This window comes from Actinoplanes sp. NBC_00393 (assembly GCF_036053395.1).
GTDB lineage: Bacteria > Actinomycetota > Actinomycetes > Mycobacteriales > Micromonosporaceae > Actinoplanes.
The window spans coordinates 11116272-11173942 of the sequence record NZ_CP107942.1 but is presented as its reverse complement, the minus strand read 5'-3'; the positions used below and the strand labels follow the sequence as shown (position 1 = coordinate 11173942).

Genomic DNA, 57671 nt, shown 5'->3' with positions numbered 1-57671 from the left:
CCGGGCCTGCTTGGCGGCCGCGGCCTGCGCTTCGGCGTCGGCCCGCGCGGTACGCGCGATGTTGCCCTGCCGTTCCGCTTCGGCGCGATGGTTGGCGGCGTTGTCGCGTTCGGCCTCGGCGGTCTGCCGGTGCTGCTTCGCCTCCGCCGCCCTGGCCTCGGCGGTCTGCCGGTGCTGCCTGGTCTTCTCCGCCTCGGCCAGCGCCTTGCGTTCGGCGGCCTGTGCCTGCTCACGGGCGGTCTTGGCGCGGGCAGCGGCGGTCTTGGCGGCCTGTGCCTGCTTCGCCGCCGCGGCGGCCAGCTTCGCCGCCGACTTCGCGTGCTCCTCGGCGTGCTGGCGCCACTTGATCGCCTGCTGCGCGTGCGCCTCCGCCTGCGCCTGGGCGCCCTGCGCGTTGTTCGTCGCCACGGTGGCGTCACTGGCGTACACCGCGGTCTGCGTCGCACCGACCGCGGCGGTCGCGGCTTCGCTCATGCCCTGTGCGATCAGCGACCACTCGGCGCCGTACTCCAGACCGATGGCGATCAGTTCGTCGGCCGAGGTCGAGGCGGTCTGCGCCGCGATCGCCGCCTCCTGTGCAGCAGCCTGCGCGTAGCCCAGCTGCCGCTTGGACTCGGCGTTCGCCGCCGCCAGCTCGGTCGCCTTGGCCGCTGCCGTGCCGGAACCGGCCAGCACCCGCGCCGAATGCCGCGCGGAGTTCGCCGCGGCCGCCATCGCGTTCGACGCCTGCTGCAGCGCGCGGACACCGTTGCCGTGCGCGGCCAGCAACCGCTGGCGGGCCGCCGACGCCCGCGCCGACTTCTGCGCCAGCTCCGTCAGCTCCTCCGCGGCCTTGTTGCGGGCCTCGAGGTCCTTCAGGTACTGCTCGCGCTCCGCGGCGTCGGCTCGCGCGGCGGTCAGGTAGCCACTGGTGAGGAAGGCCTCGATCGCGGCGCCGTCGCCGGCGAACGCCGCTTCGGCGGCACGCTTGAGGTGGGACTCCGCCGGTGCCATCGCGGCGATCAGCCGGACCCGTTCCCGCAGCGTCGCCGCTCGCGCGGCAGCGTCCTCCTCGACCTTCTTGTCCCGGTCACGGGCGATGTCCGCGCCGTAGGCCAGGAAACCGGCCCGGTCGAAATCGGTGCCGGCCAGCACCCGGTCGACCTCGGCGTTGAAGTACGGGCCACCGGTGCCCTTCATCGCCTTGATCTTGGTGAGGTTGTCGGCGGCCTCCTGCTTCTTGCGGGCCGCGATCTGCTTGTCGAGTGCCGGCTTGTCGGTGATCGCGAACTTCTGGATGACCGCCGGGTCACCGGTCGCCAGCGCCGCCAGCGCGGCGTCCCGGACCTCGGGCTCCGGTGTCAGCGCGGCGATGTCCGCGACGGCCTTGCGCCAGCGCTCCGCCATCGCGTCGACACCGGTCGCGCCGTTCCAGCTCTCGGTCACCAACGCCGGGATCTCGATCGCCGGGCCCGGGTCCTCGGTGGCCGCGACGGTCGGCGCCGGTGTCGGTTCCGCCAGTGCCGGCGGGGCATGCAGGCCTGCTCCGAAAACCGCCGCGATCAGCGACGCCGCCACCCAGACGCGTATCCGCGCCCGTACGAGATTTGTCACCACAACCCCCGCCATGAATCGATAAACGTCAATACAGAACAGCACGAACCGAGGACACGCCGAGCGCGCCCTCGCACAGAAAGGGATGGGTCAGGGCAGGAAATTGCCACCTGGAGCAGCGAATGTGCGCAGCAAACCGTCTGCACGCCTCAAGAGATCCCCCGTAGATCCTCGGCAAGCCCGATGAGAGTCGACCGGAGGCAAGCCGCGACTGCGGCGGGCCCGGTCGAACGACATCTAAACATGCACATTCATCGTGATCCACCCCGACGTTTCGGCCGAACCGTCACCGCGCGTCCGTCACCAGCGGAAAGGTTTGTATGGCGGGCATAAAGAAATGGCTTACGTCACCGCGACCATCCCCCGGTTTCGATGGGGGCATGAACTCCAGCGCATCCCTGTCAGCGCCGCCCCGCCGTACGCGCCGGATCGCGCTCGTCAGCCTGGCGGTCCTCGGTGCGCTGGGAGTCGCGTACATCCTGCGGCGGCCGCTGTTGATGTCCGCGCCGCGATGCCTGGCCGGGCACTGGCACGGCTGCCTCGACACCGAGAACGGCGTGCTGTTCATGATGCTGGCCGGCGTGCCGTTGGCGGCCCTCGCGGCGTGCGCTCTGGCGGGCCTTCGGCATGCCGCCGGCAGGACCGCGGCGTGGCGGAGATCGGTGGCCGAGGTGGGCATGGTCTACGGGACGGCGCCGATGCTCTGGCTGACCATGATGCCGGGGCCGGCGGCCGGATTCGTCGCGGGCCGGTTGAGTCTGGTGCCGCTGCGCGACCTGGTCACGATGGGGCCGCTCGGGATCGGCGGCAACCTGCTGATCTTCGCGGCGCTGGGGTTCTTCGCGCCGATCCGGTTCGCGGCGCTGGCGTCCGTCCCGCGGATCCTGGTGCTCGGGGCCGGCTGCTCGATCCTGGTCGAGACCGCTCAGTACGTCCTGCGGCTGGACCGGGTGTCCTCGGTGGACGACGTGCTGGTCAACGCCGCCGGCGCCGCGCTGGCTGCGCTGGCGTCGCGTCGCTGGTGGGCGGATCGCCCCTGAGCCGCTGGGTCACCCCCTCCAGGATCGAGATCATCTCGCGGACGACCGGCGGCTGATAGGCGCTGTCCGGATAGGCCACCGAGATCCGCCGCACCGGCGCGCCCACCCGGAGCTGCCGGACCTCGACATCGGCCGGCGCGCGGACCACGGCCAGGCCGGGGATCACGGCCACTCCGAGACCGGCGGCGACGAATGCCTGCACGGCCCGGTAGTCGTCGGAGGTGAGCGACACCCTCGGGTCGAAGCCGATCGCCCGGCAGGAATGCCGCACGATCGTGAACCAGGCGCTTCCGGGTCGCCCGCCGACCCAGACGTCCTCGGCCAGGTCGGTCAACTCCACCGTACGGCCGGCGGCCGCGGCCCGGTGCCCGCGCGGCAGAACAGCCTGGAACGTGTCGTCGAACAGGTGGACCCGGCCGCCCTCGAACCGCGGCGACCCGGCCAGCGCCGCACTGTCGTAGATCACCGCGAGATCCAGTTCGCCGTCGGTCAGCCGGGGCAGCAGTCCCTGCAGGTGGTCGTCGACCACGGTGAGGGCGGTGCCGGGTTGCCGGCTGCGCAACCGGGCCAGGGCTCCCGGCACGAAGGTGGTCAGCGCGGTCGGGAAGCTGCCGAACCGCAGGCGGCGGGCACGCCGTCCGGCGATCTCCGCGAGGTCCTGCTCGGCGCTGTCCAGGCGGGCGTTGATCGCCCGGCCGTGGCGGACCAGAGCGTGACCGGCGTCGGTCAGCCCCAGCGGGCGGGTACTGCGCTCGACCAGAGGTAGGCCGGTCTGCCGTTCCAGCGCGGCGACATGCTGGCTCACCGCGGACTGGGTGAGGCCGAGCGCCTCCGCGGCGGCCGAGAACGACCCGTGGCCGGCCACCTCGCAGAGGACGCGGATGGCTCGTACGTGTCCTATTAGTTCCACTGATGGACCCCCAGTCATCAGCATTGTCCCTAATATCTCGTCACCCTAGCGTCGGGCCATGACCAGCATCGACACACCTTCCCCGATCGATCCCGACAAGTTGATGGCCTTCGTCTTCCGTGCCGTCGAAGAGGTGGGGGCGACGCTCAACTGCGCCCTCGTCGTGATGGGTGACCGGCTCGGCTACTACCGCGATCTGGCCGCGCACGGGCCGGCCACCGCGGCCGAGATGGCGAAACGGACGGAGACCGGCGAACCGTACGCGCGGGAGTGGCTGAACGCGCAGGCCGCCGGTGGATTCGTCGAGTACGACGCCGGTACCCGCCGATACACGCTGCCCGCCGAGCATGCGGTGGCGCTGACCGACGAGAGCAGCCCGGCGTTCCTGCCCGGGTTCTTCCAGATCGCGCACGGGACGGTGCGTGACGCGTACCGGATCATCGAAGTCGCCCGCCGCGGAGCGGGGGTGGGCTGGCACGAGCACAACGATGATGTCCACCTCGGCTGTGAGCGGTTCTTCCGGCCCGGCTACGCCGCCAACCTGGTGGAATCGTGGCTTCCGGCGCTGGACGGCGTGGTCGGCAAGCTCCAGCAGGGTGCGAAGGTGGCCGACGTGGGATGTGGCCATGGCGCGTCCACCATCCTGATGGCCCGGGCCTACCCGAAGTCGACGTTCACCGGCTCCGACTACCACCCCGAGTCGATCGCCACCGCGCGCGAACGGGCGGCGGCGGCCCAGGTGCAGGACCGGGTGCAGTTCGAGGTGCGGTCCGCCACCGGCGCCACCGGCGACGGCCACGACCTGGTGACCATGTTCGACTGCCTGCACGACATGGGCGACCCGGACGGCGCCGCCCGGCACGTCCGCGACATCATCGCCCCCGACGGCACCTGGATGATCGTCGAACCGGCGGCCGGCGACCACGTCGAGGACAACTTCAACCCGGTGGGCCGCGCCTACTACGGATTCTCGACGCTGCTCTGCACCCCGGCGTCGCTGTCCCAGGAGCCCGGCGCCGCCCTCGGCACCCAGGCCGGGCCGGCACGCATCCGCGAGGTCGCCACCGCCGCCGGCTTCACCCGATTCCGCCTGGCGGCGCAGACACCTTTCAACAATGTGTACGAGGTACGCCCGTAGCACGCCGACGCAGCCGCACCCGGCCGGATGCGGCTGCGTGTTCGCCGGTGGTTCACGACCGGAGCAGCGCCAGGATCGCGTTGAGGATCGCGGCCAGCGCGCCGGCGCCCGGGTTCTGGTCGAGCAGGCCCGCAATCGCGCACAGCAGGTTGCCGAGCAGGTTGCCGGGCCCGGACTCGGCGGTGATCGTCAGGTGCACCCGGTTCAGATCCACCACCAGACCGAGCAGGTCCAGGTGCAGCGGGCCGAGGGTGAGGTCCAGGATCCGGCACGACGCCTGGGCGACCGCGGCCGGCATGCTGACAGTTCGCGTGACCGTGCCGACGCGGTCACCGGCCGAGTCGGTCAGCACACCGGTCAGTGTGCCGGTGGCCAGCAGAGTTCCGTTCCGCGCGGCGAAGCTGGTGGGGGTGAACCTGCCGGCGAAGGAGCCGGTGCCCCCGGCCGCGTCCGTGAAGGCGCCGGTGACCGGGATGCTGGGGACGACCGCGGCCGGGGCGGCCGGGGCAGCCGCGGCCGGGCTGGTGCCCACGGCGGCCAGTCCCAGCGCCGCGAGCAACGTCACGACGATCATCGAGAGCCGTTGGCGAAGTGTCATCGTTCCTCCTGTCGATGGGGATCCCTGTTCCGCCTCCAGCCTCGATGTCCGCACGGGCCGAACCCAGTGAGCACTGTCATCGGCTGAGGGTGAGTGCAGTCATGTCCTCAGGGGAGCCAGCCGGCGTTCTCGGCGACGCGGACCGCCTCCAGCCGGTTGCGGGCGCCGGTCTTGCGCAGGATCACCGAGATGTAGTTGCGGACCGTGCCGGCGGTCAGGTGCAACGTGGCAGCCACCTCCGCCGACGGGATCCCGGACGCGGCGACGCTCAGCACGTCCAGCTCCCGCGCCGACAGCGGACTGCGCGGCGCGGCGACCATGGCGACGGCCAGGCCGGCGTCGATGACCCGTTCGCCCCGGGCCAGCCGGCGGATGCCGCGCACCAGCTCACCCGGCGCGGCCTGGGTGCCGAGCACGCCGTGGACGTGGACGTCGAGCGCGCGGTTGAGCCGGCCCGAGGCGTCCGGTCCGGCCAACACGAGCAGGGCGCAGCCGGGCTGCTCCGCGCTGAGCTGCGTGAACAGGTCCAGGCCGTCCCCGGCGAGCAGGCCGACGTTGACGACGGCAACGTCCGGCGGCACGGCACGGGCCATCGCCGGGGCCTCGTCGAGGCAGCCCAGTTCGGCGACCACGGCGAAATCCTCTTCCAGGGACAGGGTCGCGGCGAGGGCGCCGCGCAGCAGATTCATCGGTTCGACGAGCAGAATGCGGATCACGATGGCCTCCCAGCCAGGACTTTCGCGGTAGGAATGCCGGCGTCCACTCCGGGGCCGGCTGGTGGCGCGCCGGGTCTGTGCACCGGCGTCGGCCTGATTCCGGACCGCGCAGATCAGCTGGGAGGGCCGCAATACCGGACGCTACGTCCGGGGGTGTTCGCATCTGTGGGCAGGCTTCGGGCGGCGGCCGGGAGATCCGGCCACCAGGACGACGGGACGATGCCCGCCGGGGGCGCATTGCCGCCGCCGGAGTCACGTGCGTGGGCGGCGCCCAGGGATTGGTCGTTCGGGTCGGGCGGCGACTGCGGCTCGGGGGTGCTGGGCGCCGAAGTCAGGCCGGGTTGGTCGTCCTGGACGCCGGCTGGTTCGGTGCCGTCACACCCGAATCGCGGTGCCTCCGGTTCGAAGACGACCGCGGGCGGCAAGGACGGCGTCATCGCCGTCGCCGTCGGCATGGCGGCCGGCGACACGGGCGACTCGGCCGCCGCCTCCGGTGAGGGGCGCGGCGGTGCCTTCGGCGCGGGACCCGGCAGCGCTTGCGGCGCGGGGCTCGGCAACGCCTGCGGTGGCCCGGCGGACGGGGCGCGCTCGATCACCTCGGCCACAGCTGCCCGCGCCGTCCGCGCGGCCCGGAGAAGCTTCCGCTCCTTGACCCCCGAGGCTGAAACGACGTGGTCGACCACTTTCCGCGCTGAGACAACGGGCCTGTCGATCACCTTGCGCACTGAGGCAACCGGCTTCTCCACCACCTCGCGCGGCTTCTCGGCCACCTTGCGCACCGAGACAGCACGCTTCTCGACCACCTTGCGCGCCGAGACAACCGGCTTGTCGACCGTCTTGCGCGCCGAAGTCACCTGCTTCTCGGCCGGCTTCGTCCGCTCCTTGACTGCTGCCTTCAGCGGCACAGCCTTGCGCGCGACAACCCGGGAAACCGGCCCCTCCACCGCACGGTCCTCGCCGACATCGGCGACCGCTTTCTCGACCGAGGCCAGCGGATCAGCGTTCCCCAGCCCCTCGTCGGCGTGCGCGGCGTGGTCGAGAAGGCTCAGGGCGAAGTACGCGGCCAAGCCCAAGCCGATCATGACCAGGAGGCGGGCGATGCGCTGCAGTGCCGCTGCCGCCACGTTCCCGCGCACGATTCACCTCCCGAGCCAAACCATCGACGTCGGTTGATTACCCATCAGTCCATGGCTGACACCGCATGCACACTGCCGGATCCGGAGCTCAGGTACGAACGACCACACCGGGGAGCCGGTCCCGCAGGTCAGCGGCGCTCATCGGCCGGGCGAAGTGGAAACCCTGAGCCTTCCCGTACCCCAGCTCGGTCAATCGGACCGCCTGCTCCGCGGTCTCCACACCCTCGGCCACCGCGTCCAGCCCGAACGCCCGGGCCATCTGAGCCACCGCGTTCGCGATGGCATCCGAGCCGCCGTCCGGCGCGAAGGAGCGGTCGAGCTTGATCTGGTGCACCGGGCAGGTGGCGAGCAGGCTGAGCGTGGACGCACCGGTGCCGAAGTCGTCCAGCGACAGCCGTACGCCCAGGTCCCGCAAACCCTGCAGGTTGTCACCGGTCGCCCCGCCGCCCACCGCGACCGACTCGGTGATCTCCACGGTCAGCCGGTGGGCCGGCAGCCCGCTGTCACGCAGCGCCGCCGCCACGACCTCCGGGAAGCCGACCTCGCGCAACTGCCGGGCCGACACGTTCACCGACACCGTCAGCTCGCCCGGCCAGGTCGCCGCCTCGCGAGTCGCGGCGCGCAGCACCCAGGTGCCGAGCGGAACGATCAGGCCGCTCTGCTCGGCGGTCTCGATGAAGGCGCCCGGCCCGAGCAGGCCCTCGTCCGGATGTTGCCAGCGGACCAGCGCCTCAGCGCCGGTGATCCGGCCGTCCGGGAGGGTCACCACCGGCTGGAAGTACACCACCAGCTGGTCCTCGAGGATCGCCGTCTGCAGCGCGGCGACCCGCCGCCGGCGTTCGGCGCCGCGGGCCTCCATGCCGGGCCGGTACCGCTGGTGGCCGCCCTCGCCGCGCTCCTTCGCCTCGTACATCGCGATGTCCGCCTTGCGGAGCAGGTCACCGGCATCCTCGCCGCCGCGGCCGTCGACGATCCCGAAGCTGGCCCGTACGGTCATCGGCTCGCCGTCGATCACGGCCGGCTCGAGCAGGGCGGCCGTGATCCGGGTCAGCACCTGGTCCACGTCCGCGCCGCCGGTGCCCTCGAACAGGATGGCGAACTCGTCGCCGCCCAGCCGGGCGACCGTGTCGGCGGGCCGCACGCAGGCCCGCATCCGTTCCGCCACGTGCACCAGCAACGCGTCGCCGGTGGCGTGCCCGAGGGTGTCGTTGACGATCTTGAAGTCGTCCAGGTCGACCAGCACGATGCTGACCGGCGTGTCCGGGCCGGCGCCGGTCACCGCGGCGGCGAGCCGCTTGCCGAAGAGCGCCCGGTTGGCCAGACCGGTCAGCATGTCGTGACTGGCCTCGTAGCTGAGCCGGTCCTGCACCTCACGCGTCTCGGTGATGTCCCGCGCGTTGCTGACGATGCCACCGACACTGGGCTCGTCGGTCAGGTTCGCACTGATCACCTCGAGCCAGCGGTAGGTGCCGTCGGCATGCCGCAGCCGCATCTGGTAGGTCGCCGCGTTGCCGGGCGCCGCGGCCACCGCCGCGGTCCGCTCGGTCACCGCCGCCAGGTCGTCCGGGTGTGCCCGCAGCGCCATGTCGGTGCCGACCAACTCGTCCGGGTGCGAGCCGAGCACCTTCTGCGCGGCCGGGCTGACATAGGTGAGTGTGCCGGCCGGGCCGGCGATGGTGACCATGTCGGTGGAGTTCTGCACCAGCAGCCGGAACCGCTTCTCCTGGACGCCGATCCGGGCGAGCAGGGCGTCGTTCTGCCGGAACGCGATCAGCTGCCGGATCACCACCAGTGCGGTCAGCGTGACCGCGACACCGTCGATCAGCACGCCGTTCCCGACGCCCCGGATGTTGTGGTAGGCCACCATGGCGCCGACCGCCGCGATCCCCACGTACGGCATCAGGCTGTAACCGCGCGGCGCCCGCCGTGGCCGGGCGCCTGCCGCGGTGTCCACGACCTGCATCCGGGCCCCGACCGCCGCCGCGTACGCCGCCAGCGGAAGAACCACCACCAGGAGGTTGCCGTCCGGCTGCTGCGGGTGCAGGAAGCTGATCGCCGAGCCCAGCCCGCCGATCAGCGCCGACGCGCCGATCCAGTAGAGCCCGCGCCGGGCGAACGAGTCGACCCCGGCGAGCACCACCTTGGCGGCCAGGTAGACGCCGTTGAGACCGGCGCCCATGACGACGACCGCGGCGAGCACCCGGGGCAGGGTGACCCGGCCGTCGGCGAACTGGTGCGACGCGGCGAAGTGCCAGATCAGCAGACCGGTCGCGGCCAGCAGGGTGCCGAGGTCGAGCCAGACTCCCACCTTGCGGGCCCGGCCACGGGCGCTGAACGGCAGACCGACCAGCGGCCAGGTGAGCACGCCGCCGCCGACGATGTGCAGCACCACGGAGGCCGGCAGTAACCAGCCGCCCGCGCCCAGCTCGGACAGGATGCGCAGCCCCGCGACGCCGACGAACAGCAGGACGCCGACGCCGACCGTGCGCCAGTAGTGGCGCACCACGGGGGCGGACGCCGGGTCGTCCTGCACCCGGCGGCAGAGCAGCAGGGTGGGCACCAGGACCGCGATCATGAGCAGCCAGTTCACCGGGGTGGGCCACAGCCGGCCGGTGTGCTCCTGCAGCAGGAACGCGGCGACGTCGACGACCGACAGCGCGGTTACGGCCTGGAACGCCCGGTCGGCGAAGAGCGGCAGGCGGCCGGGTGTGTCGGGCACGCTTTCACCATCGACTCCGCCGCGGCCGAGTTGAGTCAGATCATCCCAGGACACGTGTCCGGAAGACCGGCGGTTTCGTGCCGGACGGCGGCACACGGTAGTGGAACAGCGCGTCGGCCATCATCCGGCTGAACGCCGGGGCGGCCACGTCGCCGCCACCGCCGGACGAGACGTCCATCGACACCGCGATCACGAACCGCGGGTCCTCGGCCGGGGCCATCCCGACGAACGAGCTGGCGTTGTGGCTGCTGTACTGCCCGTCGACGAGCGCGTCCGCGGTGCCGGTCTTGCCGGCCACCCGGTGCCCGCGGACCTTCGCCGCGCCGCCGGTGCCGTCGGGCACCTCCACCACGGCTTCCATCATCGTCCGCAACTCGGCGGCGACGTCCGGATCCAGCACCTTGCGGGTCTCCGGCGCCGCGGCCGGGGTGACCTCCTCGTCGGCCGAGATGGTCGCCTTGATCAGGTGCGGCTGGATCCAGGTGCCGTTGTTGGCGATCGCGCCGTACCCCGCCGCCATCTGAATCAGGGTGGCCGAGACGCTGTGCCCGATCGGCACCGACCCGGGCGCCGAACCGCTCCAGTCGGCCGGCTTCAGCAACTGCCCCTCGGCCTCGCCCGGCATGCCCACGCCGGTCGCCCTGCCCAGTCCGAACTTCTGCTGATACTCGTAGATCTTCTCCTTGCCGAGCATCTCCCCGATCAGGATCGTGCCGACGTTCGACGAGTAGGCCAGCAGGCCCGGCATGGTCATCCTGGCGCCGGCGGGCTGCGGATGAAGATCCTCGAACGGCTCCCCGCCGCGCACGATGACCGGATCGATCGGCAGCACGGTGTCCGGCGTGATCAGGCCCTCCTGCAGTGCTGCGCCGAAGATGAACGCCTTGTGCGTCGACCCCGGGTCGGTGACCACGCTGGTCGGCACGTCGGCCCGGTCCTGCGGGTCGGCCTTCTGCGGCTCGGCCGCGCTGTACGGCGGGTAACTGGCCTGGGCCAGCACCTCACCCGTCCTCGCGTCCAGCACCACCGCTCCGGCCACCGTGGCGCCGCGCTTCTCCGCCTCCGCATCCAGCGTCTGCTGCACCATGTACTGCAGGCGCCGGTCGATGGTGAGCTGCAACGATCGGCCCGGCTTGGCGGCCGTCTCCCGCGCGTACCCGCCGGGGATGGGTTTGTTCAGTGCGCCCTTGCCGGTCTCGAACACCCGCTCACCGTCGGTGCCGTGCAGCAGGTCGTCGTACCTCGCCTCCATGCCTTCCAGACCGTGCAGGTCGTCACCGGTGAACCCGATCAGGTTGGCGGCGAGATCCCGGCCGGGCACGTCCCGCCGCTCGTCGCTGTGCGTGTAGATGCCCGGCAGCTTCATCGCGTCGATGGTGTCGGCGACCCGCACGTCCACACCCCGGGCCAGGTAGCGGAACTGCGTCCACGTGCCGTCGGGCAGCTGCTCGCGTTGCATGGCCGCCTCCAGCTCGGAGCGCGGGACGGCAAGCCGCGGCGCCAGCCGGCCCGCGACCGCCCGGAGATTGCGCTGCAGCTCCGCGTTCTCCGGGTCGGCGGAGACGTAGCGGGCCTCCACGCTGTGCGCCAGCACGTTGCCGTCGCGGTCCAGGATGCTGCCGCGCGGCGCCGGCAGCTCGACCGAGCTCAGTCGCTTCGCGCGCAGGGCCAGCAGGCTGCGCACCTCGGCGTCCGAGGTGCCCACCTGCAGCACCACCAGCCGTACCCCGATGGCGGCGAAGAGGGAGAGCGCCAACAGGGTGCCCAGCCGCAGGCGGCGGGTGCTGTTGGCCAGCCGGCGCGGCCGGGCAGGCACCTGCCGGGGCGGCCGGGCGGGCGCCGGCCGTGGCCGCCGCTCCGGTCGATCGCGCCAGGTTTCGTCGTCGGCTCGCCACGGCATGCGGTGAGCCTAGTGAGCGACCGCCACGGCCGGTTCGCGGTGCTCGACCGCCGGGAGGCGATGCGGCCGGACCACCAGGAAGCAGACCAGCGTGGCGGCCAGCATGCCGCCGAAGACGACGACGGCCATCGCGACCGCGCCGACGCCGAGCATGCCCACCAGCGGCGCGGCCACCGCACCCACACCGAACTGGACCGCCCCGAGGAGCGCGGCCGCGGTTCCGGCTGCCTCGCCGTGGCGGGAGAGCGCCAGCGCCGGAGCGTTCGGCATGGCCAGCCCGACCATGGTCAGCACCAGCCAGAGCGGGATCAGGATGCCGGTCAGGCCGCCGGTCTCCGTGACGGCCAGGATCAGCAGCACCAGGCCGAACCCGAGGCCGGCCAGCAGCGAGCCGCCCAGGATCTGCTGCGGTGTCCAGCGCAGCAGCAGGCGGACGTTGAACTGGGTCGCGCCGATCAGACCGACCGCGCCGCCCGCGAAGACCAGCGCGAACTGCTGCTCGCTCATGCCGTACTCGTCCTGGAAGACGTAGGACGAGCCGCTCACGTACGCGAAGAGGGCCGCCATCGCCAGCCCGGCCACCAGGACCAGGCCCACGTAGACCCGGTCGGTGAAGAGGCGGCCGTAGTCGCGGAGCGTACCCCGCACTCCCCCACTGCGGCGCCCGGCGGCCGGCAGGGTCTCCGGCAGCACCAGCGCGGCCGCCGCCATGATGGCGGCGCCGGCGGCGGCGAGTACGACGAACACGCCGCGCCAGGACGTCCAGCCCAGCACCAGGCCGCCGATCGTGGGGGCGAGGATCGGGGCGACGCCGACGACCAGCATCAGGCGGGAGAAGAGGCGGGCCGCGGCGAGCCCGTCGAACAGGTCACGGACCATCGCCATCGCCACCACGGCGGCCGCGGCGGCGCCCAGGCCCTGCAGGATGCGCAGGGTGCCCAGCATCGCCAGGTTGGGCGCGAACACGCACAGGACCGACGCGAGCACGTGCACCGCGATGCCGCCCAGCAGCGGCAGCCGCCGGCCGACCGCGTCGGAGAGCGGGCCGATCAGCAACTGACCGAAGGCCAGACCGACCAGCGTCCCGGTCAACGTGAGCTGCACGGCCGCAGCTGTCGTCTGCAGGTCGGTGGTGATCGTCGGCAGAGACGGCAGGTACATGTCGATGGTCAGCGGCCCCAGCGCGGTGAGGAAGCCGAGCACGAGCACGATCCGGAAGCGGCGGGCTGGTTCGGTCACATTTCTCGACAAGTTGGCCCTTGACCTGGTTCTTCCGTACCCGCCGCTTTTGGTAACGGTGATCACACCGCTAGGCGGCCGACCGGTACCCTTCGCCGGACCCAGCCCCCGAAAGGTGCTCGCCGTCGTGCGCTCGTTCTTCGTGCTTGCCGTCGCCGTCCTGGTCGGCTTTCTGATCAGCCCCCTGCTGCGCGCCGACGCCGCCTGCACACCCACCCCCGCGGCGGCAGCCTCCGCACCGCCTTTGAAAGGCTGGAGCGACGAGCAGCTCGACAACGCCCGCGTCATCGTCGAGATCGGCAACGAGCGAGGGGTGCCGCCGCAGGCCCTGGTGATCGCGGTCGCGACCGCCCTGCAGGAGTCCCGGCTGCGCAACCTGCGCGGCGGCGACCGGGACTCGATCGGCCTGTTCCAGCAACGGCCCAGCCAGGGCTGGGGGACGCCGAAGCAGCTCTCCGACCCGGCTTATCAGACGCGGAAGTTCTACGACAAACTGCTCACGATCGAGGGCTGGCAGAAGATGCGGCTCACCGAGGCCGCTCAGGCGGTGCAGATCTCGGCCTACCCGGAGGCGTACGCGAAGCACACCCGCTCCGCCACCCGGCTGGTCGAGGCGCTGAATCTCCCTGCCTCCTGCACCGCCGGGGCCTGATGTCGAGAACAGCTCACCCTAGGACGGTGGCCCTGCGGATCTCGGTACGCAGGGCAGGCGCCCCGTCGACCGGCGCCGGGTCCTCCGCGGTCGGTGCGATGCCGCCGGCCGCGACCCGGTCCAGGGTCCGCAGGCCCCACGAGGTCACCCGCCCGAAGATCGAGTAGTTCGGGCGCAGCGCGGAGTCCCCGTACACCAGGAAGAACTGGCTGCCGTTGGTGTCCGGGCCGGCGTTGGCCATCGCCAGCACACCGCGGGCATAGACGCGGCGGGCGCCGGTCGGATCGGTCGGGGCCGGCGGCAGATCGGTGGGCAGCTCGTCGCGATAGCGGTAGCCGGGACCGCCCTCGCCGGTCCCGCTCGGGTCGCCGCACTGCAGCACCTTGAGCGTGGGGTACGCGGTGAGCCGGTGACAGATCGTCCGGTCGTAGAAGCGGTGCCGGGTCAGGTGCAGGAAGCTCTGCACCGTACAGGGCGCGGCGGCCCGGTCGAGCACCAGCGGGATCAGCCCGAGGTTGGTCCGCAGCACGGCCGTGACCGTGCCCCGGTCGGGTGTCCGCTTCGGGTCGCGCGGCAACGGCACCGGGCGGGCGGCGGGCTCGTCGGGCGTCGGCGTGTACTGGCAGGGCCCGGTGGTGGGCGAAGGCTCAGCGCGGGCCGGGTCCGGCGCGATGACGGTGAGCAGGGTGGCTGCGGCGATGACGGCGAGCGCACGGCGCCCCCACGGCCGATGGTGTTGGACCACGTCGTCCTCCCCAATAGATTTACGCCAATCTATCGGAGGATCGGGGCGTCCGTGACCACCCGGTTGCGGCCCTGCTCCTTGGCCGCGTACAGCGCGCGGTCGGCGCGCCGCAGCAGGTCGTCGGTGTTCGCGCCGGGGTCGAGCTGGGCGACACCCGCGCTGAAGGTGACCCGCAGCGGGCCGTGCGCGGTCGCGACCTCGATCCGCACGCAGCGCTGCCGCCACTGCTCGGCCAGGTCCGCCGCGGCTTCCGCGCCGACGCCGGGCAGGACGACCGCGAACTCCTCGCCGCCGTAACGGGCCACGGTCCCGGCGGCGCCGACCGCGTCGCTGAGCTCGTGGGCGAGCCGGATCAGCACCTCGTCGCCGACCGCGTGCCCGTAGGTGTCGTTGACCGCCTTGAAGTGGTCGACGTCGATCATCACGGCGGACAGCAGCCGGTCGGCCCGGCGCAGCACCGCGGTGAGGTGGCGACGGTTGTACACGCCGGTCAGGGCGTCGCGCACCGCCTGGTCGGTCAGCTCGGCGCGGAGGCGTTCCAGCTCGGTGACGTCACGCACGACGACGACCGAGCCGTCCTCGCCGCTCATCCGGACCACGCGTACGTCGTACACCGCGCCGTTGACCGCCGTGACCATCTGCTGCCCGGCGCCGGCGATGGCCGCCGCGAGCTGCGGGCCGATGAGCTCCTGCCACAGCCGGCCCACCGGCGCCCCGTCCGCGACGGACGGTATCGCGGCGAGCATCTCGACCGCGGCCGGGTTGGCGTCGAGGATCCGGCCGTCCGCGTCCAGCACCATCACGGCGTCGCTCAACGCGGCGATCACCTGCCCGTACGCCACCGGCATCCGCCGGGCGGACACGCTGTACCGCTCGGCCCACCACCACATCATGGCGGTGACCAGGAACAGGACGGGAGTCAGATCGACCTGGCGCTCGCCCGTGTCGGCGAAGAGGGTGAACAGGTTGCCGGCCGTGGGCACGAACGCGCCGATCAGGAAGATGACGAAGACCTGGCGGTGTCCGCGGACCGCCCGCCGCATCGCGCCCACCGCCCGCGCGGCGCCGATCGCGATCAGGGTGTAGCAGTACGCGGTGTGCAGCCAGTACAGCGGTCCGGGATGCGCGATGACACCGCCGTCCGGGGTGTGGCTGACCGCGTCGAAGAAGGCGTGATGCCACGGATCGGTAAGCACGGCCGCGACCAGCAGGACCGGATGCGCCAGCAGCAGCGCACGCCGGCGGCGCAGCGGAGACACTTGGCGACCGGTGAAGACCGTGGTGTGCCAGAAGAAGCCGGACACGACCATCGCCACGCCCGGGAACATCGCGTACGTGGCGGCGAGCGCGACGTCCGGCGACGTGACCCAGACCGCGACCGCCTGGGCCAGCGACCACAGCGTGCCGCCGGCGGTGATCAGTGCCAGCGATTTCGCCAGCGGCGCCGCCCGGCGACGCCAGGACAGCACGGCGTACAGCGCCGAGAGCAGTGCCGCGGCCAGGTACACCGAGGCCAGTGCCGCCCGCATTCGACTCTCCTTCGCATCCGCCGGATGCGGATCGGCCGAACGCGGGCGCACCTGAGAAGAACGTCAGCCGTGCCGGCCGGCCGGGCGGAAGTAGCGGTGGCTCGCCCAGTCCGCGACGTCGACGCCGATGGTCCGGGCGGCCGTGTCCGCCGTGCGGAAGTGGATGCCGAGCCAGATCCGGGCGTCCACGACGTCGGCCCGCAGGGCGGCGCCCCGGTCGTAGCGCCGGACCGTTCCGGGCACCGCCGTGGAGATCAGTTCGAGGTCCAGCCGGGGGCCGACCACGTGCTCCAGCGCGCGTGTGAACGCGGCGATCACCACGTTGTAGCCGCTCACGTAGTCCGGGTAGGGCGGCGCGGCCAGCAGCGGGACCCAGGCCGGATCGGCGGTGGTGGCGGGGTTGCCGTCGGTGTCCGCGAGGTGGATGGCGGTGATCGGCCGCCAGTAGGCGTGTTCCAGCTTGCTCTGCCAGGTGACGATGACCGCGTCGGCGATGGTCATCTGGACGGCCGCGAACATCCGGGCGGCCTCGGCGATGCCGAGACCGCGGTCGGCGGCCTGGTCGCGCAGCGCGGTGTGGACCTGCACGGCGGCGTTGCCGGAGAAGAACAGCGCGGTGTCGGTCTGCGCGGCGGTGCGGGCGGTCGAGTTGAGCGACCCCATCGCCTTCACCTCGGCGAAGTCGCGGGTGTAGCGACGCGAGGTGAGCGCGGGCGGGGCAGGCGGCGCGAATTGCGCGGCGCTGCGCGCCAGCAGCGGGGTCACCCCACCGAGCCAGGGCACTGCCATCGATGCGTACGCCGGCGGAGTCGGCCGCCACACGCCGGGCGCCGGGGCCCGGGTGTACTGCACGGGCGCGTTGCGGCCGTCATCGGCACGCAGGTCGATGATGTCCTGCGCCACCCGCTCGCCGTAGGCCACCCCGGCGGTTCTGGCAGCCCCGTCGGGCACCAGGGCCAGGGACTTCGCGAGGGCGTCGTCCAGCGTGCTTCGGGCGTACGGAGAATAGGTTGTCAAGATCTTGTGACCGGCTGCCGCCGCGGCTGCAGTCGCCGAAGCGCGGCGCGGCGCCGGACGGTGCCGGCCATGACGGACTCCTTTCTGCCGAGTCCGACGCTTCTCCGCCACCGCGCCCGGGCAACTCGGCCGGACGGGCGGAACCACTGATAGATTTTGGACTCGAGCCGGAGTCAGCGACGGGCCTCGACGCTCACCGGAGCGACCGCCGCGGTCAGCACCCGCTCGAAGTCCTCAAACAGCAGATCCCGGTCGAAGCGGTCACGGGCCAGCGCGGACGCCACTTCCCGCGCAGCGGTCGTGGCCGCGCGGTCGCGGACGAAGGCGGCCACCGCGGCGGCCGCACCCGCGTGGTCGTCCGGCGGCAGAATCAGACCGGCGCCGGTCGAGGCGATCAGTTCCGCGATCCAGCCGCCGTGGTTCACCGCGACCGGCCGGCCTGCGGCGAAGGCGTCGAAGAGCTTGTTCGACGCGTCGCTGCCCAGCTGCGGCAGATTGATGGTCAGGCCGGTGGCCAGGTCGCAGGCGGCGTAGAAGGCCACCACCTCGGTCTTGGCGACCGGGCCGAGTAGGAACAGGTTGCGGTCCAGCACGCCGAGATCGGCGGCCAGGCGGCGGATCGGTTCGCGCATCTTGCCGTCGCCGAGAATCACGATCCGTACGTCGGGGTCGGTCTCGGCCAGCCGGGCGGCCACCCGGACGAGGTAGTCGACCCCGTTGACCGCTCCGAGCGTTCCGGCGTACAGGACCATCGGCCGGTCCTGCAGCCACGGCGTGTCCCGGCGCAGCGCGGCGCCCGCCTCCGCCGCGCCGGGGCCGGCGAAGAGCGCCCGGTCGGAACCGTTCGGCACGACCGTGACCGGGACGCCGGGGAACCGGCCACGGATGCTGGCGGCCATGCCCTGCGACAGGGCGATGACGTGCGCCGACCTGCGGTAGGCCCACGCCTCGAGCCGCCCGGCGGCCCAGCGGGCGGCCGGCGAACGCAGCGCGCCCATGGCGATCGGCACCTCCGGCCACAGGTCCCGGACCTCGAACACCATCGGTACGCGCCGGCGCAGTGCCGCGTACACGGCCGGGATCGCCACGGTCAGCGGTGTGCTGGTCGCGAAGACGAGGTCGTGTTGCCGGCGCCCGGCCTCCACCGCCGCGTGGCCGACGAACCCGAGGAACGCCCAGATCCGGCGGCGGTAGGACATCGCGTTGTCGTACGGCACCGGCAGCCAATGCACCACGATGCCGGACTCGGTGCTGACCCGGGCCCGGCCACCGGACTGCTCGCTGGTGATCACGTGCACCTCGTGGCCGCGCTCGACCAGGCGCCGGGCGAACTCGTACGAGCGCGTTCCGCCGGGCATCCCGGGCGTCTTGAAGTACTGATGGATGTACGTGATGCGCACTGCTCCCCCGTAATCGCCTACGCCGCGGGAACGCCCTTGACGGTCCGTCCCGCGTCCACGTCCCGCACCACGCAGGCGCCGGCTCCCACCCGCGCCCGGTCGGCGACGGTCCGGCCCTGCAGCACCGCGGCGTTCGTGCCGATGAGCACCGCCCGGCCGATGCGGCAGTCGCCGGAGACCGCGGCCAGCGGATTCACCTGCACGCACTCGGCCAGCACCGAGTCGTGGCCGACCGTCGAGTTCTGATTGAGGTGCACGTGCCGGCCCAGTGTCACGTTGGTGGTGACCCGGGCGCCGGCGAACAGGACGACCCCGTCGGCCAGCTCGTTGTCCGGGCCGACGGTCGCCGCCGGGTGGACCAGCCGGGCCGCCGGCCGGCCGTGCGGCGCCAGCGCGGCGGCGACGTCGGAACGGATCCGCGGGTCGCCGATGCCGATGACGTACCGCGCGTCCAGCTGGGCCAGCAGGTCACCCGGTCCGAGCCAGGCGGCGCCGAGCCGTTCGAGGCGGCGCAGGTTGGCCTCCGCCGGAGCGTCGTCGAGGAAGCCGACGACCTTCCAGAGTTCGCCGCCGGCCTCATTGACGGCCGCGATGATCCCGAAGATCTCCCGGCCGTGGCCCCCGCACCCGACGATGACGATCGGTTCAGGCACCGTCCGGTCCCTTCCCGGCGCGCGGCGAGCCGGTGAACTGCGGCATCGTCGGATCGCCCGGGGCCGCGATGCCGTCGCGGCGCAGCAGGACCAGGACGGTGCGCGCGCAGATCCGGAGGTTCAGGGTCAGGGAGCGGTGTTCGACGTACCAGACGTCGAGCGCCAGCCGTTCCTCCCAGTTCACCGCGTTGCGACCGCTGACCTGCGCGAGCCCGGTGACGCCGGGGCGGACGAGATGCCGGCGGGCCTGCTCCGGCGTGTACAGATCGAGGTAGTGCATCAGCAGCGGCCGGGGGCCGACCAGGCTCATCTCGCCGCGCAGGACGTTCCACAGCGTCGGCAGCTCGTCGAGGCTGGTCGCCCGCAGCACCCGGCCCAGGGTGGTGAGCCGGTCGCCGTCGGCGATCAGGCCGCGCTGCTCGTCCACGTCGCGCATCGACCGGAACTTGACCAGCGTGAACGGCTTGCCGTGCCGGCCCGGTCGCTGCTGGCGGAACAGCACCGGCCGGCCGAGCCGGACCGCGACCACCGCGGCGACCGTGCCCAGCACCGGTGACAGCACGACCAGGCCGGTGCCGGCGACGACGACGTCGATTCCGCGCTGCACGGCGTCGGTGACGCGGGGCGAGAACCTCACCGGCGGCCGTCCAGGAACTGCGTGACGTCGTCGAGCACCTTGCGCACCTGGTCGTCGCTCAGCGCGGAGCCGCTGGGCAGCAGCAGACCGTCGCGGAACAGCCGCTCCGCGGTGCCGTTCACGACCGTCCGGGCGCCCGCGAAGACCGGCTGCAGGTGCATCGGCTTGAAGATCGGGCGGGTCTCCACGTTCCGCGCCGCCAGGTGCGCGGCCAGGTCACCGGCCTGCCAGCCGGCGCGCTGCGGGTCGACGACGATGCTGGTCAGCCAGCAGTTCGCCGCCGGGTCGTCGCCGCCGAGCAGGCGCACGCCGTCGACGTGGGCGAAGACCTTGGCGTACCCGTCACGCACGGCCCGGCGGCGTTCGATCATCTCGTCCAGCCGGTTCAGCTGGGCGCGTCCCAGCGCGGCCAGCAGGTTGCTGAGCCGGTAGTTGTAGCCGATCTCGTCGTGCTCGTAGTGCGCCACCGGCAGCCGCGCCTGGCCGGCCAGGTGCCGCGCCCGCCCGGCCAGCGCGGCGTCGGCGGTGAGCAGCATCCCGCCACCGGACGTCGTCATGATCTTGTTGCCGTTGAACGACAGCGTCGCGGCCCGGCCGAAGGATCCGGCCGGGCGGCCGCGGTGCCGGGCGCCGAGGGCTTCCGCAGCGTCCTCGATCACCGGTACGCCGTACCGCTCGCAGACCGGCAGGATCCGCTCGTAGTCGGCGCAGCACCCGAACAGGTCGACGGTCAGCACCACCCGCACCGGCGCACCCTCGGCCAGCAGCCCCGACAGCAGCTCCGGGTCGAGGTTCCCGGTGGCCGCCTCACAGTCGGCGAAGACCGGCGTGGCACCGGTGTAGACGACGGCGTTCGCCGTTGCCGCGAAGGTCATGGTCGGCACGACGACGACATCGCCGGGTCCGGCGCCGATGCCCAGCAGAGCCAGATGCAGCGCGGCGGTGCCCGAGCTGACGGCGACCGCGTACGGCACGCCCACCCGGCGGGCGATCTCCTGCTCGAACAGGTCCAGATCCGGGCCGGCCGGGGCGACCCAGCCCGACCGCAGAGCCGCCAGCACGTACTCCTGCTCGAGGGCGCCGACGTCGGGAGCGGACAGCAGAACGGTGTGACTGTTGGCCATCGTCTCCCCACACGACAAATCGGGTCAGCGGGGGGAATACTTCTCGTCTTTCATGCTAGCCCGGCGCGGCGGCCGATATCGGGGGTCCCGGCAATCGCAGCTCGTCGATATGGTGTCGATCGTGAAACTACGCATCGTGGCTGTATTCACCTCCCTGCTGGTGGCGATCACCCCCGCCACCGCCGCGCACGCCGCGGATGACCCGCTGCTGGACCAGCTGGCGGCCATCCCCGGACTGTCCGTCGTCTCCGAGACCCAGGGGACCGGCTACCGGTTCTTCGTCCTGACCTACCGCCAGCCCGCCGACCACCGGCACCCCAAAGCCGGAACGTACGAGCAGCGGCTCACCCTGCTGCACCGCTCCAGCGACTCGCCGGTGGTGCTCTCCACCAACGGCTACGGCCTGGCCGCCAGCCCCCGCCCGACGCAGACCGAGCCGACCGCCCTGCTCAACGCCAACCAGGTGTCGGTCGAGCACCGCTTCTTCACCCCGTCGCGCCCCGCGGACGCCGACTGGTCGGACCTGAACATCTGGCAGGAGGCGACCGACGAGCACCGGATCGTCACCGCGTTCAAGACGATCTACGACGGGCGCTGGATCCAGACCGGCGCGAGCAAGGGTGGCATGACGTCGGTCTACCACCGCCGGTTCTACCCGAACGACGTGGACGGCGTGGTCGCGTACGTGGCCCCGAACGACGTGATCAACCCGCTGGACACCGCTTACGACAAGTTCTTCGACACCGTCGGCACAGCGGAATGCCGTACGGCTCTCGACAACGTCCAGGCTGAGGCGCTGCGCCGGCGGGACCGGTTCGTGCCGCGGCTGGCGGCGGAGGCGGCCGAGCAGGGCTGGACCTTCAACCGCAGCATCGGCACCGCGGACCGCTCGTTCGAGATGACGGTTCTGGACTCGGTGTGGGCGTTCTGGCAGTACAGCTCCGAGGCCGACTGCGCGAGCGTGCCCACGGCCGCCACGGCGACCGACGACGAGATCTGGACCTGGATCGACACGGTGGCCGGCTGGAGTTTCTACACCGACCAGGCGCTGGAGTACTACTGGCCGTACTACTTCCAGGCCGCCTCCCAGCTGGGCTGGCCGAGCCTGCGCTTCGAGCACCTCCGCGGCCTGCGCAATCACCCGGGCCTCTACACGGCGAACTCGTCACTGCCCAAGGAACTGCGGCGTACGCACAACCCCGTACCGATGATCGATGTTGATCTTTGGGTTCGGACCGCCGCGCAGCGGATGCTCTTCGTCTACGGCGAGAACGACCCGTGGGGCGCCGAGCGGTTCCGGCCCAGCCGGCGCGACTCGGCCCTGTACGTCGCCCCGGGCGCCAACCACGGCGCGAACATCTCCCGGCTCGCTCCGGAGGACGCCGCCGAGGCCACGGCCACGCTGCGCCGCTGGGCCGGCGTGCAGTCCACCCTGTCGACCTTCACCACGGGCCTGCCGATCGACGACATGCTCGGTGATCACCGGCGCAACCTCGCCGGCCGGTAATTAGAAACAGTCTTCACAGATTCAAACCGCTGTATATAAGGTCGGGTCATGCGTACCCGACTGGCCGCTCTTCTCGCTTGTGTGCTGACCCTGACCGTCGCCTCGGCCCCGGCCGAGGCGACGCGTCCGGCAGTTTCCCTCGGTAGCGTCGTGCCCGCCCCGGTCGAGGTGCGACCGGACCGCTCCGCGTTCGAGCTGACCGCGCGTACGGTCATCGAAGCGCCCCGGTCCGCACAGGGCGTGGCCGAACGCCTCGCCGAAGCGCTGCGCCCGGCCACCGGCTACCGGCTTCCCGTGGTCGAGCGGGCCCGGGCCGGCACGCCGAAGATCTCCCTCACCCTCGGGCGCGAGTCCCGGCTCGGCGCGGAAGGCTACCGGCTACGCGTGCAGCGCACGGCGGTCACGCTGCGGGCCAACGGCAACGCCGGGCTCTTCGCCGGCACACAGACCCTGCGGCAGCTGCTGCCGCCGGCGATCGACGCGGGCACCCCGCAGCGCAGCCGGTGGGTGCTGCCCGGTGGTGAGATCACCGACTTCCCGCGGTTCGCCTACCGCGGGGCGATGCTCGACCTGGCCCGGCACTTCCACACGCCGGCCGAGATCAAACGGTACGTCGACGAGATCAGCCGCTTCAAGGTCAACCACCTGCACCTGCACCTCTCCGACGACCAGGGCTGGCGCATCCAGATCGACTCGTGGCCGCGGCTCACCACGGTCGGCGGCGCGCCGGGCACCAGGGTCGACGGGGCCGGCGGCGGCTTCCTGACCAAGGCGGACTACCGCGACCTGGTGCGCTACGCCGCCGACCGGTACGTGACGATCGTTCCGGAGATCGACATGCCGGGGCACGTCAACGCGGCCCAGGTGGCGTACCCGGAACTGACCTGCGACGGGGTCGCGCCGCCGCCGCGCACCGACATGGTGGTGGGCTACAGCTCGCTGTGCATCGGCAAGGAGGTCACCTACCGGTTCGTCGAGGACGTCATCCGGGAGCTGGCCGCGATCACGCCGGGGCGCTACCTGCACATCGGCGGGGACGAGGCGCATGCGACCAGCGATGCCGACTACGTCGCCTTCCAGCAGCGGGTCCTGCCGTTGGTGGCCAAGTACGGCAAGACGGCGTACGGGTGGAACGAGATCGCGCAGGCGCCGGCCGCCAACCGCGCGGTCGCCCAGTACTGGGGGCTGGAGACGCAGAACGCGACACTCGCGGCCGCGGTGGCCGCCGGCACGAAGGTGATCATGTCGCCGGCGAACCGGGCCTACCTCGACATGAAGTACGACCCCTCTACCCGGCTCGGGCTGAGCTGGGCGGCCTACATCGAGGTGCAGACGGCGTACGACTGGGACCCCGGCACCCACCTCAGCGATGTGCCGGAGAGTGCGGTGCTGGGGGTGGAGGCTCCGCTGTGGTCGGAGACCCTGCGTTCCCTCGACGACATCGAGTTCATGGCGTTTCCGCGGCTCGCCGCTATCGCCGAGCTCGGCTGGTCACCGGACCGCGACTGGGATTCCTTCCGGGCGCGGCTCGGCGCCTACGGGCCGCGGTGGGAGCAGCGGGGTGTCGGCTTCTACCGCTCCCCACAGATCAACTGGTCCCACTAGCCCCTGCCGCCGCCCCGCCCTGCCTACCCTAGCGTGCCTGAACGGCGGCTCGTCCGCACGAGCCGCCCACCAGACACCCAACAACCTGCCCGTAGCGTGCCTCAACGGCGGCCCGTCCGCACGAGCCGCCCACCAGACACCCAACAACCTGCCCGTAGCGTGCCCCAACGGCGGCCCGTCCGCACGAGCCGCCCACCAGACACCCAACAACCCCACCGAAGCGCGCCCCAACGGCGGCCCGTCCGCGCCAGCCGCCCACCAGACACCCAACAACCCCACCGAAGCGCGCCCCAACGGCGGCCCGTCCGCGCCAGCCGCCCACCAGACACCCAACAACCCCACCGAAGCGCGCCCCAACGGCGGCCCGTCCGCACGAGCCGCCCACCAGACACCCAACAACCCCACCGAAGCGCGCCCCAACGGCGGCCCGTCCGCGCCAGCCGCCCACCAGACACCCAACAACCCCACCGAAGCGCGCCCCAACGGCGGCCCGTCCGCACGAGCCGCCCACCAGACACCCAACAACCCCACCGAAGCGCGCCCCAACGGCGGCTCGGTCGCGCGAGCCGCCGACCAGACAGGTAACGCGATGGAGCGCCCGCGTCAGAGCGGCGAGGCGAAGTTCTGCGTCCAGTACAGCGTGCCCTCGGACGACTTCTTCACGCCCACCCCGATGTGCTTGTAGCCGCAGTTCAGGATGTTGGCCTTGTGACCGGGACTGTTCATCCAGCCGTCCATGACCGCCGCCGGCGTCGTGTAGCCCGCCGCCACGTTCTCGGCGACGCCGCCCCAGCGGTAGCCCTCGGCGGTGACCCGGTCACCCATGCTGGCCTCGCCGGGCAGCTGGTGCGACATGGTGTTCTTCTCGGCCTGCAGGTCGGAGTGCTTCTGCGCGGCCGCGTGCAGCCGCTTCTCGCCGGTGAGGGCGCCGCAGCCGGCGGCCTTGCGCTCCACGTTGACCAGCCGGATCACCTCGGTGACCCGGGCGGACTCACCGGTCGCGGCCGTGCTGCTCTTGGTAGGCGTGGCCGTCTTCGTGGTCTTCGCCGGCGTGGGCGAGGGCCGCTTCGACGGCTTGGTGGCGGTGCGCGTCGGGCGCGGCGTAGCGCTGGTCACCGAGGGCGACGGCTGGCTGCTCGGGCTGGCAGCCGGGCTCGGAGCGCCCGCGGACGGCTCGACTTCGGTGAGCAGAGGCTCGCCGGTCGGCGCCTCGTCGACGACCGCACCGGTCGCAGCCACGGGGGAAGCCTCCGGAGAGGATGAGGACTGCCCCACGGCGATCCCTGCGAAGCCGAGACCGATCGCGCCGAAGGCACAGGTGACGATCAGGCCAGTACGAATTCGGGGAGCGGTGGGCACGAACTTCACCTCGTTGACTGTTTCCGGTAGGGGCGGGACAACTATCCGCGCAAAGATCACCGGGAACGAGTTCCTAAGGAAGCCTTAAGACTCGGCTCACCGAAAAATAACGAGTATCGACATTCGCCGCTGGCCACCGTAGGGTGCACGGTCGAGTGGGAGCGCTCCCAACCTCTCGCTCGTTCCCCGACCCTACCGAAACTGGGGGTGTGCTCCATGCGCCGCGTCATCTCCACCCTGCTCGCCGGCGGAGCCCTGCTGACCGCCGCCGCCTGCGGCACCGCGCCGAACTCGGGCACCGACACCGCCGCCAGCGCGCCGGCGGCCGCTTCCCCAGCCGCAACCCCGGCGGTCGGCGCGGCCTGCGAGGCGCTCGCTCAGGCATACGGCAAGAACATGGCTCCGTACGCTCAATCGCTCACCACCCTCGTCAGCGACCGCACCACGATCGCCCAGGCCCAGCAGTCGCTCGCCGCCTTCGCCACCGCGGTCCAGGACGCCACCAAGTCGAGCGCCGACAAGCAGCTGCAGGCCGACGGCAAGAAGACCGCCGAGCAGATGCATGCCAAGTCCACCGACGCCAAGTTCTTCGGCGCGATCAAGACACCGGAGGACGTCAACAAGGCGATGGGCCCGACCCTCACCTCGTGGCTGTCCCCCCTCTCCGAACACTGCGACTGACCGATCCCCGACCCGGCTGGCGCTCAGTGTCGTCTTGCGGCCGCGCAGACAGCGCTGAGCGCCAGCCGAGTGTTCAGCGGGCGGCGACCCCGGCAGTGACAGCGCGCAGGATGTCGTCGACGCGCTCCTTGGCGTCGCCGAAGAGCATGGCGCAGTTGGAGCGGAAGAACAGCGGATTCTGTACGCCCGCATAGCCCGACGCCATGGACCGCTTGAAGACGATCACGTCGTCGGCCTCCCAGACGGTGAGCACGGGCATGCCGGCGATCGGGCTGGCCGGGTCCTCGGTGGCGGCCGGGTTCACGGTGTCGTTGGCGCCGATGACCAGCACCACCGACGTGCCCGCGAAGTCGTCGTTGATCTCGTCCATCTCGAGGACGATGTCGTACGGCACGCGGGCCTCGGCGAGCAGCACGTTCATGTGGCCGGGCAGGCGGCCGGCGACCGGGTGGATGCCGAAGCGGACCTTGACGCCGCGTTCGCGCAGCACCCGGGTGAGCTCGGCGACGCCGTGCTGCGCCTGGGCGACCGCCATCCCGTACCCCGGCGTGATGATCACCGACTCGGCGCTGGTCAGCAGCTCGGCGACACCCTCGGCGTTGATCTCGCGGTGGTCGCCGTAGTCCTTGTCGGCGGCCGGGCCGGCCTCGATGCCGAAGCCACCGGCGATGACCGACAGGAACGAGCGGTTCATCGCCTTGCACATGATGTACGACAGGTAGGCACCGGACGAGCCGACCAGCGCGCCGGTGACGATGAGCAGGTCGTTCTCGAGCAGGAAGCCGGCGGCCGCGGCGGCCCAGCCGGAGTAGCTGTTGAGCATCGAGACCACCACCGGCATGTCGCCGCCGCCGATCGAGGCGACCAGGTGCCAGCCGAGCAGCAGCGCGATCGCCGTGACCACGACCAGCAGCCACAGGCTCGGGTCGATCACGAACCAGGCGGTGAGCACGGCGAACGCGGCGAGCGCGCCGATGTTCAGGGCGTTCTTGCCGGGCAGCATGAGCGGGCTGGACTTGATCCGGGCGGACAGTTTGAGGAACGCGACGATCGACCCGGTGAAGGTGACCGCGCCGATGAAGACGCCGATGACCACCTCGGCACTGTGGATGCCGAGCATGTCCTGGCTGTCCAGCAGCGCCGCCTCGGCGCCGTCCAGGTGTGCTTCGACGTGCAGGTACCCGTTCCAGCCGACCAGCACGGCGGCCAGGCCGACGAAGCTGTGCAGCAGAGCGATGAGTTCCGGCATGCCGGTCATCTCGACCTTGCGGGCCCGGTACAGGCCGATCGCGGCGCCGATCACGGTGGCGACGGCGAGCAGGATCAGCCCGGTGGTGCTGATCTCGTTGGCGATCGCGAGGGTCACGGTGGCGGCCAGCGCGACCGCCATGCCGGCGATGCCGAAGGCGTTGCCGGCCTTCGCCGTCTCGTGCCTGGACAGGCCGGCCAACGCCAGGATGAAGAGCAGGGCGGCGACGAGGTAGGCCGCCTGGGCAGCGGTTTCGACGGTCATCGGATCAGCTCCTGGAGAACATGGCGAGCATGCGGCGGGTCACCGCGAAGCCACCGAAGATGTTGATGCTGGCCAGCAGGATCGCGACGAACGACAGCGCGGTCACGACGGTGTCGCCGTGGCCGATCTGGAGCAGGGCGCCGACGACGATGATTCCGGAGATCGCGTTGGTGACCGACATCAGCGGGGTGTGCAGGGCGTGGTGCACGTGCCCGATCACGTAGTAGCCGATGACGATGGCCAGGGCGAAGACGGTGAGGTGCCCGCGCAGAGCGGGTGGCGCGAGGGCGGTGAGCAGGAACAACGCGGCCGCACCGGCGCCGGCGAACACCAGCCCGCGGCCACGCTTCTTCGCGGCCGGAGCCGCGGCGGGGGCAGCCGCAGCAGCCGGGGCCGCGGCCGGCGCGACCGAGACCGACACCGGGGGCGGCGGCCAGGTCAGTTCCCCATCGCGTACGACAGTCATCGAGCGCTGCACGACGTCGTCGAAGTCCAGGACCAGCTGCCCGTCCTTCTCCGGCGTCATCAGCTTCATCAGGTTCACCAGGTTGGTGCCGTACAGCTGGGAGGCCTGTGCGGGCAGCCGGCCGGGGAGGTCGGTGTAGCCGATGATGGTGACGCCGTTCGCGGTGACCACCACCTCGCCGGCGACGGTGCCCTCGACGTTGCCACCGTTGGCGGCGGCCATGTCGACGATCACGCTGCCCGGTTTCATGGTCGCCACCATGGCTGCGGTGATCAGCCGGGGCGCGGGCTTCCCGGGGATCAGCGCGGTGGTGATGACGATGTCGACCTCGGCGGCCTGCGCGGCGTAGAGCCGGGCGGCCCGCTCGTTGTAGTCGTCGGACATCTCCTTGGCGTACCCCGTGGAGGACACCTCGACGTCGGCGGCCTCGACGGACAGGTACTCGCCGCCCAGCGACTTGACCTGGTCGGCCACCTCGGGGCGGGGGTCGGTGGCCCGTACGATCGCTCCGAGACTGCCGGCGGCGCCGATGGCGGCCAGGCCGGCGACGCCCGCGCCGGCGACCAGCACCTTGGCCGGCGCGACCTTGCCGGCGGCCGTGACCTGGCCGGTGAAGAACCGGCCGAACGCGTGGGCCGCCTCGACGACCGCGCGGTAACCGGCGATGTTGGCCATCGAGGAGAGCACGTCCAGCGACTGGGCGCGGGAGATGCGCGGCACCGCGTCCATCGACAGCGCCGTGATCGGGCGGCGGGCCAGCTCCTCGACGAACTCCGGGGCCAGCCGCGGGTTGAGCATGCCGATCAGCGTGGTGCCCTCGGCGAACTTGTCGAGCTGCTCCGCGGGCGGCGGGTTGATCGCGAAGACGATGTCGGCGGCCAGCGGGTCGCCGATGGTCGCCCCGGCATTCGCGTAGGCCTCGTCGGAGAACGAGGACTCCGACCCGGCGCCGGACTCCACCACGACGCCGTATCCCAACTTGACCAACTCCGCCACGGTGGCGGGTGTCGCCGCCACCCGCCGCTCACCCGGATCCGGGTCGCGCGGTACACCGATGATCATCAGTTGACTCCTCGGTTGAAGTTGATCCTGAAAACGTGTGACGCGGGCCACCGGTTCAACGATTACCGACGAATTGTTACCCGTCGGTAGCCAGAGGTTAGGTGGCCCGGCATCAGATTCCCAGAGTCCGGCGTACAGAAAAACACCGGAATTTCACGCTCAGGCTTCGAACCGCGCACCCTCGGTCAGGGCTTGGGGAACTCCTCGACCGGCTTGCCGTCCATGTAGTCGGCCAGCGTCTCGTACACCGCCGGGTTGACGATGCCGTGCGACATCCGGTCGGTGTGCGCGGCCCAGTCGGGGTTGGCCAGGTATCCGGCGACCACCAGGGACCGGGTGCCGACCACCAGCGCGGCGGTCTTGTCGTTGTCGGTGGTGCCGGTCTTGCCGAACACCGGGTGGCCGACCACGCTGCGCACCTGGGGCGCCGTCGAGCCGCCGCAGTTGCCGAGCTGCGCGCGGTCGCCGACCGGGCAGCGGGCCGCGTCGAGCGCCCGTCGGGCCACGTTCGCCGTGGTCGCCTGGGTGCAGTCGGGCCGGCCGGTCTCCAGCACGGTGCCGTCCTCGGCGGTGATGCTCTCGATCGGCGTCGGCGTGCAGTACTTACCGTCGGCGGCCAGCGTCGCGTACGCGTTCGCGATGTCCAGCGGCGTGGAGTCCGAGACGCCCAGCGTGAACGCTCCCCACTCGTGCGCCTGGTCCTCGTCGTTCGCCCGCTCGGCGTCCCCGGGCTCGCGGAACTGCACGCCGAACCGTTTCGCCACGTCCACTACGTTCTCCGCGCCGACCCGCTCCTGGAGCGGTACGAAATACGTGTTGACCGACCGCCCGAACGCCGTCCACATGTTGAACGTCCCGGACTCGCTCGCCGAGGCGTTGCTCGGGCAGTAGTAGCCGCCGCACCCCGCCGGGGCTGCCGAGTCGAGGTACTCCGACTTGTACCGCTGCGGCGAGTAGATCGCGGTGTCCAGCCCCATCCCGGCCTCCAGAGCGGCGACCATGGTGAACATCTTGAACACCGATCCGGCCTGATACCCGGTCAGGTTCGCGCTGCCGGTGATGATCGGGTTGGTGGTGTTCGGGTAGGTGCCGCGGATGCCCTTGCGCGCCTCGGCCGGGTTCGACGAGAGCTCGTTCTGCGGATCGTCCGCGTTGTCGATCTTGAACTTGCGGTTCGCGGCCAGCGCGCGGACGGCGCCGGTGCCCGGCTCGACCGCGGCCAGCATCAGCGCGTTCGGGTTGCTGTCCTTCTGCCGCTCGGTGATCTCCTTGCGGGCCGCGGACTGGGCGTCGACGTCGAGGGTGGTGACGATCCGGTAGCCGCCGCTCTTGAGCTGGCGCTCCCGCTCGTACGACGTCTCGCCGAACGCGTCCTGGCTCAGCCACCACCGGTAGAAGTAGTCGCAGAAGAAACCCCAGTGGTTCTTCGCCACCGACACGCAGCCGCTGGTCGGACGGTTCGTCGTGCGGACCACCGCCACCTTCTTGGCCGCGGCGGCCTCGGCGGCGGTGATCTGCCCGAGCTCCAGCATGTTGCCGATGATGTAGTCGCGCCGGTCCAGCGCCTGCGGATAGCCGCTCTTCGTCGTCGGGTCGAACGCGGTCGGCGCCTTCACCATGCCGGCCAGCAGGGCGGACTCGGCCACCGACAGCTCCGCCGGCGACTTGCCGAAATACACCTGGCTGGCGGCATTGATCCCGTACGCCCCGTTGCCGAACGGCGCCATGTTCAGATAACGCTCCAGGATCTGCTGCTTGGTGAGCTGCTTCTCCACCTGGATCGCGTACTTCATCTCGGAGAGCTTGCGTTCCGCGGTGTCCTCGGTGGCGGCCACCACCTCCTGCGGGCTGGTCGTCGAGTAGGCCAGCGCCATCCGCACATACTGCATGGTCAGCGTGGAGGCGCCCTGCTGCGCGCCGCCCTGGTTGTTGTTGACGAACGCCCGGGCGACGCCCTTGAGGTCGACGCCGTGGTGGGAGTAGAACTGGTGATCCTCGGCCGCCACGATGGCGTCCTGCATGTGCTGCGAGATCTTGTTCAGCGGGACGTCACTGCGAAACTCGTCATACATGACCGCGATCTGGGTCCGGCCGTCGGCGGCGTAGACCCGGGACACCTGCGGCGACGACTGCTCGATCAGCTCGGTCGGCAGCTCACCCAGCTCCTCCGAGCCGGCCTTGGCCGCCAGCCCGGACATCGCCACGGCCGGGAAGGACGCAGCCGCGACCACCAGCCCGGCCAGCATGCCGCACACGGTCAGCACACCCGCGCTGCGAAGGATCCGACGTTCCCGAAACGGTTTGCGCGCAGTCACCCGACCCAGGCTAACCAGCATGATCTGCACCCTGCAGCCCAAGGGAAAAACGTCACAACCGGCAACCGATCACCCGGTGCGCAACCTGTGAGCCCGCTGGCAATCACGCGCGTCGAGGTCCACGATGGTGGATGACTTGCGGGAGGTCGCCATGGCCGGATTCGTCATCATCGGGGCCTCGCTGACCGGCGCCAGGGCGGCCGGCGAGTTGCGGGCCGCGGGCTTCGCAGGGCCGGTCACGCTGATCGGTGCGGAGAACGAGCGGCCGTACGAGCGTCCGCCGCTGTCCAAGCAGTATCTGCTCGGGACCGATCCCCGGGACAAGGCGTTCGTGCACGACGCCGGCTGGTACGCCGACCACGACGTGGACCTGCGCCTAGGCGTGCGGGCCACCGGCATCGCCCCGGCCGCTCACACCGTCACGCTCGAGGACGGGGAGCCGCTGGGTTACGACCGGCTGCTGCTGGCGACCGGGTCACGCGTACGCCGCCTCGATGTGCCCGGCGCGGATCGTCCGAACGTACGCTATCTGCGCTTCTTGCCCGATGCCGACCGCTTGGTCACCGACCTGCCCGCGGCCCGCCGGGTCGTGGTGATCGGCGCCGGATGGATCGGCCTGGAGGTGGCCGCGGCCGCCCGCCATCACGGCGCCGAGGTGACCGTGGTGGAGATGGACCGGGCGCCGCTGCGCCGGGTGCTGGGCGATGAGGTCGCCGCGGTCTTCGCCGGGCTGCACCGCGCGCATGACGTCACGTTCCGGTTCGAGACCGGCGTGCGGGAGATCCGGGACACCGGGGTGGTCCTCGACGACGGCTCCGAGCTGCCCGCCGACCTGGTGATGATCGGTGTCGGCGTCACCCCCGCGACCGAGCTGGCCGAGCGCGCCGGGCTGATGGTGGACAACGGCGTGGCGGTCGGCGCCGACCTGCGCACCAGCGATCCGGACATCTTCGCCGCCGGCGATGTGGCCGCTTTTGATCACCCGCTGCTGGGCCGGCGGATCCGGGTGGAGCACTGGTCGAACGCGCTCGACGGCGGTCCGGCGGCGGCCCGCTCCATGCTCGGCGAGACGGTCAGCTACGAGAAGGTGCCGTATTTCTTCACCGACCAGTACGACCGTGGCATGGAGTACGCAGGCTGGGTCGCGACCGGCGGTTACGAGCGGGTGGTGTTCCGCGGCGACCCGGCCGGGCCGTTCCTGGCGTTCTGGGTGACCGGCGGCCGGGTGCTGGCCGGCATGAACATGGACGTCTGGGACGTGCAGGACGACATCCAGGCGCTGGTCCGCGCTGGGTGGGCGGGCCGCGCGGTCGATGAGAAGGCCCTGGCCGACCCGGACGTGCCGCTCACCGAACTGGTCTGAGCGTCCGCTACTGATCACCGATCCCCGTCGCTGCGACAGCGGCGGGATCGATGCTGTCCGAGCGTTGACGAACCAGTGACACATCTGAAACATTGAATGCCCCTTGCCGCAAAAACTCGGCAGGACTACGAAATTTTGCGTTGCACGGTTCGGAATATCTCGCCACCGTCACCCGCATCCCCCAGGACGGACACCATGAAGCTCGGTAGACGGCTGATCGGGGTGGCCCTCGCAGCCGCCCTGATCACCCTCGGCATCTCTCCCCCGGCCGCCCACGCCGCCGGCGGCCCCAACCTGGCCGCCGGCAAACCCACCTCGGCCAGCGGCGCCCTCGGCGCCCAGCCCGCCTCTGCCGTCACCGACGGCAACCAGCAGAGCTACTGGGAAAGCCCGAACAACGTGTTCCCGCAGTGGGTCCAGGTCGACCTGGGCAGCTCCGTGGCGGTCGACCAGGTCGTCCTCAAGCTGCCGCCGGCCACCGCGTGGGCCACCCGCACGCAGACGCTGAGCGTGCAGGGCAGCACGAACGGGTCCAGTTTCAGCACCCTGTCCGCCTCGGCCGGGCGGGTGTTCAACCCGGCCACCGCCAACACCGTGACGATCAACTTCGCCGCGGCGACGGTCCGCTATGTGCGGGTGCACATCACCGCCAACACCGGCTGGCCGGCCGGGCAGCTCGCCGAGCTCGAGGTGTACGGCGTGGCCGGCCCGGTCGACCCCGACCCGGATCCGCCGGCCGGCGCCAACCTGGCCGCGAGCAAGCCGATCGAGGCCTCGTCGAGCGTGCACACGTTCGTCGCCGGCAACGCCAACGACGCCAGCCCGACCAGCTACTGGGAGTCCAACGGCTTCCCGTCGACACTCACCGTGAAGCTCGGCTCCGACGCCGACGTCACCGGGGTCGTCGTCAAGCTCAACCCGGACCCGGTGTGGGGCGCACGCACGCAGAACATCCAGGTCCTCGGCCGGGCCGGCAGCGCCACCGGGTTCACCGAGCTCAAGGCCCGCGCCGACTACGCCTTCAACCCGTCGGGCAACCAGAACTCGGTCACCATTCCGGTGAGCGGGCGGGCTTCGGACGTACGCCTGCAGTTCTTCAGCAACACCGGCGCTCCCGGCGGCCAGGTCGCTGACCTGCAGGTCGTCGGCGCCTGGGCGCCGAACCCGGACCTGGTGGTGACCGCGGCCACCTGGACACCCGCCGCCCCCAGCGAGACCAGCGCGATCACCCTGAGCGCCGTGGTGAAGAACAACGGCACCGCCGCAGCCGCCGCTACCAAGGTCGACTTCCGGCTCGGCGGCACCCTCGCCGGCAGCGCGGACGTGCCGGCGCTCGCCGCTGGAGCCTTGGCCACCGTCTCGGCCAACGTCGGCGCCAAGGCGCAGGGCAGCTACACCGTCTCGGTCGTGGCCGACCCGGCGAACACCGTCGCCGAGCAGAACAACGACAACAACACCTACACGGCGTCGTCCGCGCTGGTAGTGGCTCAGGCGCCCGGTCCCGACCTGCAGGTCACCGCGATCAACACGAACCCCGCTAACCCCGCGGTAGGCGCGACGGTCAGCTTCAGCGTCGCCGTCACCAACCGGGGTACGAGCAGCGCACCCGCCAGCACCACCCGGCTCGTGGTCGGCAGCACCACCCTGACCGGGCCGACCCCGTCGATAGCCGCCGGTGCGACCGCGACCGTCGCCATCAGCGGCACCTGGACGGCCACCAGCGGCGGCGCCACCGCCACCGCGACGGCTGACTCAGCCGGTGTGGTGACCGAGACCAACGAGTCCAACAACGGTTTCTCGAAGGCCATCGTGGTCGGGCGTGGCGCCGCCGTGCCGTACACCGAGTACGAGGCGGAGGCCGCCCGTTACCAGGGCACACTCGTGCAGACCGACCCGCTGCGCACCTTCGGCCACACCAACTTCGGCAGCGAGTCCTCCGGCCGGCAGTCGGTGCGGCTGAACAGCACCGGGCAGTTCGTCGAGTTCACCTCCACGAACCAGGCGAACTCGATCGTCGTCCGCAACTCCATCCCGGACTCCGCCTCCGGCGGCGGCCAGGAAGCGACGATCAGCCTGTACGTCAACGACGTCTTCAACCGCAAGCTCACCCTGTCGTCGCGCAACAGCTGGCTGTACGGCACCACCGACGACACCGAGTCGCTGTCCAACTCGCCCGGACCCGACGCCCGCCGGCTCTTCGACGAGTCACACGCTCTGCTGTCGCAGGCGTACCCGGCCGGCACCCGCTTCAAGTTGCAGCGCGACGCCGGCGACTCCGCGGCGTTCTACATCATCGACCTGATCGACCTGGAGCAGGTCGCGCCGGCCGCCGCCCAGCCCGCCGGCTGCACCTCGATCACCCAGTACGGCGCGGTCCCGAACGACGGGCTCGACGACACGGCCGCCATCCAGCGGGCGGTCACCGACGACGAGAACGGCGTGATCAGCTGCGTGTGGATCCCGGCCGGCCAGTGGCGGCAGGAGCAGAAGATCCTCTCGCCGGACCCGAACCGCGGCCAGTTCAACCAGAAGGGCATCCGCAACGTCGTCATCCGCGGCGCCGGCATGTGGCACTCGCAGCTCTACTCCAACACCCAGCCGCACCAGGTGACCGGCAACATCAACCACCCGCACGAGGGCAACGTCGGCTTCGACATCGACGACAACACCCAGATCTCCGACATCGCGATCTTCGGCAACACGCAGAACCGGGCCAACCGCGGGCACGGCCTGAACGGGCGGTTCGGGAAGAACACGAAGATCAGCAACGTGTGGATCGAGCACGTCAACGTCGGCGCCTGGGTCGGCCGCGACTACTCCGACACCCCGGCCTACTGGAACCCAGGCGACGGCCTCGAGTTCACCGGCATGCGGATCCGCAACACCTTCGCCGACGGGATCAACTTCTCCAACGGCACGCGCAACTCACGGGTGTTCAACTCGTCGTTCCGCACGACCGGTGACGACGCGCTGGCGATCTGGGCCAACCCGTACGTCAAGGACCAGAACGTCGACATCAACCACAACGACCACTTCCTGAACAACACCATCCAGCTGCCCTGGCGGGCCAACGGCATCGCCATCTACGGCGGCTACAACAACTCGGCCCAGAACAACCTGGTCTCCGACACCGCCAACTACCCGGGCATCATGCTGGCCACCGACCACAGCCCACTGCCCTTCTCCGGCACGACGCTGCTGGCCAACAACGGCCTTTACCGTACGGGCGGCGCGTTCTGGAACGAGGACCAGGAGTTCGGGGCGATCACACTGTTCCCGTCGACGAAGGACATCGTCGGGGTGACCATCCGCGACACCGACATCATCGACTCGACGTACGACGGCATCCAGTTCAAGAACGGCGGCGGCAACATGCCGAACGTTCAGATCACCAACGTGAAGATCGACAAGTCGAACAACGGGGCCGGCATCCTGGCGATGAGCGGGGCCCGCGGCAACGCGACCCTGTCCAACGTCACGATCACCAACTCGGCCGACGGCAACATCGTCACCCAGCCGGGCTCGCAGTTCGTCATCAGCGGTAACTGATCCGCAGGGGGACGTGCCGCCCGGCACGTCCCCCTCTTCTCTCGCCCCACCGATGAGTTTGGGATGCTGCGCTGGTCCACCTTTCGAACACATCGCGAAGCGAAGGGACACCACCATGGCGAAGGTCATCTCCACCCTGTTCATCTCGGCCGACGGCGTCGCCGAGATCGACCCCGACTGGCACTTCCCCTACTTCGACGAGAACATGGGCAACGCCGTCGGCGAGGACTACAAGACCTCTGACGTGCTGCTCATCGGCCGCGAGACGTACGACAGCTTCGCCGGCGCCTGGCCCGACCGCGAGGCAGCCGGCGGCGACGACGCGCCGTTCGCCAAGGAGCTCGGCGACATGCGCAAGGTCGTCGTCTCCCGCCAGGCGCTCGAGTTCACCTGGCGCAACTCCGAGGTGATCAAGGACGACCTGATCTCGTCGGTGACCGCGCTCAAGGCCGATGCCGGGATCAAGGGCATCCTCATCCCCGGTTCGATCGCCGTGGTGCAGCAGCTGCTCGCCGCCGGCCTGGTCGACGAACTGCGGCTGTACGTCCACCCGGTCGCGGCCCGCAAGGGCAAGAAGCTGTTCGACGAGGGCGACAGCGCGTACCACCTGAAGGTCGCCTCGACCGAGGCCTATCCGACCGGCGTGATCCGGGTGATCTACACCCCGGCCGAGCCGCCGGCGCCGGTCGGTTACGACGACGTCAAGGACCAGGTGCCCACCGGCGAATAGCGGGCCGGCCCGGCTTTTCCGGCTTTTCATCTCCTCCGGCGGCTGTTCCGGCGGCCGAGACCCAGGTAGGCGGCGCCGCCGATCGGGATGACCAGCCAGAAGGAGAGCAGCCGGTAGCCGAGCACCACGGCTGCCGCTGCCGTCTCCGGGGTGCCGGCGGCCAGCAGGCCGGCGAGCAGGCCGGCCTCGATGAGCCCGATCCCACCCGGGGTGAGCGGCACCTGCCGGACGAGCTGAACCCCCAGATAGATCGTCGCGGTCCGCGACCAGCTCAGCGGGACTCCGCAGGCCTGCGCGACGGCGACCAGGCAGATCAGGTCGAGAAGCCAGTTCAGTACGGCGTACCCGATGGCCCATGCCCGATCACCGGCCGTAACCGCGCGGGCCGCCTCGACTGCCTGCCGGATGCGTCCCTGGCGCACCCCCGGGATGCGCCGGGCGACCAGCCGGCCGGCAGCGCCATGCTGATCGCCGACCGGCTGTAGGTGATCGCCAGCATCTCCCGGCCCGCCACCCGCACGCCGAGCGCCGCAAGCAGCACCCGCTGCTGCTGCGCAAACGCCACCTGGGACAGAACCTGCGCCGCGAGCGCGACCACCAGCCAGCCGGGCTCCATCTCGCGGACAACCGCGAGGACGTCAGCCACCTCAGGAACACGCCCGCGCAGCCCCCCACCGCACCAGCCGCGGCGCCCGCAACCAGCCCGATCCCCAACCAGCGGCGTACGCCCGAAGCCCGTGCCCCCTCACCCACAACCGATCCGGGGCCGACGTGTGCGTTGATGGTGCGCATCAGCCCTCCTTCGGCTCGGCGGACGGTGGTGCTTCCTTCACGGCTCGGCGGACGGTGTGCTTCCTCTAAGGGGCTTTCGGCGTCGGGGGGTTTCGCCATCGGTCCCGAGTCGGCGGCCGCCCCCGCCCGCCTCGATCGCGAGATGTGCCGGATGGGCCGGGTCGCGGTGCAGGCGCACACCCAGGCCGCCCTCTCTTCGATCCCGCCGGACCCGCCCCGGCTGGCAGGGCATAGCGCGCGGCGGCCGGCGCTCTGCGGCGGGAGACCTTCCGAATAAACCGCCACACCCGCAGCGGGTGTACCTACACCCGCCACGGGTGTGCCGGCATTCGGGAACCCCTACGAGCCGCGTGCTTGGCCACGCCGCTCCGGACGCGCTGGTGGTCAGGCGACGACCGCTGGGACCGGCTCCGCGGCGGTGATGTCGGCCGGGGCCGCGCGGCGGGACTTGCGGAGGCCGCTCAGCAGGCACAGGGTGGTGCCCAGGGCGAGCCAGGCCAGCAGCACGATCAGCGGCTGAATGGCGCCGGCGCCGTCGAAGAAGGCGGTCGAGCGCAGCAGCGTCCCGGCGGCGCCCGGTGGAAGAAGCTGGCCCAGGGCGCCGGACCAGCCGGGCAGCATCTGCGGTGCGGTGGCCATGCCGGACAGCGGGTTGCCGACCAGCATCATGACGGCCGCGCCCAGGCCGAAGCCGGGAAGGCCGAGCAGCGACTCGAGACCCAGCAGGGTGAGCGAGATGGCGGCGGTGGAGAGCGCGACCACGCCGGCGTTGAGCCAGTAGTCACCGCCCAGCGACCCGAACCAGAACTGCAGGATCGCGGCGATCGCCAGCCCACCGGTGACCGCGAAGGCGAACGCCCCGGCGATCCGGCGGCCGGTGCCCCGCACCCGGTTGGTCAGCAGGAGCGCCGCAAGCAGCCCACCGATGATCAGCGGCAACGATCCAGCGGCCAGCCCAGCGCCGCGCGGGTCGTCAGCCGGCAGCGCGGCGACATCCCGCACGGTGACCGCCGGACCCTGCGCACCGGCAGCACCCGGCGCGGCCTGCGTGCCAGCGGCGCCGGGGCTGTCGGACCTGCCGGCGGTGCCGGCGTTGCCGGTGGCACCCTGTGGGCCCGGGGCGGCCTGGGCCAGGCCGGTGGCCACCTGCTGCAAGGCCTGGGCGACCGAGGCGCTGGCGGCGGAGGCGATGAGGACCTGCGGCTTGCCGGTGCTGAGGTCGATCGCGCCGTACACCTCGCGGTCGAGGATCGCGGCCTCGGCGGCGGCGCTGTCCGCGACCAGGGTGACGTCGAAGGCGCCGGGCATGCGCTGCTCCAGAGCCGCGGTGACCTGCCCGGTTGCGGCGGCCGGGCCGGCCACGGCGATCGGCACGTCGTGCACCGAGGAACGCACGGCCGGCCAGGCGAAGGCGGTCAGCAGCACGCTGATGATCACCGTCAGCAGGCCGACCACCGCGGCCACTTCGGGCCAGGACGACTTGGATGCGGCCATGTCTACTCCCCCAAAATAAAACGGTTGTTCGTTTTAACCAGCGTGCGCCGCCGCGCGGGACGTTGTCAAGAACGAACGTTCGCTTTTAAGCTGAGAGCCATGCCACGCGTTTCCTCCGAGCACCGCGCCAACCGCCGCGCCGAGATCCTCGCTGCGGCGACGGCCTGCTTCGCCAAGGAGGGGTTCCACGCCACCTCGATGGCCGACATCATCCGCACGTCCGGGATGTCGGCCGGGGCGGTGTACAGCTACTTCCGCAGCAAGGAGGAGATCATCGGCTCGGTCGCCGAAACCGTCATCGGCACGGCGGACGAGGTGTTCGTCCGCCTGCTGGCCGACAACGCCACCCCGTCACCCGCCGAAGCGGTGACAAACATGGTGAACGGCGTCGTCGGGCGCGCCATGAACGACCCGGTCACCGGTCAGGACCTGACCCGCATCGCCCTGCAAGTCTGGGCCGAGGCGCTGCGCAACCCCGAGCTGCGCGAGCGGGTCGGCGGCGCGTTCCACCGGCTGCGCGGGCACTGCGCCGAGGTGGCCCGCCGCTGGCAGGCGGCCGGCAACCTGCCGCCGGACGCCGTGCCGGAGGACGTCGGCGCCGCCATGCTGAGCCTGGTGCAGGGCTTTATCCTGCAGCACCAGATCCTCGGCACCGCTACCACGCCGGCCGACTACGCGGCCGGCGCCACCATGCTGCTCTCCTCCGGGGCGCCGGACCGCACGTGACTCAGAGGTGCCGGACCACGCGTGACCCAGGGATACCGGACCCCGCGTGACCCAGCGATACCGGACCCCGCGTGACCCAGCGGTGCCGGACCCCGCGTGACCCAGCGGTGCCGAACCCCGCGTGACTCAGGCCGGGAGGTCGCGGAAGCCGCCGACCACCAGGGACACGCGGGCCGGGACGTCGGCGAGACCGGCGTCGTTCAGCGCCTGGCGCAGCGTCGAGGGGTCGGCGCTCGGTGGCGGCCCGACCGCCGCCACCTGCAGCACCCCCTGCTGCATCGTGACGTCGACGACGCTCCAGGACTGGGACTGGGCCCAGCGTTCGGCTACCGGCTGCGCGGTGGAGACGATCGACTGGTCGCGGATCACCTGGGCGCTGCTGATCGTCAACGGGATCGCGACCAGGACCACGACCAGCCCGATGACGGCCAGGGTCAGCGGGCGCAGCCGGCCCACCGGCCGGCCCACCGCCTCCGCCGCCGCGCGGACCCGGTAGCCGATCAGCACGGCCGTGGCGGTCGCGACGATCGCGGCGACGTTCGTGGCGAACAGCAGCAACGCGCCCGCGGACTGACCGGGAGCACCCGATTCCAGGGTCAGGCCCACCACGGCCAGCGGCGGCACCAGCGAGATCGCGATGGCCACCCCGGGCAGGGTGTCCGAGACGTCCGAGCGCACCAGCGCGAAGGCGCCGACCGCGCCGGTGGCGAGCGCGGCGACCAGGTCGATGAGCTCGGGGTGCACGCGGGAGGCTACCTGGGAGTTGGTGTCCGCCACGATCGGGCCGGGCACGAGCAGCCCGAGGACGTAACCGATCACGATGACGACCACGGCGCCGGCGACGACGAGCAGGACGCTTCCCACGATGTGCCGCCGCTCGGCGAGGACCAGACCGAAGCCGGTGCCCAGGATCGGCGTCATCAACGGGGCGACGATCATCGCGCCGATCACCGTGGCGTCCGAGTCGGCCACCACTCCGGCGGTCGCGATGACCGCGGCGAGCACCAGGAGCACCCAGAACGCGGTGCGCTGACGGCGGGTGTCGAGGAAGAGCCGGCCGACCATCCGGTCGAGGTCGGCGTCCGTCACGCGCGTACGGATCAGGGTCATCTCGGGTGACCACCTGCGACAGTGGGCATGGCTGCGAGCCTGCCCGGCGCTCGCCGGACTGTCCTCACCCGCGCGGGATGACGTCGGCGATACTGGCCGGGTGGAGAGCCGGCCCGAGGTACGCCTCGCCCGCACCGACGACGGTGTGACGCTGGGCTATCAGGTCTTCGGCCAGGGTCCGGTGCTGGTCTGGATGCCCTCGCTGAGCAACATCGTGGCGCAGTGGCGGATCCCGGCGTTCCGCGCCGCCTATCTCGGCCTGGCCCGGAATCTGACCGTGGTGCTCTACGACGGCCGCGGCACCGGCAGCTCCGACCGGCGGATCGACCTGGACGACCTCGGCGTCGACGCCCACCTGCGGGATCTCCGGGCGGTGCTGGACGCCGCCGGCATTCAGCGCGCGTCGCTGCTGGGCTACTACCACTCGGTGACGACAGCGATCGCGTTCGCGGCGCGCGAGCCGAGCCGGGTGGAGCGGATGGTCCTGTTCGGTGGCTCGCCGCGGCTGCGCGAGGCCATGGGGCCGGCTCAGACGCAGGCGCTGCTGTCGCTGGTCGACCAGGACTGGTCGCTGTTCGCCGACGCCGCCGCGACGGCCTGGCTGGGCTGGGACTCGGCGCCGTCAGGGCGGTGGACCGCGGAGGCGTTCCGGACCGCGACGACCGCGCCGGTGGCCAGGGCCTGGTTCGACGCGGCCCGGCACATCGATGTCACCGGCGAGCTCGCGCGGGTGCGTGCGCCCACCCTGGTTCTGCATCGGCAGGGTGAGCAGCAGATACCGGTCGAGGTGTTCCGGCGGATGACCGACGGGCTGCCGGACGCCCGGCTCGTGGAGCGGCCCGGATCGACGCCCACCCTGTTCGTCGAGGACGCGGCGACCGATCTGCGGCTGGTCACCGACTTCGTGACGACCGGGCGGGTGCACCGCCCGGCGCTGGACAGCACCGGGCTCACTCCCCGCGAGCAGGAGGTGCTGCAACTGCTGGCGGCCGGCGACTCGAACACCGAGATCGCCCGGCGGCTGGGCATCGCGGTGCACACCGTGGAGCGCCACCTGGCCAATCTCTACCGCAAGATCGGCGCGCGCGGCCGCACCGACGCGGTGGCGTACGCCCTGCGCGGCACCCCGGGATAGCGGAATTCCGCCATAGCCGCACCGGACGCCGGCGGTGGACGATCGACCGCATGACTGCACCGGCGAACACCTCATGGCGGATGGCCCGCGCCACCGCCCCCGCTGTCCGCGTGCTGGCCGGCCGGCGCTGGTTCCCGATCTGGGCCGTGGTGCACCATCGCGGCCGCAAGAGCGGGCGCGCGCTGGCCGTACCGATCGCGGTGACCGCCACCCCGGACACCTTCGTGATCAACCTGCCCTGGGGCGCCGGCACCAACTGGGTGCGCAACGTGCAGGCCGCGGGCGGCTGCACCATCCGCTGGCGGGGCGTCGACCACCCGGTGGATCAACCCCGGATCATCGGTACGACCGAAGCCCGCCCCTACTACTCACGGCTCACCTGGCGGCTGGCGCAGACCCTGTTCCCGGCGGACGCCTGGCTCCTGCTGCACCGCGTCACTTCCGGGTGATCGGCACGCAGTTGCCGGTCCGGTAGCCGGAGTCGTCGTCCTGCACCAGACCGTGCCCGGCGAGCGCGATCCGGGCGCACACCTTCGCCGAGTCGCCGATCGCCCGGACGAACCGGTCCTCGCCGGTGCCCAGCACGGACGGTTCGTCGTCCTCGACGTACCACTCGCCCTGCTCGCTCTTGGCCGCGTGCGAGCCCATCGCGTGGTCCGGCGGGTACTCGCCGTCGCCGCCGTACACGTGCAGGTGGTAGCCGCCGTTCACATCCGGTTTCGAGCCGGCGTAGTCGACCTCGTAGGCGACGGTCAGCTTGCCGTCGGCGATCACCGCGGAGGTGAGGCAGACCCACCGCTTGTTCGCCTTGATCTCGTCGGTGCACTGCTCGTCGGCCGGCGCCTGGCTCACGGCGACGCTCGGCGCGGTGCTCGCCCCGGCGCCGGTGAGCTGCTTGCCGCTGTCGTCGCGGCCGCCGTACTGGGCGTAGGCGACGCCGGCGGCGCCGAGCATGACGGCCAGCGCGAGTGCGGTGCCGGCGAGGATGCGCTTCTTCTTGCGCGAGCCCCCGGCAGGCCGGGCGGTGGGCGCGGGCCGCGGCGGCGGGCCCGAGGGCACCGAAGCCACCCCGGAGGCGACCGGCGCAACCGAGACCGGCCGGGCCGGCGGCGGAACCGGCCGCGGAATGGACTGCGCGGGAGGCGGCGAGACGACCGCTGTTCGATCCGTTACCGGAGCCGGGGGCGGGGGCGGCGGGGCTGCCGGAACCGATGCTGCGGCGCGGAACGGCGCCGTGCCGGCGGCCGGCTGCTGCTGTTGCTCCGGCGTGCCGCTGGCCAGCCAGGCCGCGCCGAGCGCCACCGCGTGCTTCGGGTGCGCGTCGACCGCCACCGGCCGGCCGAACTCGGCGGTCACCATCTGCGCCACGATCGGCATCCGGGAGGAGCCGCCGACCAGCAGGATCGAGTGCAGCTGCTCCGGGGCGCAGTCGGCGGACCGGATCGCGCGTTTCAGCGCCTCGACCGAGCCGTAGAGCGCGGGCCGGACCATGGCCTCCAGTTCGGAGCGGGTCAGGCGTACCTCGGTGACGACGTTCGGCAGCAGCACCGGGATCGAGGTGTCGGTGTCCGAGGAGAGCGCCTCCTTGGCCTCGACACACTCCTCGCGCAGCCGGGCGACCGCGGCGATCGCGGCCGAGTCCTCCTCGTCGAGCTCGGCGAGCTTGCTGCCGAGCGCGGTCCGCACGTGGTTGAAGACCGCGGCGTCGAAGTCGATGCCGCCGAGCCGTTCGATGCCTTCCGGACGGCCCAGGATGTCGAAGCCGATGCCGGTCTTGCGCAGCACCGCAGCGTCGAACGTCCCGCCACCCAGGTCGTAGACGGCGACGATCGCGCCGGGCTCGATGCGCTGCTGCTGCGCGTAGCTGACCGCGGCCGCCTCCGGCTCGGTCGTGTAGGTCACCGGTCCGGCCAGGTCGGCCATCCGCACGGCCTGGCGCATCAGGTCGGTCTTGTAGGGACCCCAGTTGGCCGGGTAGGACACGCAGGTCGCCGACGGCGGGCCGCCTTCGCGGCCGATCACCTGGTCGGCCACCGCACGCAGCATGCGCGCCGCCAGGGCTTCCGCCGATTGGGGTACGCCACCCAGCAGGATCGGCGTGGTGTCCCCCATCCGCCGCTTGAACTCGCGGGCGACCCGGTTCGGTTCGGTCAGTCCGCGCCGGTTGGCGGCCTCACCGGTCAGGAACGTCTCGTCGTCGCGCAGCAGCACCACCGACGGGATGGCGGCGCCGCGGCTGCCGAGCGGGACGATCTCGGCGTGGCCGTCGCGCCAGGTGGCGGCGGCGGTGAAGGTGGTCCCCAGGTCTATGCCGAGTGCGTACATCGGATTCGCTCCGTAGGTAGTCGTCGTTGAAGGGGGGTCCTGCGGGGGAATTCCCCGAGACGATCCGGGGCTCGGCGCTCATAAGGTAGGTACATGGAACCCGCCCGTCCCCTCCGCGATGTGTTCGCCGACCTCACCGGCGCCGGAAACGCCACCGGCGACCCGGCCGACCTGCTGCGCGACCAGGGCCACGCCCTGCCGGACGACCTGGTCGCCGAGGCGGTGGTCAGTTACGCGGACACCGCGCCCGCCGAGGTGGCCGAGCACCTGGCGCCGTACGTGACGGCGCACAGCGTGGTCGGCGCGGCGGACGGGACCGGCGACGAGACGGGCTGGCTGGAGTTGCTGGCCACCGCACCGGCCGGCGCCGAGCCCGGCGACATCGACGAGCTCACGCCGGTGACCGGCGGGTTCGACGACACCGACCCCGGCACTCCCCTGGACTTCGGCACCGGAACCGACGCCGAACCGGCGGTGGAGACCACCGAGGTGGACCTGCCCGGCGGCGACGACATCACGGAGACCGACGAATTCCTCGAGCTCGAGCTCGGCGCCGACCCGATCGCGCTGGACATCGCGGCGGACGAGGAATGGGTGGACGGCGACGGGGACGACGACGAGCCGGACACCGAGACCCTGGGCTGAGCTCATCGCGACTGCCCCAGACCGGCGAGCAGCCCCTCGCAGGAGCGCACCGCCACCCGGGCCGCGACGGCCATCTCGTACGTGGTCATCGGATTCTCCGCGCGCCGCTGCCAGCGGGTCAGCGCCTGCCCGGCGGCCGCCGACAACTCGGCGCCGGACGCGTCCGGCGGGAGCTGCAACCGGTCGCCGGCCGAGCTGCCCGAACCGCCGATCAGATGCTCCAGATCGGTCACCACGTCCGGTTTGCCGGTGATCCAGCCGGCCCGCAGGCTGCTCAGCACGCGCAACTCGTTGAACGGGTGCGCGGAGGCCATGATCTCCTCGACCGAGGCGGCCAGTGCCTCGCCGCCCGGCCGCGGGCTGGACCTCGTGGTCTCGGCCAGGGCGAGCAGCGCGGACCGGCTCTTGAGCACGTCGCGGCGCTCCAGGAACAGCGAGCCGATGATCTCCCGGAGCTGGGTGAGGCCACTGCGCTCGGCGAGCTCGCGGGACAGGTCGGTGGCGGTGGTGGCCACCTCCCGGCGCAGCAATGTGCTTGTCAGGCGTACCCCGAAAAGCCCGAACCGGGCCAGCAGCGCCTCGCGCTCCAGGTTGGTCAGGCCCAGCTCGGGCATCGCGTTGGCGAATCTGTCGGCCGACAGCAGCAGCTCCTCGGCCTGCCGGACCGGCAGGTCGGCGACCCGCCGCAGCTGCGCGACCTCGATCTCGGTCAGCGTCACCGCGGTCTCCGCGAGCAGACCCGCCACCGGTACGACCGACTGGACCAGCCGCCGCACATTGGGATCGGTGCCCAGGCGGGCCGCGATCCGGCGGGCCGACGCCATCGAGTCGAGCCGCCCCACGCCGATCTCGTCCGCCCGCGACAGCACGCCGATCGCGTTGACCGGGCTGGGCCGCGACACCTCGGTGTCGTGGAAGGCGCGCAGGAACTCGATGTCGTTGGCGTGCAGGTGCCGCAGCAGATAGACGACCGCGTCGGCGGGCGTCTCCTCGTCGTCCGGGACCAGCAGGCCCCAGGTGCGCTCGGCGTTCTGCTCGGTGAGCGAGCCGATGCCCGGGGTGTCGATCAGCGTGACCGTACGCAGCGCCTGCGCCGGCCAGGTGACCACGAGCTGGGCGACCTCGGCCGCCGTCAGGCCGCCGAGGTCGATGTCGATGGCGCCGTCCTCACGGGTGAACCGCAGCTGGCGCGGCGCTCCCCGCTTCGGCGTAGCCTGCACCTGGTAGGTGTGGCCGTCCTGGTACCAGGTCACGATGCGGGTGCACTCGCCCGCGTCGGTCGGCGCCAGGCGCTCCCCGGCCAGGGCGTTGAGCAGGGTGGACTTGCCGGCCTTCACGCGCCCGGCGATGGCGACCCGCAGCGGGGCGTCGAGGCGTTCGCGGACGGCCGCAAGCCGACCGGCGTGCTCGGTCCCCTGATACACGGTCACGGCCTGGCCGAGCACAGCGCGGGTACGGTCGATCAGGCTCATCCGAGCACCGCCAGCGCCCGCTGCCGCAGCTTGGTCACCCGGGCCAGCTCGGCGTCGACGTCCTTGAGCCGCTGCTCGCGGTCGGACTGGGCGAGTTTCGCCGCCTCCGAGGCACCGGCGAGGGCCTGCGCGTTGGACCGGTTGAGTTCCTCGGCCAGCCGGCTGTAGTGGTCGCGCAGCTGTCGTTGCACCCGGCGCAGGGTGTCCCGGGAGTCCTTCCCAGCCACGAAGACGACCTCGTCGCAGTACCGGCGGATCGCGTTCCGCGCCTCGGTGCGACGCCGCTGGACCTGGCGTTTCTTCTCCTCGCGCAGACCGCGGTGGCCCATCACCAGGCCGATGCCGATGCCGATCGGGCCGAGCGACACGCCGACCAGGCTGCCCAGGATGATGAACATCAGCGCGCCGCCGTACGCGTTCTTCAGCGCCACCATCGCCTGCTTGCCGACCCGCATCCGCTCCAGGTCGATCTTGTGCTGGAAGTCGGTGACGGTCGCGAGCGGCGTCGGATTGTGCACCGAGGGCCGGCTCATGATCATGGTGGACGCCTCGTGGAAGTGGTTGCCGACCCGTTCGCTCAGCGCGTCCGCCCGTTTGCGCAGCAGGTCGTAGTTGGCCAGCAGCTCGTCGGCCATCCGCGACTGCAGCCACGACTCCATCTCCGGCCAGGTGTCGGCCGGGTCGGCCTCGTCGATCGCGGTATCCGCCTCGGCGATCACCACCCGCACCCGGGCGCGCAGATCGTGGTCGATGTCGGAGGTCAGGTCGGTGACGCCGTCGTTGAGGGTCTGGTTCCACTTGGCGGCCGCGCTCTTCAAGGTCTCCACGCGGCTCTTCACGTCGGTGAGCTCACGGACCACCCGGCGGGCCGCCTCGGGATCGGACAGGGCCGTGCGTTCGGCCTGGTAGTGGGCGTCGAGCTGGTCGCAGAGAGCGATCACCTCGGACGCCGCGTCGGCGGCGAGCCGGTCGGCCGCGGAGGCGCCGATCTGGTCGTTGAGGAACTTGACCAGGTGGGTGAAGCCGGCCTCGGCGTTCAGGGCGGTGTCGTTCGCCTTCACCGCGCGCAGGCGCAGGGCCGAGGAGACCGGCATCAGCGGGACCGGGCAGTGCGCTGCCAGGTGTTTCTCGTTCAGGTCGCGGATCTTGCGCCAGGCCGGGTAGAAGTCGGTCTTGGTCTGTACGCAGACCACCGTCTGGCACAGCGAGCGGGCCCGCTGCAGGAAGTCGACCTCGCTGCGGGTGAGCTCCTGCGCGGCGCCGGTGACGAAGATGACCGCGTCGGCCATCGAGACGGCGGCCAGGCTGGCGGCGGCGTGCGGCGAGCCAAGCCCGCCGACGCCGGGGGTGTCCACCAGGACCAGGCCGCCGGCCAGGATCTTGCGGGGAATCCGTACCTCCACACCGGTCACCCGGGTGCCGGGCCGGCCGGGATCGCCGCCTTCGACGACGTAACGGCGTACGTCGCTCAGCGGGATCGTCTCCCGGCGCGGCGGCTCGGGCTCCGGTGCGGGCGTTTCGTAGAGCAGGCTGGCCTCGGTCTTCTCGCCGTGCCGCACATAGGTCGGCACGGCGGTGGCCAGGTCGTCGTCGACCGTGCAGACGGCCGCGCCGACCAGCGCGTTGACCAGGGAACTCTTGCCCTGTTTGAACTCGCCGGCCACGACCACGTGCAACACCGGGTCGGCGAGCGCGTCGCGGGCGGCGACCAGACGGGCGGCCGCGTCCGGCCGGTCGTAGGCCTGGCAGGCGCGCAGGCCCAGTTCCACCACGGCGACCGCCTTGGCAGCGGGGTTCTCGGTCACGGCTCCTCCCTTCTAGTTCGACACGTCAGCGGGCGGTCGGGCCGGTGGCCCGTCCGGCCCGCTGTCGAGATCGGGGTCAGGCGCCGACGACGGTGGTGTCGTCACCGCTTTCGATGGTGTCGTCGTCCGAGTTGACGGTCGTGGTCGTGGTGTCGATGTCGGTGACCGAGGTGTCGTTGTCGTTGACGGTGGTGTCGTTGTCGCTGATGTTGGTGTCGTTGTCGTTGACGGTCGTGACGGTGGTGTCGTTGTCCTCGAAGTTGCCGCTGGCGTCGCCGTCGGCCGAGATCGCCGAGCCGTCGTCGGCCACGTTGTTCGAGGCATTGGAGGCGTCCCCCTCGCCGAAGGTGACCGCGCTGTCCTCGATCTCGGCGTCCGGCAGGTTGTTCACCGAGCCGTCGCCGAAGTTGAACACCGACTCGTCGACGTCGCCGTCGACCTGCGCGGTCTGGTTGCCGTCGCCGACCACCGCGTCGTCGAAGTCGTCGGCCACGATGCCGGTGTTGACACCGGTGTTCACGCCGGCCTCGATGTCGCCGTCGGCCAGCACGGCGCCGTCACCGGTGTTCGCCTGCCCGAAGTTGTCCCCGTCGATGAGCTGCGCGCCGTCCCCGCTGAGCGAGGTGATGTCGCCGTCGACGACCGTCGAGCCGTCCCCGGTCGCGGCGTTCACGTCGCCGTCGCCGGAGTTCGCCACCGCGCCGTCACCGGTCGCCGCGTTCACGTCGTCGCCGGCGGCGATCGAGTTGTCGCCGGAGGCGTTGACGTTGGTGGCGTCGATGTCGCCGAAGACGTTGCCGTCCACATCCACGTCGAGGCTGTTGTCGGTGACACTGGTGACGCTGAACTCGAGGTTCTGCGTGATGTAGTCGTCACCCTCGTACGTGGCGTAGGTGACGTAGTTCAGGTGCTGCACGACGTGCTCAACCGACTGCGTGCCGGCCGGCGCCGGGGGTGGCGGCGAGACGCTGCCCCCACCGGACGAGCCGCCCCCGCCGCCGCTGAAGCTCTGCAGCGCGGTCCGCGCCGACTCGGAGACCTCCGGCTCGAAGCTGGCCTCGGTGACTACCGCCGGAACGTCGACCGTGGACAGGTCGACATCGGTGACACCCTCGGCGGTCAGGGTGCCCTGGGGGTCCTCGGCGTACTTCGCGGCGAACTCCCGGTCGGACAGCAGGTTGGTGACGAATTCCTTCAGAGCCTCGGTGGCGTCGACGGTCATGACCTCTCCTCGCTTGGTATGCGCCCGGTTTCTTCACCCGGTCACGGAACCCAGCGTGCGGCCCAGCGCCCGTTCCGGGCATCGGGGTGTTCCCCGTGGTATAGGGGGTCCACTAGGGGGTTCACAGCCTCATGTCGCATATCCAACTCGGGGTATCAGCCGTCGAGCATCTCCCGCAACATCGCCAGCAGCTCAGCGCGGGTGTTCGCACCCAGTTTGCCCCGAATCCGGGCCACGTGGTGCTCCACGGTCTTCGGTGCGATGTAGAGCTGCGCGCCGATCTCCCGGTGGGTGCTTCCGGCCAGCACCAGCCGGGCCACAGTCACCTCCCGCTCGGACAGCGTGGCGGCCGCCGCGGCCCCGGAACCGGTGTCCGGCTCGGACAGTTCCCGGGCCCGTTCCAGCAGCCGGCGGGCCGCGGTGGGATCCCCGGTCCGGATCGCCGCCTGCCCGGCCAGCCGGGACGCCTCCCACGGCAACTGCGCCGCGACCAGGTCATCGGTGGCGGCCAGCACGGCATCCGGGTCGACCTGCCCGGCGAGCACCGCCGCCCATCGGGTGGCCGCGGTGCACTGCGCGAGCGGTCGGGGCTCGGCGGCCGTCACCGCGGCCAGCTGCCCGGCCACGCGGTCCGCGGCCGCCGCGTCCTCGGTCACGATCGCGGTCTGCAACCTCAGCCAGTCCAGGGACACCGACCAGGTGACCGGCCGGCCCAGCCCGGTGAGGATGTCGTCGAGCAGGGCGAGGACCGGTTCGACCCGGCTCATGGTCCGCAGGCGGGCGGCAGCCACCGCCAGTTCCTCCACTGCTTCGATCAGCCACAGGTCGGCCGTACGCCGGGCCAGCAGCGGCTCGATGCCGGACCAGGAGTCGCGCAGCCCAGCGATGTCCCCGCGCCGCCGCGCAATCCCCGCAGCCAGCGCGGCCCGCAGCAACCGCTCCCGGCCCCCGGGCTCGGCGCCGCCCGGACGCTGCAGCTCATGCAGCGCGGTGTCGTAACGCCCGGCCCGCATCCGCGCCCACGCCAGCAGCAGCCGATGCCGCTCCCCCGCGACCGGACCACCGACGCCGGTAGCCTCGGCCCGGCCGAGCAGATGCTCCGCCGAGGCCACATCGCCGGCCGCGACGGCCACCACGGCACCAAGCGCATGCGGGGTGTCCGGCAGGACGACGGTGGGCGCGCCACGTTCCAACGCCTCAGCCGCCTCGATCAGCAGCGGCAACGCGACCGCGGGCTCAGCCGCCACCAGCGCACCTTCCGCAAGCCGCGCCAGAGCAGCCGGCGCCGGGCTGTCTGCCGCGGCCTGCGCAGGCACGATCCGCCCAGTCCCGACCAGCGACGGTACGGCGAGCGCGGGCCCCGGCACCGGCGCAGCAAGCAACAGATCAGCGGCCCGCGCAGTCCGCCCTTGATGCGCGGCGACGGCCCCCGCAACCAGCGCAATCCGGCCCGCATCCGTGAGCCCCGCAGCCCACTCACCCGGTCTCACCCCGCCCGCTGACCCACCCAGCCTCGCTCCGGCCGCCGACCCACCCAGCCTCACCGCCGCAGCCGACCCACTCAGCCCAGCAGCCGATCCGCCCGGCCCCAGCCCGGCAACCGACTCACCCGGTCGCGGCCCCGCGGCCGGCTCGCTCGGTCGTGGCCCGGCAGCCAAGTTTCCGCTGGTGGCGAGGGTGAACGGGTCGACCTCGACCGGCAGGCCCAACAGCGCGCCGGCCTCGGCCCGGCCTGCCGCCAGGGTCGCCGGATCTACGCCGGCGTCAGCGGCGTCGTCGAACCAGCCGATCGCCGCCGCCGGATCCGTGAAGCGCAGCCGCTCCCCCGCGTCCCGGTAGACCGCGGCCGCGACCGGCGTGCTCGCCCTGGCCGCCCGCAGCTGACGGGCCGCAGCCACCGGATCGGTGCCCGCCGCCATCAGCGCACCGGCGACCGCGTCGTGGATCCGCCGGCGTTCGGCCGCGGGCAGCTCACCGAGCACGGCCGCGGCCACCGCCGGGATCATGCCTTCGCCGTCCGGCACGAGCAGTCCCTCGTCCCGCAGGGTCCGCAGCACCGTGGCCAGGCCGGCCAGATCGAGGCCGGCCGCCTCGGCAAGCACGTGGTCGGCGAGGTCGAGCCGCAGCGCAAGCACCCGGGCAACGGTGACGGCACCCTGGTCGAGCACGGCGAAACGCCGCTGCACCCGGGCGAGCAGCGCAGGCGGCGGCATGCCAGGCGGTGCGGTCGCCACGGCGGCGGCCACCGCGGGCAGCCCGGCCGAAGCTTCGAAGACGGCCGCGGCGACCTCGGGCGACACCGGCCGCCCGGTCACCGTGGCCACCAGCCGTGCCACGCCGTCCCGGTCAAGCGCACCAAGCAGCTCAACACCACCGCCGGAAGTCACGCCGCCAGCGGCAGCAGCCCTGCCAGCCGCAGTCACTCCGCCAGCGGCAACAGCACTGCCGGCGGCGACAGCACTGCCGGAGGTGGCGCCAAGGGAGGTGGCGCTGCTGGGGGCGGTGGCACTGACTGCGGCGATGGCCTCGTCGAGTTCGGCCAGTTCGGGACGATCGATCGTGGGCCGCCGGGAGATCACCATCGGCACGCCGGCGCGGGCGGCCGCCGCCAGGTCCCGGAGCGCCGCCGGGTCGAGGCGATGCGCGTCATCAACGACGACCAGGTGATTCGCGGACCGTGCGGCAGCCAGGCCGGCGGCCATCTCGGCGGGCGGCCCCACGGCCCACCACACCGGCACGGTAGCTTCGGCAGCAAGCAGGCGTAGCCGATGCGTACGCCCGGAGCCGTCCACGCCCACCACAGCGGTCACGCCCAGCGGTGCCCCCATATCGGCGACACTCTACGCGCTAGGCCTTCAAGGTGCCCCTGAGCCGACTGCGGGATTTTTCGGACAACAGCCCGCCGGCGGCTGAAGAGCGCTTCCATACATGCCTGGATGGCGGCTCGCTCGACCCAGCCGCCGCCCGCACCGGTAACCCGGGCCGCGAAGCATGCCTGAGCGGCGGCTCGCACGAACCAGCCGCCACCCACACCCGTAACCCAGGCCGCGAAGCATGCCTGAGCGGCGGCTCGCACGAACCAGCCGCCACCCACACCCGTAACCCAGGCCGCGAAACACGCCTGAGCGGCGGCTCGCACCAACCAGCCGCCACCCACACCCGTAACCCAGGCCGCGAAACACGCCTGAGCGGCGGCTCGCACCAACCAGCCGCCACCCACGCACGAAACCGGCGACCGAAACACGCCTGAGCGGCGGCCCGCGCTGACGCCAGCCGCCACCCGGACAGGTGACATCCGGGTGGGAGGGCTGGCCGGGGCGGAGGCAGAGCGGCGCTGGCAAGGTCGGGCCGGCGAGTGGCGCGGTCGCGAGCTGGATCGGGCGGAGGCCAGGCGTCACTGAGGAGGGTTGGGCCAGCGGGCGGCACGGTGGCGAGCTGGACCGGGCGGAGGCCAGGCGGCGCTGGCAAGGTCGAGGCCGGCGAGTGGCGCGGTGGCGAGCTGACTCGGCTGCGGAGGTCAGTCGCTAGGGGAGGTTGGGCCGCAGGGTGGTGCGGTGGTGGCGGCTGGCCGGGCGGGGTCAGGCGTCGCTGGGGAGGTTGGGGCGGCGGGTGGTGCGGTGGTGGCGGCGGGCCAGGATGATGACGACGGTGACTGCGGCTACATCGGCGGTTGCCAATGCTGCCCGGGGGCCGCACAGCAGCGCGATGAAGGGCAGGGAGAGGAACACCGTCACGCACAGCACGGGCACGGCCGGGAACGGGCGGGGTGCCGGGCCGGTGGCCATTCGCTGGGCGAAGGCTGGGTCGGTTGCCCGCAGACGCTGCTCGATCTCGTCGATGGCTCGCGCTTCGCTCTCGTTGAGCATGCCCCTGTCATACCCCGGCGTAATCCCAAATGCGGCTGATCTGAGGATTTAGGGCGTATTGAAACGCTAGAAGCCTATAACGGATCTAGGCCTTCTGTTTCCGCATGCGCAGTTGAGGAGCTTCCATGACCACCGTCGCACCCAGGCCGGTGCCCACCCGGCCCTATCCGGTTCGCCGGCAGGTGAAGGGATCGGCTCTGGCGCGGATCCTGCGCACGACGGATGCGAAGCAGATCGGGATCATGTACATGATCACCTCGATCATCTTCTACATGGTCGGCGGGATCATGGCTCTGCTGATGCGCGCCGAGCTGGCCAAGCCGGGCATGCAGATGCTCTCGCCGGAGCAGTTCAACCAGCTGTTCACCATGCACGGCACGGCCATGCTGCTGTTCTTCGCGACGCCGATCGTGTTCGCCTTCGCCAACTATGTCGTGCCGATCCAGATCGGCGCGCCGGACGTGGCGTTTCCGCGGCTGAACGCGTTCGCCTACTGGCTGTACCTGTTCGGCACGCTGACCGCGATGAGCGGCTTCATCACGCCGGGCGGGGCGGCGGACTTCGGCTGGTTCGCGTACACGCCGCTGAGCGACTCGCTGCACTCGCCGGGCATCGGCGGCAACGCCTGGGTGGTGGGCCTGGCGATCGGTGGTCTCGGCTCGATCCTCGGCGCGGTCAACCTGATCACCACGATCCTGACCCTGCGAGCCCCGGGCATGACCATGTTCCGGATGCCGATCCTCACCTGGAACATGCTGGTCACCAGCCTCCTGGTGATCCTGATCTTCCCGTTCTTGGCGGCGGCGCTGTTCGCCCTGGCCGCGGACCGGGTGCTCGGGGCGCACGTCTTCGACGTGGAGACCGGCGGGCCGATGCTCTGGCAGCACCTCTTCTGGTTCTTCGGGCACCCCGAGGTGTACGTCATCGCGCTCCCATTCTTCGGCATCATCACCGAGGTGGTGCCGGTGTTCAGCCGCAAGCCGGTCTTCGGCTACAAGGGCCTGGTCGCCGCGACCCTGCTGATCGCCGCCCTGTCGATGAGCGTGTGGGCGCACCACATGTTCGCCACCGGCCAGGTGCTGCTGCCGTTCTTCAGCTTCCTGAGCTTCCTGATCGCCGTCCCGACCGGCATGAAGTTCTTCGTCTGGATCGGCACCATGTGGCGCGGCCAGATCAGTTTCGACTCGCCGATGCTGTGGGCGGTCGGCTTCATGGTGACGTTCCTCTTCGGCGGTCTCTCCGGGGTGCTGCTGGCCTCCCCGCCGATCGACTTCCACGTCTCCGACTCGTACTTCGTGATCGCGCACTTCCACTACGTGCTGTTCGGCACGATCGTGTTCGCGGTGTTCTCCGGGATCTACTTCTGGTTCCCGAAGATGTTCGGCCGGATGCTGGACGAGCGGCTCGCCAAGATTCACTTCTGGCTCACCATGATCGGTTTCCACGGGACGTTCCTGGTGCAGCACTGGCTGGGCACCAAGGGCATGCCCCGGCGGTACGCCGACTACCTGGAGAGTGACGGCTTCACGTTCCTGAACACGTTCTCCACGATCGGCTCGTTCATCCTCGGTATCGCCACGCTGCCGTTCCTGTACAACGTGTGGAAGTCGTACAAGGCGGGCCCGGTCACCACGCTCAACGACCCGTGGGGCCACGGCAACTCGCTGGAGTGGGCGACCACCAGCCCACCGCCGCTGCGCAACTTCGACCGGATGCCGCGGATCCGCTCCGAACGGCCCGCATTCGACGAGAAGTTCCCGCACCTGGCCGCGGGCGAGCAGTCCCTGGCCGGCCCGCCGGAGGGCGGCGCCCGCCCGCTGAGCAAGGAGTCGGACGGCGGCGCCACCTACGCCGAGGACATCAGCACCGACCGCGACCGCTGACCTGGCAGAACCGATCGGGGGTAGGGACAGCCCTACCCCCGATCGGGCAGCTCACCGGATCGGCTGACGCGCCGCCGGTCCATAGCGTCAAGGGCATGACGACGACCTATCTCGCGCCCGCCCCGGCCGCCCGCCTGCTGCCCCGGCTCGCCGCCGACACCCGCTACGTTCTGACCGGATTCCCGCTGGGCCTGCTCGCGGTGGTCGTCTGCGTCACCGCCTTCGCCACCGGCCTCGGGCTGGCGGTGATCTGGATCGGCGTACCCCTCATGGTTGCCGCGATGATGCTCTCCCGCGGCCTCGCCATCACCGAACGCAGCCGCATCGCGGCTGTTCTCGGCCGCCCGGTGCCGCAGCCCACCTACCGCACGTCCGGCTCCAAGCTCGCGGTGCTGCTCGACCCGCAGTCCTGGCGGGACCTGGCCCACGCCGCTGTCCGCTTCATTCCGAGCACGATCGCCTTCTCGTTCGTGCTCGCCTGGTGGGCCGGCCTGCTCGGCTCGCTCACCTGGTCGCTGTGGGGCTGGACGCTGCCGAGCGGCCCGGACTACCAGGACCTGCCCGAGCTGCTCGGCTTCGCCGACACCTACCTGACCTCGGTCGGCTTCTACCTGGGCCTGGCGGCCGTGCTCGCGATCACGCTGCCCGCGGTCGTCCGCGGCGCGGCCCTGCTCGAGGCCCGCTTCGCACAGATCCTGCTCAGCCGGCCCGAATAGAGGCCGGCCCGAACAACGCCGGCCCGAACAACGCCAGCCCCAACAACACCGGCCCCAACAACGCCGACCCGAACAACGCCGGCCGAGGCCAGACGAAACAAGGGCCCGTCAGGCAGTGGCCTTCACCGAGCCCATGACCAGGTCATAGCCGGCCTGCATGGCCGGATCGTCAGCCTCCAGTCCGCTCAGCTCCACCACCACGACCCCACCGGGCGCCGCCACTGCAAAGGCCTTCCGGGCCTCGTAGGCCTCCTCCAGCTGGGAGTACAGCTCGAAGCGAGCCTCCACGCCCTTCCGGTCACCGATCTTGACCGGCTGGTAGGTGGCCTTCCGGAACTTCTCCCCCTTCAGGTACGCCTTGAGCATGGCCTTGGCGTTGCCGGCCGACTTCGGCGCGACCCACACCCGCAGGAACCCGATGACGCCGACCGGCTGCGCCTTGATCTCGCAACCCAGCTTCAGCGGCCCCTTCCGCACCAGCGAGGCCAGCGGGTTGTCGTCCTCGACCTCCACGGTCTTGGCTTCCCACTCGGCGGGCAACGTGAAAGTCACCGGCAGCGGGCAGGCGCTGCCCTTGGCCCCGACCGCCCCGCCGGCCGCCGCGGGCGCCGCGGGTGCGCCGGACTCCGACGGCGAGCCGCTCGGGCAGTAGGGCTCCAGCTTCTCGAGGGCCGCCTGGAACTCGTCGGTGCCGGCCTCTTCAGGGTTCGGCTCTGTGGCGAGCTTGCCGGCCTCGGCCGCGATGCCCTCGAGCACCGCGGCGAACTCCTTGTTCGTCGCCTTGCCGGCCTCGGTGGACAGGTCGTCGCGCAACGTGCCGAACGTGCTCTGGTAGATCGTCTGGAACTCGGCCGAGCGGGCCGGCTCCTTGATCTCCGTCAGGCCGGCGATCTTGCTGAACAGGTCGATGACGGCGGTCCGGGCGGCCTCGCCACCGGACTTGCAGATCTCGGCGGTGTTGTCCGCAGCCGCGGAGGCCGGCGCCGCGCCCGCGTCACCGCCGCCGGAGTTGCAGGCGCCGGCGAACAGGGTCAAGGCCGCGAGCACGGGCACTGCACGGTACGAAAATCGAGTCACAAGGCGAGGACTGTACACATCTAGATACGTCACGCCCAGGTCACCGGCAGCGAGTGCACGCCGAAGATCAGCATCTCGTTGCGCAGCGGCACCTGCTCAGCCGGCACGGCGAGGCGGAGCTTCGGCAGCCGGGTGAACAGCTCGCCGAGGCCGGCCTTCATCTCCACCCGGGCCAGCTGCTGCCCGAGGCACTGGTGGATGCCGTGCCCGAAGGCCAGGTGCGAGGTGCGCGGCCGGTGCACGTCGAGGCGATCGGGGTCATCCCAGTGGCGCGGATCGCGGTTCGTCTCCGGGGTGGCGATGATGACCGTGGCACCCGCCGGGATGTCCACGCCACCGACCGTGAGCTGCTCGGTCGCGACCCGGCTGACGCCCATCTGGATGATCGACAGGAAGCGCAGCAGCTCCTCGATCGCGTTGTCCAGCAGGCCCGGGTCGGCGCGCAGCGCGGCGAGCTGTTCCGGGTGCTGGAGCAGCGCGAACGTGCTCAGGCCGAGCATGTTGGCG

The 57671-nt window shown here is 71.4% G+C and carries 47 protein-coding genes (2 of these 47 cut by a window edge); 15 read left to right on the top strand and 32 right to left on the bottom strand.

Annotated elements, in window-relative coordinates; translation table 11 throughout:
* On the bottom strand, positions 1–1593 hold the beginning of the coding sequence (locus tag OHA21_RS51585; protein WP_328468369.1) for a polymorphic toxin-type HINT domain-containing protein. Its footprint begins 2724 nt before the window's first position; the window shows 1593 of its 4317 coding nt (coding positions 1–1593); its start codon is at positions 1591–1593; its stop codon lies beyond the left edge, outside the window.
* 380 nt (positions 1594–1973) lie between these two features.
* Between OHA21_RS51585 and OHA21_RS51580 the strand changes: the two genes are divergently transcribed.
* Positions 1974–2633, top strand: coding sequence for a VanZ family protein (locus tag OHA21_RS51580; RefSeq protein ID WP_328468367.1), 660 nt, complete (start codon positions 1974–1976; stop codon positions 2631–2633).
* On the opposite strand, the gene OHA21_RS51575 is transcribed toward OHA21_RS51580, so the two are convergent.
* A complete protein-coding gene (locus OHA21_RS51575; RefSeq protein ID WP_328468365.1) occupies positions 2569–3543 on the bottom strand; it encodes a LysR family transcriptional regulator in 975 nt (324 codons plus the stop codon). The genes OHA21_RS51580 and OHA21_RS51575 overlap by 65 nt on opposite strands.
* Positions 3544–3601: 58 nt before the next feature.
* On the opposite strand from OHA21_RS51575, the gene OHA21_RS51570 reads away from it, so the two are divergent.
* Positions 3602–4681: a methyltransferase domain-containing protein gene (locus tag OHA21_RS51570; protein ID WP_328468363.1), complete on the top strand. Its 1080-nt coding sequence runs from the start codon at positions 3602–3604 to the stop codon at positions 4679–4681.
* Between the two features lie 52 nt (positions 4682–4733).
* Here the strand turns inward: OHA21_RS51570 and OHA21_RS51565 are convergent, their stop codons facing one another.
* The 6 genes from OHA21_RS51565 to OHA21_RS51540 all read right to left on the bottom strand — a co-directional run bounded on the left by OHA21_RS51565 (position 4734) and on the right by OHA21_RS51540 (position 12989).
* Positions 4734–5279 (bottom strand): hypothetical protein, encoded by a 546-nt coding sequence (locus tag OHA21_RS51565; RefSeq protein WP_328468361.1) that lies wholly within the window; start codon positions 5277–5279, stop codon positions 4734–4736.
* Positions 5280–5386: 107 nt separating this feature from the next.
* Positions 5387–5995, bottom strand: coding sequence for a response regulator transcription factor (locus OHA21_RS51560; RefSeq protein WP_328468360.1), 609 nt, complete (start codon positions 5993–5995; stop codon positions 5387–5389).
* 113 nt (positions 5996–6108) lie between these two features.
* Entirely contained in the window at positions 6109–7131 is a 1023-nt protein-coding gene (locus OHA21_RS51555) for a hypothetical protein (RefSeq protein ID WP_328468358.1), read from the bottom strand.
* A gap of 88 nt (positions 7132–7219) precedes the next feature.
* The gene (locus tag OHA21_RS51550; RefSeq protein WP_328468356.1) at positions 7220–9850 is read right to left on the bottom strand and encodes a putative bifunctional diguanylate cyclase/phosphodiesterase; all 2631 of its coding nucleotides are present in this window, start codon (positions 9848–9850) and stop codon (positions 7220–7222) included.
* Positions 9851–9890: 40 nt separating this feature from the next.
* Positions 9891–11750 (bottom strand): peptidoglycan D,D-transpeptidase FtsI family protein, encoded by a 1860-nt coding sequence (locus OHA21_RS51545; RefSeq protein ID WP_328468354.1) that lies wholly within the window; start codon positions 11748–11750, stop codon positions 9891–9893.
* A 9-nt stretch (positions 11751–11759) separates the two neighbouring features.
* Positions 11760–12989 carry a multidrug effflux MFS transporter gene (locus OHA21_RS51540; protein WP_328468352.1) on the bottom strand — a complete coding sequence of 410 codons (1230 nt, stop codon included), beginning with the start codon at positions 12987–12989 and terminating at the stop codon, positions 11760–11762.
* Positions 12990–13116: 127 nt separating this feature from the next.
* On the opposite strand from OHA21_RS51540, the gene OHA21_RS51535 reads away from it, so the two are divergent.
* The gene (locus OHA21_RS51535) at positions 13117–13641 is read left to right on the top strand and encodes a peptidase M23 (protein WP_328468350.1); all 525 of its coding nucleotides are present in this window, start codon (positions 13117–13119) and stop codon (positions 13639–13641) included.
* Positions 13642–13654: 13 nt separating this feature from the next.
* Here OHA21_RS51535 and OHA21_RS51530 read toward each other — a convergent pair whose 3' ends face one another.
* From OHA21_RS51530 to OHA21_RS51500, 7 genes are all read right to left on the bottom strand, one after another.
* A complete protein-coding gene (locus OHA21_RS51530; protein ID WP_442875226.1) occupies positions 13655–14341 on the bottom strand; it encodes a peptidylprolyl isomerase in 687 nt (228 codons plus the stop codon).
* A gap of 74 nt (positions 14342–14415) precedes the next feature.
* Positions 14416–15915, bottom strand: a complete 1500-nt coding sequence (locus OHA21_RS51525) for a histidine kinase N-terminal 7TM domain-containing diguanylate cyclase (protein WP_328468348.1) — start codon at positions 15913–15915, stop codon at positions 14416–14418.
* Positions 15916–15978: 63 nt separating this feature from the next.
* Positions 15979–16932 (bottom strand): vanadium-dependent haloperoxidase, encoded by a 954-nt coding sequence (locus tag OHA21_RS51520; RefSeq protein WP_328468346.1) that lies wholly within the window; start codon positions 16930–16932, stop codon positions 15979–15981.
* 173 nt (positions 16933–17105) lie between these two features.
* Positions 17106–18332 (bottom strand): glycosyltransferase family 4 protein, encoded by a 1227-nt coding sequence (locus OHA21_RS51515; RefSeq protein ID WP_328468344.1) that lies wholly within the window; start codon positions 18330–18332, stop codon positions 17106–17108.
* A 17-nt stretch (positions 18333–18349) separates the two neighbouring features.
* Positions 18350–18985 carry an acetyltransferase gene (locus OHA21_RS51510; RefSeq protein ID WP_328468342.1) on the bottom strand — a complete coding sequence of 212 codons (636 nt, stop codon included), beginning with the start codon at positions 18983–18985 and terminating at the stop codon, positions 18350–18352.
* Positions 18978–19622: a sugar transferase gene (locus OHA21_RS51505; RefSeq protein WP_328468340.1), complete on the bottom strand. Its 645-nt coding sequence runs from the start codon at positions 19620–19622 to the stop codon at positions 18978–18980. Before OHA21_RS51505 ends, OHA21_RS51510 begins: the two co-directional genes overlap by 8 nt.
* Positions 19619–20746, bottom strand: a complete 1128-nt coding sequence (locus OHA21_RS51500; RefSeq protein WP_328468338.1) for a DegT/DnrJ/EryC1/StrS family aminotransferase — start codon at positions 20744–20746, stop codon at positions 19619–19621. Before OHA21_RS51500 ends, OHA21_RS51505 begins: the two co-directional genes overlap by 4 nt.
* A 121-nt stretch (positions 20747–20867) precedes the next feature.
* Between OHA21_RS51500 and OHA21_RS51495 the strand changes: the two genes are divergently transcribed.
* Positions 20868–22253 carry a S28 family serine protease gene (locus tag OHA21_RS51495; protein ID WP_328468336.1) on the top strand — a complete coding sequence of 462 codons (1386 nt, stop codon included), beginning with the start codon at positions 20868–20870 and terminating at the stop codon, positions 22251–22253.
* Between the two features lie 48 nt (positions 22254–22301).
* The gene (locus OHA21_RS51490; protein ID WP_328468334.1) at positions 22302–23858 is read left to right on the top strand and encodes a beta-N-acetylhexosaminidase; all 1557 of its coding nucleotides are present in this window, start codon (positions 22302–22304) and stop codon (positions 23856–23858) included.
* A 28-nt stretch (positions 23859–23886) separates the two neighbouring features.
* Here OHA21_RS51490 and OHA21_RS52895 read toward each other — a convergent pair whose 3' ends face one another.
* Both OHA21_RS52895 and OHA21_RS51485 read right to left on the bottom strand, forming a co-directional pair.
* A complete protein-coding gene (locus OHA21_RS52895) occupies positions 23887–24435 on the bottom strand; it encodes a glycine zipper family protein (RefSeq protein ID WP_442875225.1) in 549 nt (182 codons plus the stop codon).
* A gap of 26 nt (positions 24436–24461) precedes the next feature.
* Positions 24462–25097: a CAP domain-containing protein gene (locus OHA21_RS51485; protein WP_328468332.1), complete on the bottom strand. Its 636-nt coding sequence runs from the start codon at positions 25095–25097 to the stop codon at positions 24462–24464.
* A gap of 336 nt (positions 25098–25433) precedes the next feature.
* On the opposite strand from OHA21_RS51485, the gene OHA21_RS51480 reads away from it, so the two are divergent.
* Positions 25434–25898 carry a hypothetical protein gene (locus OHA21_RS51480; protein ID WP_328468331.1) on the top strand — a complete coding sequence of 155 codons (465 nt, stop codon included), beginning with the start codon at positions 25434–25436 and terminating at the stop codon, positions 25896–25898.
* Positions 25899–25971: 73 nt separating this feature from the next.
* Here the strand turns inward: OHA21_RS51480 and pntB are convergent, their stop codons facing one another.
* The 3 genes from pntB to OHA21_RS51465 form a co-directional block, all read right to left on the bottom strand.
* Entirely contained in the window at positions 25972–27411 is a 1440-nt protein-coding gene (gene pntB, locus OHA21_RS51475) for a Re/Si-specific NAD(P)(+) transhydrogenase subunit beta (protein WP_328468329.1), read from the bottom strand.
* 4 nt (positions 27412–27415) lie between these two features.
* Entirely contained in the window at positions 27416–28939 is a 1524-nt protein-coding gene (locus tag OHA21_RS51470) for a Re/Si-specific NAD(P)(+) transhydrogenase subunit alpha (protein WP_328468327.1), read from the bottom strand.
* A gap of 185 nt (positions 28940–29124) precedes the next feature.
* On the bottom strand, positions 29125–31254 hold the full coding sequence (locus OHA21_RS51465) for a transglycosylase domain-containing protein (RefSeq protein WP_442875053.1): 2130 nt from the start codon (positions 31252–31254) through the stop codon (positions 29125–29127).
* Between the two features lie 136 nt (positions 31255–31390).
* Here OHA21_RS51465 and OHA21_RS51460 point away from each other — a divergent pair, with 136 nt between their 5' ends.
* The 3 genes from OHA21_RS51460 (at position 31391) to OHA21_RS51450 (ending at position 36896) form a co-directional block, all read left to right on the top strand.
* Positions 31391–32617, top strand: coding sequence for an NAD(P)/FAD-dependent oxidoreductase (locus OHA21_RS51460; protein ID WP_328468325.1), 1227 nt, complete (start codon positions 31391–31393; stop codon positions 32615–32617).
* A 195-nt stretch (positions 32618–32812) separates the two neighbouring features.
* Complete coding sequence (locus tag OHA21_RS51455; protein ID WP_328468323.1) at positions 32813–36166, top strand: CARDB domain-containing protein; 3354 nt, start codon at positions 32813–32815, stop codon at positions 36164–36166.
* 115 nt (positions 36167–36281) lie between these two features.
* The gene (locus OHA21_RS51450) at positions 36282–36896 is read left to right on the top strand and encodes a dihydrofolate reductase family protein (RefSeq protein WP_328468321.1); all 615 of its coding nucleotides are present in this window, start codon (positions 36282–36284) and stop codon (positions 36894–36896) included.
* A gap of 26 nt (positions 36897–36922) precedes the next feature.
* Here OHA21_RS51450 and OHA21_RS51445 read toward each other — a convergent pair whose 3' ends face one another.
* From OHA21_RS51445 to OHA21_RS51435, 3 genes are all read right to left on the bottom strand, one after another.
* Positions 36923–37318, bottom strand: a complete 396-nt coding sequence (locus OHA21_RS51445; RefSeq protein WP_328468319.1) for a lysylphosphatidylglycerol synthase transmembrane domain-containing protein — start codon at positions 37316–37318, stop codon at positions 36923–36925.
* Positions 37228–37542: a hypothetical protein gene (locus tag OHA21_RS51440; RefSeq protein WP_328468317.1), complete on the bottom strand. Its 315-nt coding sequence runs from the start codon at positions 37540–37542 to the stop codon at positions 37228–37230. Before OHA21_RS51440 ends, OHA21_RS51445 begins: the two co-directional genes overlap by 91 nt.
* A 530-nt stretch (positions 37543–38072) precedes the next feature.
* A complete protein-coding gene (locus OHA21_RS51435; RefSeq protein WP_328468315.1) occupies positions 38073–39182 on the bottom strand; it encodes a hypothetical protein in 1110 nt (369 codons plus the stop codon).
* Positions 39183–39281: 99 nt separating this feature from the next.
* Between OHA21_RS51435 and OHA21_RS51430 the strand changes: the two genes are divergently transcribed.
* A complete protein-coding gene (locus OHA21_RS51430) occupies positions 39282–39908 on the top strand; it encodes a TetR/AcrR family transcriptional regulator (RefSeq protein WP_328468313.1) in 627 nt (208 codons plus the stop codon).
* 126 nt (positions 39909–40034) lie between these two features.
* On the opposite strand, the gene OHA21_RS51425 is transcribed toward OHA21_RS51430, so the two are convergent.
* Positions 40035–41018 carry a DUF389 domain-containing protein gene (locus tag OHA21_RS51425; protein WP_328468312.1) on the bottom strand — a complete coding sequence of 328 codons (984 nt, stop codon included), beginning with the start codon at positions 41016–41018 and terminating at the stop codon, positions 40035–40037.
* Positions 41019–41118: 100 nt separating this feature from the next.
* On the opposite strand from OHA21_RS51425, the gene OHA21_RS51420 reads away from it, so the two are divergent.
* Positions 41119–42153, top strand: a complete 1035-nt coding sequence (locus OHA21_RS51420) for an alpha/beta fold hydrolase (RefSeq protein WP_328468310.1) — start codon at positions 41119–41121, stop codon at positions 42151–42153.
* A gap of 50 nt (positions 42154–42203) precedes the next feature.
* Positions 42204–42602, top strand: a complete 399-nt coding sequence (locus tag OHA21_RS51415; RefSeq protein ID WP_328468308.1) for a hypothetical protein — start codon at positions 42204–42206, stop codon at positions 42600–42602.
* Here OHA21_RS51415 and OHA21_RS51410 read toward each other — a convergent pair.
* Positions 42589–44478, bottom strand: a complete 1890-nt coding sequence (locus tag OHA21_RS51410; protein ID WP_328468306.1) for an Hsp70 family protein — start codon at positions 44476–44478, stop codon at positions 42589–42591. The two genes, OHA21_RS51415 and OHA21_RS51410, sit on opposite strands and share 14 nt — an antisense overlap.
* Positions 44479–44571: 93 nt before the next feature.
* Here OHA21_RS51410 and OHA21_RS51405 point away from each other — a divergent pair, with 93 nt between their 5' ends.
* A complete protein-coding gene (locus OHA21_RS51405) occupies positions 44572–45123 on the top strand; it encodes a hypothetical protein (protein ID WP_328468304.1) in 552 nt (183 codons plus the stop codon).
* 2 nt (positions 45124–45125) lie between these two features.
* Here the strand turns inward: OHA21_RS51405 and OHA21_RS51400 are convergent, their stop codons facing one another.
* From OHA21_RS51400 to OHA21_RS51380, 5 genes are all read right to left on the bottom strand, one after another.
* Positions 45126–46595 (bottom strand): dynamin family protein, encoded by a 1470-nt coding sequence (locus OHA21_RS51400; RefSeq protein ID WP_328468302.1) that lies wholly within the window; start codon positions 46593–46595, stop codon positions 45126–45128.
* Complete coding sequence (locus OHA21_RS51395) at positions 46592–48400, bottom strand: dynamin family protein (RefSeq protein ID WP_328468300.1); 1809 nt, start codon at positions 48398–48400, stop codon at positions 46592–46594. Before OHA21_RS51395 ends, OHA21_RS51400 begins: the two co-directional genes overlap by 4 nt.
* A gap of 76 nt (positions 48401–48476) precedes the next feature.
* Complete coding sequence (locus OHA21_RS51390; protein ID WP_328468298.1) at positions 48477–49622, bottom strand: hypothetical protein; 1146 nt, start codon at positions 49620–49622, stop codon at positions 48477–48479.
* A 155-nt stretch (positions 49623–49777) separates the two neighbouring features.
* Complete coding sequence (locus tag OHA21_RS51385) at positions 49778–52450, bottom strand: helix-turn-helix transcriptional regulator (protein ID WP_328468296.1); 2673 nt, start codon at positions 52448–52450, stop codon at positions 49778–49780.
* Positions 52451–53200: 750 nt separating this feature from the next.
* On the bottom strand, positions 53201–53488 hold the full coding sequence (locus tag OHA21_RS51380; RefSeq protein ID WP_328468294.1) for a DUF3040 domain-containing protein: 288 nt from the start codon (positions 53486–53488) through the stop codon (positions 53201–53203).
* Positions 53489–53613: 125 nt separating this feature from the next.
* Between OHA21_RS51380 and ctaD the strand changes: the two genes are divergently transcribed.
* Positions 53614–55371, top strand: a complete 1758-nt coding sequence (ctaD, locus tag OHA21_RS51375) for an aa3-type cytochrome oxidase subunit I (RefSeq protein WP_328468292.1) — start codon at positions 53614–53616, stop codon at positions 55369–55371.
* 95 nt (positions 55372–55466) lie between these two features.
* Positions 55467–56087: a sensor domain-containing protein gene (locus OHA21_RS51370; RefSeq protein ID WP_328468290.1), complete on the top strand. Its 621-nt coding sequence runs from the start codon at positions 55467–55469 to the stop codon at positions 56085–56087.
* A 108-nt stretch (positions 56088–56195) separates the two neighbouring features.
* Here OHA21_RS51370 and OHA21_RS51365 read toward each other — a convergent pair whose 3' ends face one another.
* Both OHA21_RS51365 and OHA21_RS51360 read right to left on the bottom strand, forming a co-directional pair.
* On the bottom strand, positions 56196–57134 hold the full coding sequence (locus tag OHA21_RS51365; protein ID WP_328468288.1) for a lipoprotein: 939 nt from the start codon (positions 57132–57134) through the stop codon (positions 56196–56198).
* A gap of 59 nt (positions 57135–57193) precedes the next feature.
* Positions 57194–57671, bottom strand: the final stretch of a protein-coding gene (locus OHA21_RS51360) for a cytochrome P450 (protein WP_328468286.1). Its footprint extends 743 nt past the window's final position; the window shows 478 of its 1221 coding nt (coding positions 744–1221); the start codon falls outside the window, past its right edge; its stop codon occupies positions 57194–57196.

What these genes read in the sequence shown, in the direction of transcription:
- OHA21_RS51580 (WP_328468367.1), top strand. Translation starts at nt 1,974, where the DNA reads ATGAACTCCAGCGCATCCCTGTCAGCGCCGCCCCGCCGTACGCGCCGG.
- OHA21_RS51570 (WP_328468363.1), top strand. Translation starts at nt 3,602, where the DNA reads ATGACCAGCATCGACACACCTTCCCCGATCGATCCCGACAAGTTGATG.
- OHA21_RS51565 (WP_328468361.1), bottom strand. Translation starts at nt 5,279, where the DNA reads ATGACACTTCGCCAACGGCTCTCGATGATCGTCGTGACGTTGCTCGCG.
- OHA21_RS51545 (WP_328468354.1), bottom strand. Translation starts at nt 11,750, where the DNA reads ATGCCGTGGCGAGCCGACGACGAAACCTGGCGCGATCGACCGGAGCGG.
- OHA21_RS51525 (WP_328468348.1), bottom strand. Translation starts at nt 15,915, where the DNA reads ATGCGGGCGGCACTGGCCTCGGTGTACCTGGCCGCGGCACTGCTCTCG.
- OHA21_RS51500 (WP_328468338.1), bottom strand. Translation starts at nt 20,746, where the DNA reads ATGGCCAACAGTCACACCGTTCTGCTGTCCGCTCCCGACGTCGGCGCC.
- OHA21_RS51490 (WP_328468334.1), top strand. Translation starts at nt 22,302, where the DNA reads ATGCGTACCCGACTGGCCGCTCTTCTCGCTTGTGTGCTGACCCTGACC.
- OHA21_RS51480 (WP_328468331.1), top strand. Translation starts at nt 25,434, where the DNA reads ATGCGCCGCGTCATCTCCACCCTGCTCGCCGGCGGAGCCCTGCTGACC.
- pntB (WP_328468329.1), bottom strand. Translation starts at nt 27,411, where the DNA reads ATGACCGTCGAAACCGCTGCCCAGGCGGCCTACCTCGTCGCCGCCCTG.
- OHA21_RS51470 (WP_328468327.1), bottom strand. Translation starts at nt 28,939, where the DNA reads ATGATCATCGGTGTACCGCGCGACCCGGATCCGGGTGAGCGGCGGGTG.
- OHA21_RS51455 (WP_328468323.1), top strand. Translation starts at nt 32,813, where the DNA reads ATGAAGCTCGGTAGACGGCTGATCGGGGTGGCCCTCGCAGCCGCCCTG.
- OHA21_RS51450 (WP_328468321.1), top strand. Translation starts at nt 36,282, where the DNA reads ATGGCGAAGGTCATCTCCACCCTGTTCATCTCGGCCGACGGCGTCGCC.
- OHA21_RS51435 (WP_328468315.1), bottom strand. Translation starts at nt 39,182, where the DNA reads ATGGCCGCATCCAAGTCGTCCTGGCCCGAAGTGGCCGCGGTGGTCGGC.
- OHA21_RS51430 (WP_328468313.1), top strand. Translation starts at nt 39,282, where the DNA reads ATGCCACGCGTTTCCTCCGAGCACCGCGCCAACCGCCGCGCCGAGATC.
- OHA21_RS51425 (WP_328468312.1), bottom strand. Translation starts at nt 41,018, where the DNA reads ATGACCCTGATCCGTACGCGCGTGACGGACGCCGACCTCGACCGGATG.
- OHA21_RS51415 (WP_328468308.1), top strand. Translation starts at nt 42,204, where the DNA reads ATGACTGCACCGGCGAACACCTCATGGCGGATGGCCCGCGCCACCGCC.
- OHA21_RS51410 (WP_328468306.1), bottom strand. Translation starts at nt 44,478, where the DNA reads ATGTACGCACTCGGCATAGACCTGGGGACCACCTTCACCGCCGCCGCC.
- OHA21_RS51405 (WP_328468304.1), top strand. Translation starts at nt 44,572, where the DNA reads ATGGAACCCGCCCGTCCCCTCCGCGATGTGTTCGCCGACCTCACCGGC.
- OHA21_RS51400 (WP_328468302.1), bottom strand. Translation starts at nt 46,595, where the DNA reads ATGAGCCTGATCGACCGTACCCGCGCTGTGCTCGGCCAGGCCGTGACC.
- OHA21_RS51390 (WP_328468298.1), bottom strand. Translation starts at nt 49,622, where the DNA reads ATGACCGTCGACGCCACCGAGGCTCTGAAGGAATTCGTCACCAACCTG.
- OHA21_RS51385 (WP_328468296.1), bottom strand. Translation starts at nt 52,450, where the DNA reads ATGGGGGCACCGCTGGGCGTGACCGCTGTGGTGGGCGTGGACGGCTCC.
- OHA21_RS51380 (WP_328468294.1), bottom strand. Translation starts at nt 53,488, where the DNA reads ATGCTCAACGAGAGCGAAGCGCGAGCCATCGACGAGATCGAGCAGCGT.
- ctaD (WP_328468292.1), top strand. Translation starts at nt 53,614, where the DNA reads ATGACCACCGTCGCACCCAGGCCGGTGCCCACCCGGCCCTATCCGGTT.
- OHA21_RS51370 (WP_328468290.1), top strand. Translation starts at nt 55,467, where the DNA reads ATGACGACGACCTATCTCGCGCCCGCCCCGGCCGCCCGCCTGCTGCCC.